We start from the raw sequence: 57,671 nt of genomic DNA, 5'->3' as shown, positions 1-57,671 counted from the left end.
CCATTGTTAAGAAAGTTGATCCTGATAAAATTGTACCTAAGCCAACTAAAATTGTAGATACAGCAATTTTTTGTGCAACTTTACGCAAAATGATAACGATTGCTAAAAATACGAAGCCTGTTACAGCTTTGTCTACGATGTTCGGTACAAAACCACCTGGGAATGTTGAGAACAGTCCCGATAAAACGCCAGTTGAAATTGCGAGTAAAAATGTATCTTTCATTGTTGGGAATAATACAATACCGATAAACATCATTGTCAACATGAAGTCAGGTTTCATACCTCCATTAATACCGGGAATCACAACGTAAAGTGCTGCACCTACACCGACTAAAAGCGCCATTAAAACTAAGTTTTTTGTATTCATTTGTCTCGTCTCCTCTAAACTTTGCTAGTCTCTCATTTTCCTAATGTGCTCTCATAGCCATTAGCGAAAACTTATTTTGATTGTAATCATACGGCGCTAAAAAAGCAACCGGTGATGAAATTTTTTTAGAAAGTAAACATATATAATAATGATTAAATATTATTTTTAATAGATTCACCTATATGTGTTAATTCTTCGAGTGTTGGTGTTGTAGTTTCCCAACCTAGTTTTAATCCATCTGTTTCATCGTAGCGCGGGATTAAATGTAAATGATAGTGGAAAATAGTTTGTCCAGCTGCTTCGCCATTATTATTGAGAGTATTAAGGCCAACTGGGTTAAATGCTGCTTTAATAGCATTTGCAACTTTTGGTGCTGCAGCATATAAATTTTTTGCAACATCCTCAGACATTTCAAATAAATCTTTGCAATGCGTTTTTGGAATTAATAAAGTATGCCCTTTTGTTACAGGCATAATGTTCATGAAAGCATATGTGTGCTCGTCCTCATACACTTTTGTACTTGGAACAGAACCATCGATAATTTTGCAAAATAGGCAATCATTCATCGTAACTACACTCCTTATTAATGTTTTATATATTTTAGCACATGTGGACTGCTTGTTATGCCATTTTTTGATAAACTAATGATTAGAATAGGAGTTGACGGTGATGACAGTATTACAATTAACCAATGTAACAGGTGGCTATACACGCAAACCTGTCATTCAAAATTTATCATTCAATATTGGAAAAGGGGAGCTAGTCGGCTTAATCGGTCTTAATGGTGCCGGAAAAAGTACGACAATTAAACATATTATCGGAACGCTCCTACCGAAAGAAGGCGAAATTCGATTAAATGGAGTCACGTTAAAGGACAATATGGACAAGTACCGCTCATCTTTTTCTTATATTCCAGAAACACCAATTTTATATGATGAATTGACATTAAAAGAACATTTAGCACTTACTGCTATGGCATATGGTTTAGATGAAAAAACGCTAGAAAAACGTTCGGAGCGTTTATTAAAGGAGTTTCGCATGGAAAAGCGACTCAATTGGTTCCCATCTCATTTTTCAAAAGGGATGCGTCAAAAGGTGATGATAATGTGCGCGTTTTTAGTCAATCCGAGCCTTTATATTATTGATGAGCCATTTGTAGGACTAGATCCGCTTGGTATTCAATCGCTACTCGATCAAATGGATGAGAAAAAACGTGAAGGTGCTTCTATATTAATGTCAACGCATATATTATCGACAGCTGAGAAACATTGTGATCGCATTATTTTACTTCATGAAGGTCGTGTCCGTGCGCAAGGGACGATGGCAGATTTAAGAAAGGCGTTCAATATGCCAAATGCAACCCTTGATGATTTATATATTGCAATGACGAAGGAGCAAGACAATGAACAACATGCATAATGTGTGGAAGTCGCGCTTTGAGCATTATATAAATGAAGTACAAAAATATATGCGCTTTATTTTTACAGGGCATATAGCGATCGTTTTCGTCTTTGTTATTGGTGCTGGAGGATATCAATATAGTGAGTGGCTAAAGGTGGCACCTGCAAACTTTCCAGCAGAGTGGCTAATTGCGGTAATCGTTGGATTGATACTAGCATTTAGTAGCCCAACAACCCTAATTCGTGAGCCGGATCAAGTATATTTATTACCGCTTGAAACACAAATGCCAGCTTATTTTAAAAAGGCTGTAAAATGGACATTTTGGTCACAGTTACTAGTACCTGTTATTGCATATATTGTCGCCATTCCGCTATTAAAAGCGGTGACTGATTTATCGGTTTCTCAAATTTGGGTAGGACTCGCGCTCGTAGTAATATTGAAATATTTTAATGTTACGATAGAATTTAATTATCGCTATGCAAATCGTGGACAGGCCATTGCTGTAGACCGAATAACTCGTGCGCTACTATCCATTTTAGCTATTCAAACAATACTAACATCTGGATTAGCGGTAGGGGCAATTTACATTATATTGTTTTTAGCCTATGAAATGTCATTAAAAAAACGAGTGGCAGGCCAGCCTGTACCTTACGAGCATTTTGTCCGTCTAGAACAAAATCGTATGATGCGCTTTTATCGTTTTGCAAACTATTTTACAGATGTTCCACATTTGCGAGGCTCCATTCGTCGTCGTGCATTGTTAGACATCGTTTATAAATGGATTCCATTCCATAAAAACAGTACACAAACATACTTAGTATTCCGTACATTTATTCGTACAGATGACCATTTTTATTTATGGCTGCGCTTAACTGCTATTGCGGCTGTTATTGCAGCTTTCGTTGATATTTATTTAGTAACATGGATTGTTGTAGCAGCACTTGCCTTTGCAACGACATTACAATTAAAATATGCACTGCTATCGAACGGTGAATTCCGAATGGATATGCTGTACCCAATTGCGGACGATCAGCGTAAAAAAGCTGTAGACAAGTTATTGCGTGTTATTAGTGTAGTACAAGCCATTATTGTGACGCTTTGTGCTATAACTCAACCAAATTTTTATGTCATTCCAATAATAATAATTATCGTTAGTGAGTTGACATTGCGTTTATCGAAGAAATAAACAAGAAGTGATTGCGAAATAGATTCGCAATCACTTTTTTAAAATTGAAACTCCGATATCGTGAAATATTTGATTATATCGTAAAAAGAGGGCAAGATATCGTGAAATTTATGATTATATCGTAAAAAGGAGGCCGGTTATCGTGAAATCCTCGTTTCTACTACTCCTCATCAGGTGGCGCAGAATATTTAGTAACATAGCTTGCTGCGTTGAAAATGTTTTGCTTCATAACTCCTGTAGCTTCTCCTTTATTGGAGTGCGCTTGTTTAAATGCTTGGGAAGTTTTCCACGCCTCAAATGACGCAGGACCAGCCCATTGTGTCATGACAATATACGTATTTGAATCAAGTGGTCGTAGTAGACGGAACGCGATAAATCCAGGTTCCTTGTCAATCGAACCGGCACGATTTAAAAAGCGGTTTTCAAAAATTGGACGGCCTTCATCAGACACGGGAATGTTGTTCAATACAAAATAGCCTTTTTGTTGTAATTCGCCAACAGAGTCAAGCACTTCGTATTTACGAGGTGTTGCAAAAATTGATTTTTTTTCGCTTTCATGCACAAGCACTGTATTACCTTCACCGTGTAATATAAATACCTTTTCACTTGCATACTTTTTACGCATTTTTTCCATATAGTCAGCTGTTCCAGAAGTAAAATAAATAAACAACGCAAAACGCCTCCATTTCCAATTCACATATGTGATTATTTCCATTTAAAAATACATCCAATCCCTTTGTCAAAAAGATACCCTTACAAAGAACAATTTTATGACATTTGCTGAAGATAGCTATACAATTTAGAGCGGACAGTTTATAGTGAGAGCGGATATCAATTAGGCAACAAATAATTACATTACTCGAGGGGAAGGTATATGTAGAAATGAGAACAATTAACGATACTTTGCTTCGCGCAGCAAAAGGCGAACGCACAGAATACACACCAGTATGGTATATGAGACAAGCAGGTCGTTCACAGCCAGAATACCGAGAAATAAAAGAAAAATATTCACTTGAAGAAATTACGATGCAACCAGAGCTCTGTGCCTATGTTACTCGTCTTCCAGTTGAACAATATGATGTTGATGCAGCTATTCTATATAAAGATATCGTTACGCCATTACCAGGTATTGGTGTTGATGTGAAAATTAAAGCGGGTGTAGGTCCAGTTATTTCAAATCCAATTCGTTCAGCAGCTGATATTGACAAGCTTGGCGAATTTAATGCACAGGAGCATACTCCGTTCGTTCTTGAAACGATTAAAATTCTGACAGAAGAACAATTGAATGTACCGTTAATCGGTTTTGGTGGTGCACCGTTTACTTTAGCAAGTTACATGATTGAGGGAGGTCCTTCTCGTAATTATGCAAAAACAAAATCGTTTATGGTATCTGAACCACAAGCTTGGTTTGCATTAATGGACAAACTATCAAATATGATTATTGCTGATATTACTGCACAAGTAGGTGCTGGAGCAAAAGCGGTACAAATTTTTGATTCGTGGGTTGGTGCACTAAATGTAGAAGATTATCGTGTATTCATTAAACCAGTAATGACACGTATTTTCGGCGAGCTACAAAAATTAAATGTACCTATTATTCAGTTCGGTGTTGGCGCTAGCCATTTAGTAAAAGAGTGGAATGACTTACCAATTGATGTTGTTGGCCTAGATTGGCGTTTGCCGATTCGCGAAGCGCGAGCAAAAGGTATTACAAAACCAGTTCAAGGTAACTTAGATCCAACATTATTACTTGCCGATTGGTCAGTGATTGAAGCGCGAGCAAAAGATATTATCGATCAAGGCTTAGAAACACCAGGACATATTTTTAACTTAGGTCACGGTGTGTTCCCTGAAGTAGACCCAGCTGTATTAAAACGTTTAACAGCGTTTATTCATGACTATAGCCGTGAGCAAATTGCAAAATAATGCTATTGACACAAAGTGTTCAAAAAAATCGTTATATCGAGCGTTTAAAAACTACTAGAGGTGATATATATGAAACAAGTACGTGGTTTATTAGTAATGGCCTATGGAACACCTTATAAAGAAGAAGATATCGAGCGTTATTATACACATATTCGACATGGTCGCAAACCTTCTCAAGAACATATCGATGACTTAACAGAACGCTACCGTGCAATCGGTGGTATTTCACCACTTGCGAAAATGACTAAAGCACAAGCAGAAGCTCTTTGCGCACGTTTAAACGAAGTACAAGACGAAGTAGAATACAAATTATTTATCGGGTTAAAACATATTGAGCCATTCGTTGAAGACGCAGTGGAAGCGATGGTGAACGAAGGAATTACTGAAGCTGTTTCAATCGTTCTTGCACCTCACTTCTCTACTTTCTCAATTAAGTCATACAACGGTCGTGCAAATGAAGCTGCGGAAAAACTTGGCGGCACATTGAAAATTACCTCTGTAGAAGCTTGGTATGACGAACCGAAATTTATCGAATTTTGGAAGCAAGCAGTAAACAACGAATTAGAAAGAATGTCAGCAGAAGAGCGTGAAAACTGCTGTTTAATAGTATCAAACCACTCATTACCAGAGAAAATTAAATTAGCTGGTGATCCATATGAGGAACAATTAGTTGAAACAGCTCGCTTAATTAAGGAAGCATCTAATATTACAAATGTAGAAGTTGGTTGGCAATCAGCGGGCCAAACGCCTGAACCATGGTTAGGACCAGACGTTCAAGATTTAACGAGAGAATTATCCGAGCAAAAAGGGTACAAAGCATTTATGTACACACCTGTTGGTTTCGTAACAGAGCATTTAGAAGTTCTTTACGATAACGATATTGAGTGTAAAGTTGTGTGTGACGAAATTGGCGCTAGCTACTACCGTCCAACAATGCCAAATACGAATCCATTGTTTATCGATGCAATGGTAGATGCAATTCATAAAGTGTTAGTGAAATAATGTAGCAAGAGAGTGATGAGGGTGACTTTAAAAAGACGAAAGGTAGTAGTTGTCGGTGGAGGAATCACAGGTTTAACGGCGGCATTCTATTTACAACAAGAAGCAAAGCTAAAAAATTTACCAATTGATGTTGTGTTAATTGAAGCGTCGTTACGTCTAGGTGGCAAAATCCAAACACTACGCAAGGACGGGTTTATAATTGAGCGCGGTCCCGAATCGTTTTTTGATCAATGCGGTAGCGTGCGTCATTTAGCGAGCGATTTAGGAATGGAGCATGAAATCGTCCAGCATAATATTGGGCAAACGTATGTAGCAGTCAGCGGTGATCTATATCCAATTCCGAGTAATTTATTATTTGGCGGATCACCGGAAGTCTCCTCGTTCCTAACTACAGGACTTATTTCTTTAAGTGGTAAAATTCGTGCGGCTGGTGATTTATTATTGCCGAGATCACCCGAAATGGATGATGAGCCGATTGGTGATTTTTTCAGACGACGCTTTGGTAAGGAAGTTGTTGAAAATTTAGTAGAACCTTTACTTGCAGGCACATTTGCAGGTGATATTGATCATTTAAGTATTCAATCTATGTTCCCGCAATTTTACCAGTTAGAGAAAAAGCATCGCAGTTTATTACTTGGGTTAAAAAAATCAAACGTTGGAATGTATTCAAGTGTAGTTGGAAAGCCCGCATTTTATGAAACATTCCGTAATGGGCTAGAAACCTTAGTGGAAGCATTAGAAGCGGAGCTAAAACCGAGCAAAATTTTAAAAGGTGTAAAAGTCGAAGGAATCGAAAAGCTTGCAGACGATTCGATGCGTATTCATCTTAATAATATTGAGCCTATTCAAGCGGATGCTATTATTATGACGACGCCTTTTAATGCAGCCAAAACTGCCTTTAAAGCGTATGATTTAATGCAAGATATACCAAATATGAACTACGCAACAATTGCAACAGTAACGATGGCCTTTAAACAAAATCAAATAGAAAAATACAAAGATGCAATGAATTTCTTCGTGTCAAGAAATAGTGATTTTACGATCACCTCTTGCACTATAAGTAACCGCAAATGGGATAATGTGGCACCTGAAGGTTATGATTTACTGCGTGTTTATATTGGTCGAGTTGGTGATGAGGCAATCGTTGAGTTGTCTGATAGTGAAATTGAAAAAACAGTGCGTAAAGATTTAGAGCATGCATTAGGATTGTATGAAACACCGTTATTTACAGTCGTGACACGTTGGAAACAGTCAATGCCACAATATACAGTAGGTCATGAAAAGCGTCTAAAGAGCATGAGGCAAGAGATGAGAAAAATGTTTCCACAAGTTCAGCTTGTCGGTAGTTCCTATGATGGTATTAGTGTGCCGGACTGTGTAGAGCAAGGTAAAAGTGCGGCAAAGAAAATGATAGACTATTTATTTGAATTAGGAGTTGTCTAAAGGGTGCGCAGTAAGATGAATCTTACTGAACAGCCTTTTTTTATTATCCAAGTATTAGATAATAACCCTTTTTCTTACGTTCACATAATTAACGTATATTTTTCATCGTTTTTTCACATTTATACAGTACGATTGAAGTAAGGAGGAGTGGCTGTGATACGAATTATGACGATATTAATTGTTTGCGTGTGTTTGCTAACGGGGTGTAAAGATGAACGTTTTACATCAATTAATGAGCACCAAGCATTCGTAGCATCGATGAATATTTTAGCGCCATCACTCACTTTTTATGATAAAAAAGGGGACTTATTAGCGACATGGTCATTTGACAAAGCGTATACAGGAGCAACGTTAATACAACATGACCGTATACTGCTATACGGTAATCAACTAAAAGAAGCGGATTTATATGAAATATCATCAGGGAAAAAGTTAGCAACGTTTGAAACAGGCTCCGGGACAACGAATGCGTATTATGCTTCAGAAGAGCAAATGTTTTTTTTAACAAATAGTCGAACGAATAGTGTGATAAGCTTTGATATACATGGTAATTTTGTCAACGAGCTAAGCTTGCGAAATTACCCGATGTCAATGGTCGCACAAAATGGGCTTTTATATGTTGTGAACTACAAGGATACGATATTGTCTGTTATTTCGATAGCAGATCTGGAGCTTCAGGCAGAATGGCCAATTGCAAAATTATCGCACGGCTTAGTAATAGTTAATGATACATTGTGGCTTGGAGGTCATGGTGAAGGCAGTAACCCAAATCAAACTGTGGATGTACTGGATTTATCGACAGGTCAAAAAATAAAGGAAATTGAAACGCCATTAATGCCTATTGGTTTTGCACAAAGTAAAGACGAAATTGCCGTTGTTAGTCACGGTGAAAATGAATTATATGTAATGGACGAGCATGGTCATATTAAGTGGCATAGCGAAATTGGTGCAAATCCGTTTGCCGTCACTTATTTTAATAATCAAATTATTGTAGCAGGCTATGATGACCAAACTCTTTATGTTTTAGAAGACGGTAAAATTGTACAAGAAATTGCAACAGAAAAAGGACCGTTTCAGCTGTTAGTAAGGGAGGATTCGTAAATGACGACAGTATTAATCATTGATGATGAGCAAGATATGCGTAATTTAATTGCGTTGATGCTGACAAAGTTAAATTTTCATACTCTGACAGCAGCTAACGGTCACGAAGCATATGAACAATTACATAAAGAGCAAGTGGATCTTATTGTGCTAGATGTTATGATGCCTGATGAAGATGGGTTTACATTATGTAAAAACATTCGTCAAACGTCGAATATCCCGATAATTTTTTTAACAGCACGCGACGCTAATGAGGACAAAGTTAAGGGGTTAACAATTGGCGGAGATGATTATGTTGTTAAACCATTTACAGCGAGTGAACTTGTAGCACGGATAAACGCTGTGCTTCGTCGTACAGGTGCTACTGTACTCGAAGTAGAACAACAGCTTTTAGAGCGAGGTGTCATTAAACTAGATGAGATTTCGAGAAAAGTAATTGTGAACGGCGACCCAGTGCCGCTAACATTAAAGGAATATGAGCTATTACATCTATTTATGCTAAATCCGGATAGCGTCTATTCGCGTGAGCAGCTTCTCGAGCGTGTTTGGGATATTGATTATGCAGGTGGTACTCGTACAGTCGATACACATATTAAGACACTACGTTTAAAGCTTGGCAAGAAGTCAAAAGAAGCAAGCGATTATATCCAAACCGTTTGGGGCATTGGATATCGTTTTGAGAAATGCACATGAATAAGCTAGCCAATAAAATATGGGCGCTAATACTCGTCTTTCTAATTGTAACGATTGCATTTATGTATATATTTACTGATTTTTTGTATGAAGAATTATATGTAAGAGATACCGAGCAGTCAATGATTGAAGTTGGTGAAAAGCTCCAAACGATATATCAAGGTGGTAAAGTAGACGATAATTTAATAGCTCGTATTGAAGAGTATAATGCATATTCCAATTATAATATTTTCGCTGTTCGCAATCCACGCGAGCTAAGTGCTTGTGTACCATTCGATATTGACTACAATACGTTAATTGGACCTAACGAACGTGAAAAGCTTTTAACTGGGGAAACGGTAACGAAAATTGGTTATGAGGAGCGTTTTGACCGTCAAATCATTTCAGTTATTTTACCTTTTACGGAGCAAAATCGATTAGAAGGCATTATTTATTTGTATTACCCACTTGCGAAAATTAGTGAGTTAGCTACTACAGAAGTGATTCTATTAATTAGTGGGGCGATATTATTTTTACTTATTATAAGCTTTTTTGTTTGGAAAGGTTTGCGCAGAATTATGCGTCCGCTTCATGATTTACAGCAAGCGGCGGAAAAAATGTCTGAGGGGAATTACGAGACACGTGTTCATGTCACATCTAAAGATGAAATAGGTCAGCTATCTAATGCATTTAATGATATGGCTAAGGCGATTCAACAAGAGGACGAGCAGCAGAAAACTTTTTTAGCAACTGTTTCTCATGAACTGAGAACACCGATTAGTTATGTAAAAGGCTATAGTGAAGCGATCCAAAACGATTTTATTGCAGGTGGTGAGCTTGATGAAGCGATACGCCTTATAGCAAGAGAAGCTAATAGAATGGAGCGCCTGACGAATGAGCTCATGCAGCTAGCTCGTGTATCACATGAACATGATGAAGTAGAATTATATCCAATTGTACTAGCAGAAACGGTACGAGATGTCATAGCAATGCTACAACAGCAAGCTGTTTTGAAAAATATACAGTTACAACAAGCATTAGATGAAGAACTAATTATTCTCGGTGATGAAGAAAAGCTGAAGCAAATCTTCATTAATATTATAGAAAATGCAATACGTTATTCAAATGAAGGGAAAGAAATTCGAATTAAGACGAGCTCTATAAATGGACAAGCTATTATTTCTATACAAGATAGTGGGATAGGAATTCCAATAGAGGACTTACCACATATTACAGAACGATTTTACCGAGTTAACAAAGCGCGGAGCCGTGCAGATGGTGGTAGTGGTTTAGGGTTATCAATTGTCGATCAGCTTGTAAAACAGCATGATGGACAATTAATAATACAAAGTGAATTAGGAATAGGAACGTGCGTCACAATCACGATTCCAATAATGGGGGAATAGTTATGAAAAAATGGATGTTAAGCTTAATAGCAGTACCAGCATTACTTTTCGGATGTAGTGAAGAATCAAAAGTCGATACGATTGATAACGGCAATATGCCCCAGGAAGTAATCGTTGAAATTCAAACACCGAAAGAAGTAAACGTGAATGAAGAAGTCGAGCTAGTTGCATATGTCACACAAGTTGGCGAGGCGGTAGATGACGGTAGCGTACAATTTGAAGTATGGGAATCAGGTTTTCGCGATAAGGGGCATATGATTGACGGTACATTAGATAAAGACGGTGTTTACAGAGCACAATTTACGTTTGACCATGACGGTGTATATTATATGTTTGCTCACACAAATGCACGTGGTTTACATGTAATGCCGAAGCAACAAATTACAGTAGGCAACCCAGATATGAGCAAAGTGTTAGATGATAAAAGTAGTAATTCTATGAATCATGGCGCTGGTCACGGCGAAGGCCATGAAGATAGTGAAGATGAAGGCGAAGAAAATCATAATAATTAATACTTGCAATACAATTCAATAGGTGTATAATAATGACCGGATGACCGAAATGGTTTTCTGGTCATTTTATTTTCGAGGCAGGTTATTCAAAAACTTTCTTTTAAAGAGGTGACATTGATTGGATCGTAGACAAGAGATTTTAGAAGCGGCCACAAGATCTTTCTCTTTATTCGGTTATAAAGCAACGACGATGGAGCAAGTAGCGAAAATTGCTAATGTTGGTAAAGGTACGATTTATACGTTTTTTGCGAATAAGGAGTTATTATTACAAGAAGTTGTTATATCGTTAATCCGTGAAATGAAAGTAGAGATGGATGCAACAATTGATCCATCACTGAGTTTTATGAATAATGCGCATATGGCACTCATGAAAATGCTGCAATTCCGTGAGAAACATGTGCTATTTGCTAAATTAATCGAAGAAGAAAAAGAATTACGCACACCGGCAGTAAAACAAATGATTCAAGTTATTGAAAGTGAAATTGTTTCGTATATTGCCGAGCGCATTCAAAAAGGAATCGATAAAGGTGAGATCAATGAATGTGATCCCCCACTCGTTGCGTATTTGCTCTTTAAGTCATATTTTGCTTTTGTTGTAGATTGGCAGCAAACACATGACGAAATACTGAGCGAAGAACAAATTTTATCGATATTTAAGCAAACGATTTTTAATGGTTTAAAAAAGCAATAAGAAAAAATCAGTTTTTCGAAAATGAAAATCTGATTTTTTCTTACAGCGAAATGACCGAATGACGATTCTGGTCATTTGGTTTTACGAATTGAAAGGTGGGGCTATATGTTTAAATCGGAATGGCTTAAAATTTTTAAAACGAAAAAAATGTTAATACCAATAATAGCTGTATTATTTATTCCAGTAATGTACAGCGGCATGTTCTTATGGGCTTTCTGGGATCCTTATTCACATTTGGATAACCTACCAGTTGCCATTGTAAATGAAGATAAAGGGGCAACATTCGAAGGTGAAACATTGACGGTAGGTGATGACCTGACGAAAAACCTTATTGATAGTGAGCAATTTCATTTTGAAGAAGTTGCAAGCGATTTAGCAGAGGAGAAATTAAAGGATGGCGATTATTATATTGTCATTCGCATTCCAGAAAATTTCTCACAACATGCAACAACATTATTGGATGAAAATCCATCTAAGCTTGTCATCGATTATATCCCAAATGAAGGATCTAACTTCCTAGGGTCACAGATTGGTAGTACAGCAATAGAGAAAATTAAAGCAGAAGTAAATAAGCAAGTGTCAAAAACGTATGCAGAAAGTTTATTCTCTTCCATTACAAAATTAGGAGATGGCTTTGCTGAAGCAGCAGATGGCGCTGGTAAGTTAGATGCAGGTGCGCAAAAATTAGCGAACGGTGCAACCGATTTACAAAGCTATTTAGAACAGCTAGCTGCTAGTACGATCGAATTATCAGATGGTTCTAATGAGCTAACTACAGGAGCGGAGAAAGCTGCAACAGGTGCAACGACTTTAGCACAAGGTATTACAGCAATTGAAGATGGTAGTAAGCAGCTAGCGGCAGGAGCAAATGATGCAGCGGCTGGTGCGGATAGCTTAGTAAATGGAATAAAGAATTACACAAACGGCGTAGCACAAATAGCAGCTGGGCAAGCAACATTAGTTGAAAAACAACAAAACTTTGCTTCGGGTATGCAGTCTCTATTAAATAACAGTTCTAACTTACATGCAGGTGCACAACAATTAAATGATAATGCAGCAAATCTCCATGATGGCATAAATGCTTTATCAAAACAAATGCAAGAAATATTAACAAGTTTACCAAAAGAACAAGCCCAAGCATTGCAAGCAACATTAACACAGTTAAATGAGGGCAGTGCACAGCTTGCTGGTGGGTTATCACAATTCACTTCAAGTACAGGTGAATTACAGCAAGGCGTATCTCAATTAAATGATGGTAGTACTCAGCTAGTTGCTGGTCAACAACAAATTGCCAAAGGTATAAATGAGGTAGCGGCGAATACAGACGCGCTCGTTAACGGAGCGAATAGCCTAGCAGAAGGGAATACTACCATTGCAAATAAGTTAACGGAATTAGCGTCTGGTGCTAGTGCTGCAAAAGATGGAGCTAACCAATTAGCGACAGGATTAAATGATTTAGTTAGCGGTAATGAAAAATTAGCAGAGGGTACAACATTACTTGCCGAAAAATCAGGTGAACTAGCGGAAGGTTCTTCTTCATTAGCAGATGGAACGAAAGAACTTGTCGATGGTACAGCAAATTTATCTTCAAATTTATTAGAAGCAAGTGAGCAAGCAAATGTGAAGGCGAATGATGAAAATTATGACATGGCTGCACAACCGGTTGACGTTGAAAAAAAATCTGTAAACCACGTGCCAAACTATGGTACAGGTTTTGCACCATACTTTATTTCACTTGGTTTATTCGTCGGGGCATTAATGATTTCAATTGTATTCCCGTTTGTCGAACCAGCTATTCGACCTACAAATCCAGCAGCATGGTTTATGAGTAAAATATCAGTATTAGCTGTTGTTGGGATTATTCAGGCATTAATATCAGTCGTTGTCGTAGTCGGTATTCTTGGACTAGAAGTTGAAAGTATAGCTTGGTTTACGCTAACGGCGATTTTTGCGAGCTTTACGTTTTTAGCGATTGTTCAAATGCTCGTTTCACTATTCGGTGATCCAGGACGTTTTATTGCAATTATAGTGTTAATTATCCAATTAACATCAAGTGCAGGTACATTCCCACTGGAGTTAATACCTAGCCAATTGCAAGTATTTAATCCGTTCTTCCCAATGACTTACACTGTACAGGCATTTAAAGTAGCTATTTCTACAGGTGATTTTTCATTCTTAGGATTTAACTATGCTGTATTAGCAGGATTTGCAGTAGTATGTTTAGCTATTACGTTCGGATACTTCACATTACTATTTAAAAAACGCTATTCTAAACAAGCAGAAGCATAATGATAAAAGCGATTCAAGGATAAATTAAACATCCTCGAATCGCTTTTTTTGTCTCTCCGCTTTAGCAATATAGGTTCTATAATATTTGTTGGGGTATTCACACAATTTCGTACAAAAAGCACAAGCTCACTCTTTTTTATATACTTGAATTGACGAGAAACAAGTAAAGGAAAGGTGAGTTGTGCTATATGAATATTAACATGAATATCCCAGGATTAAAAAATGTCATCATTGATCAGATAGAAGAACGCAAAAGAGCGTATCGTATTTTCTGGTTCTTCACTTTAACTTGGGGTTGATTTCCGTTCCAGTTGAGCGCTTTCCGGGGGGCGTCTGATGAGCCGCTTCCCTCGCAAGCTCAGTCCAGGGTCTCATCTAGGACGCTAATCCCCCAGGAGTCGCCCAACCTCCACTCCAATCAACACTCACATTTTTTTATAAATTTCCATCCCTGATTTTTGTTGATGAAATTTTTATACAAAAAAGAACGTACTTGCCCGGCTTGTGGTCAAAAAACAAGTAAAGTACATGATTATCGGATGCAAAAAATTAAGCACTTAAAATGGTTTGAACGCCTTACAATTTTATTTTTAAGCGCCGTTGTTATACCTGCAAATGTGGCAAATGGTTTTTTAGAAGGGATTAATAATACTTCTAAAGTCATCAAAAGAAAAAAGAAATGCCTATGGTTTTCGGAAGTATGAACATTTCCAAGCAAAAATATTATTGAATTATGTATATAACAATGTAGGAATGCATCTTGGTTAGAAAGATTACGTTGATTGGAGCTCAGGGCAGCTGACTTCTGCGGGAACAGCACGGGCGGAAAATCAAATTGTTTCGGTCCCATCCGAAACAATTTAGTTGGAGCCGTGCCCGCGAAAAGCGTGCTGCCCTGAGCGGAAATCAACCTCTTTCGCAAGAAAGAGTGCAGTGAAAGTATTCACTACACCCCAACATTTGAATTAGAACCGCAATATATAGTTCGTTTAGGTGGGGAATTGAGAATGGCTAGCGCGTTCATTGCCAGGTTTCATGCGATTAGCGTGATTGCACAGTGCAAGAAAAAAACCCTTAAGTATTGAGCGTACTTAAGGGTTTTCATATGTTGTAAGCATATTATTTATAGCTTCATCTCCATGATGAAGTGTTAGACTAGCTAACGGCAATCAATAACTAACGATTAAAGAGAGTTGCATTTTTCACAATTGTTGCTGTAGCACTCACTTTGTTCTTCAATTTTATCACCGCATTGAACACAAACTTTATCAGGTAGATTCTTGAAAAATTCGACTACGTTTTCTAACATTGTGGCTAACCTCCTTAGGTAAACTGTTATATTACTGATTGAATTATTTACATTGTATTATAACAGTTTGTATTCGTCAACACAAAAGATGAAATTTAAGTTAAAATGAATATGGATATTTTGTGAAGGAGTGAAAAAACGTGTATTTTATCGACAATAAAGGCATTACGGATCCCCGTATAAACTTAGCAATTGAAGAGTACGTACTAAAAAACATGGATATCGACAAAGATGATTTTCTGCTGTTCTATATTAATCAACCTTCGATAATTATTGGCAAGAACCAAAATACAATCGAAGAAATTAATACAGATTATGTCGAGGACAATGGTGTAATCGTTGTGCGCCGTCTTTCTGGTGGTGGTGCTGTCTATCATGATTTAGGAAACTTAAACTTTAGTTTTTTAACGAAAGATGACGGTAACAGCTTCCATAACTATAAAAAATTCACGCAGCCTGTCGTAGAAGCGTTAGCAAAACTAGGTGTGAATGCCGAGCTTTCTGGTCGCAATGATATTTTAGCAGAAGGTCGTAAAGTATCAGGGAATGCGCAATATGCAACACGCGGTCGCATGTTTAGCCACGGTACTTTAATGTTTGATACAGAAATTGATGCAGTTGTGTCTGCTCTGAAAGTAAAAAAAGATAAAATCGAATCAAAAGGTATTAAATCTGTTCGCTCGCGCGTAGCTAATATTTCAGAGTTTTTACCGGAGAAGATTTCAGTTGAGCAGTTCCGAATGGAAATTTTAAAATCGATTTTCGATGGTGAAGAAAATATTCAGTATTATGAATTAACAGGTGACGATTGGAGTAAAATTCACGAAATTTCACAAGGTCGTTATCAGCAGTGGGATTGGAATTATGGAAAATCACCACGCTTCAACATTCAAAAAACTCATCGCTTCCCGTCTGGTAGTATCGATATTCGTTTAGAAGTAAACCGCGGAATAATTGAAGAAGCGAAAATTTTTGGTGATTTCTTTGGTGTAGGCGATGTTGCAGAAATTGAACAACTGTTTACAGGCTGCAAACATGATCGTGCTGCGATTGCGGAAGCATTAACGGAAATCGACACATCGAAATATTTTGGCGGCGTAACAAAAGAAGAGTTTTTACAGTTAGTTTATTAATATGATAGTTATTGTTGTTGCTTTTGGTTAATGCCTTATGTACAAAAAATGAGCCGTCTCAAGACTTTTGTGACTGCTCATTTTTTTTGTTAATATAAAGGAGAAGAGGAGGTCATGTTTGTGGATAAACATCGAATATTTATTGTAGAAGATGATCCGAAAATTGCTACTTTGCTCGCTGAAACTTTGCGCAAATATCAATATGAAGTAGCAACGATTCAAAATTTTGATGAGCTTGTAGAAGAATTTTTAGCATTTGCACCCCATATGGTGCTGCTTGATATAAATTTACCATCCTATGATGGCTATTATTGGTGTCGTCAATTGCGCCAGCATACAACTTGTCCGATTTTATTTATTTCGGCACGGTCTGGCGAAATGGACCAAATATTTGCGCTTGAAAATGGTGGAGATGATTTTATTACAAAACCGTTTAATTATGAAATCGTACTTGCAAAAATTAGAAGCCATTTACGACGTACATATGGAGAGTATTCAAGCAGACAAGAAGAACGAACGATTAAACAGGGAAAATTAACCCTATATTTAGAAAGTATGGAGCTGCATATGAAGGATGCTGTCATTCCACTACAAAAAAAAGAATGCATTATTTTGGACTTACTCATGGGACAAGCGCCAAAAGTTGTATCGAGGGATTCTCTGTTAGAGGAATTATGGGATGACCAAGCGTTTGTCGATGAAAATACATTGAATGTTAATATGACTCGCGTTCGTAAAAAGCTCGCGGATTATGGCGTGAAATCCTATATTGAAACGATGCGTGGTGCGGGTTACCGCTTTATATTAAACCCGGAGGAAACGTGATGGGTGTAAAACTATTTATAACGGAGCATCTTTCCTATATCATTTTTCAATTTTGTATCGTGCTATTTATATTATTGCTGTATTGGTTAGATGGTTTTCGCAATTTAAATACAGCGCTATATACGATAGTCATTAGCATGCTGTTATTAGCATCGTTTTTAGTTGTACGTTATATGTTAAGGCGCCGTTATTTGAGTAAAATAACGCAGCTACCTACTGTGATGGAAGATGCACTACAAAAAAATGCTAAAACACATGAATATCTTCAAACAGAAAAATATTTACAGGAGCTATACCATGTTTACCAACATGAGGTGCAAACTCTCTATGCAAAGCAAACGCGACAGCGAAAATTTATGAACCAGTGGATTCACCAGATGAAAACGCCAATTGCTGTTCTCGAATTATTGCTACAGGAAGATCAAGAGCTCGATAAAAAAAGTGTGCAGGAAGAGGTCGATCGCTTAAAACGGGGACTTGATATGGTACTTATGAATGCTCGACTTGAAAATTTTGAGGATGACATGCAAATCGAGCAAGTACCGTTAAAGGCGATTGTGACATCAATTGTTAATGAAAATAAAAGGCTATTTATAACAAAGCGTGTATTTCCTGAGCTACAAATAAGTGAGGAAATTGTCATTGCAAGCGATTCAAAATGGTTGAAATTTGTAATATCACAGTTTATTACGAATGCGGTGAAATACACATTTGAACCGAATAAAAAAATTACGATGATCGCCTCTCAACAAGATAGCGCGGTAACTTTAGAAATTATAGATGAAGGTATAGGTATTCCAAAATCTGATTTATCGCGAGTTACAAAAGCCTTTTTTACAGGAGAAAATGGTCGTAAAACGGGCGAGTCAACAGGTATGGGACTTTACTTAGCACAAGAGATTTGTGCAAAGCTGGGGCATCAGTTAGAAATCACCTCAGAGGTAGGTGTAGGTACAACAGTTCATATTACATTTTAAAGGAAATGTAGTGACAGCTTACGAAAACCTTGACTAATCACATGATAAGCTTGCAATGAAATAGAAGTAAATGAGGGATCGTAATGGCTATTTTACAAATAAAAGATGTAACGAAAGTTTATGAAGGAAAAGTAACCCATCGTGCGCTTAATCAGCTTAGCTTTGAAGTGGAAATGGGTGAGTTTTTAGCGATTATGGGACCATCTGGTAGCGGGAAAACAACATTACTCAATATGATTTCAACTATTGATCGCCCGACTTCTGGAGAAATAATTTTTGACGGGTTAAAGCCTCAAAATTTAAACATAACTGAGCTCGCTTATTTTCGCCGTCGTCAGCTAGGTTTCGTATTTCAAGATTTCAATTTGTTGCCGATGTTAACGGTCGAGGAAAATATTGTCCTACCACTCACACTCGATAACCAGCCGCTTAAAGTAATGGAGGAGCGCCTCGCTAAATTAGCCGAGCAGCTAGATATTGAAGCTATTTTACAGAAACGACCAAATGAAATATCTGGAGGACAAGCACAGCGCACAGCCATAGCGCGGGCACTCATTCATGAGCCGGCGATTATTTTAGCGGATGAACCGACAGGGAATTTAGATTCGAATGCTTCTCGAGAAGTGCTTGAGCTTCTCGGTAAAATTAATAAGGAACGCCAGGCAACTATTGTCATGGTAACGCATGATCCAATTGCGGCGAGTTATTGTGACAGAGTGCTATTTATTAAAGATGGTGAGTTTTTCAATGAAATTTATTGCGATGACCGTCGCCAAACATTTTTCCAACGTATTTTAAATGTTTTAAGTTTGTTAGGAGGACAAGTAGGTGACCTTTCAGCAATTCGCTTACCGTAATGTCTTTCGGAATTTCCGAATTTATGCTGCCTTTTTTATGGCAAGCTTTTTTTCAGTTTTCGTGTTTTTCATTTATTCGATGCTTATGTTTCATCCAGCCATTGAACAAGGCTTCTTAGGTGATGTCTCAATTATCGGCATGATATTTGCGGAAATCATACTCGTATTATTTTCATGGTTTTTTATTTTTTATTCGATGAAAGCCTTTTTAGAAGCGCGATCTAAAGAGTTTGCAATCTTACTACAATTGGGAATGGAAAAAAGGCAATTAGGCAAGCTCGTATTTTTAGAAACGATGTTGATAGGCACAATTTCTTGTGTGACGGGGATATTATTTGGCTATGCCTTTTCAAAATTCTTCTTTATGATCGTGCGCGAAATTTTATATTTAGAAGATTTACCATTGTATTTGTCGTGGGAGCCGTTTGTGTTAACACTATTTGTTTTTCTAAGTGCATTCGTCGTTATTTCATTAATGAGCGCAACGTTTACAAAGGAATCGAAGTTAATTGATCTACTTAAAGGGCATCAATATGTCGATGTATCTGACAAATATTCTAAAATCGGAGCCGTTTTAGGGGTAGTATTAATTGCAATAGGCTATATTCTAGCGCTACTAACGACTAAAACAACCCTCTTTAGTTATACATTACTTATTCCGATTTTTGTGACGTTTGGAACGTATTACTTATTTACTGATACGACTTTGTTTATTATTGAGCAGATAAAAAGACGGAAAAGCGTGTACTGGAAAAAATCTCGTATGCTTTCGATTTCTGAACAAACGTACATTTTACGCAGTAATGCGAAGATGTTTTTTGTTGTGACGATGGTATCTACAGTGGCCTTTTTATGTGTCGGCTTACTGTCCGCGCTATCCTCCTATACATCGCAATATGACAAAATAAACCCACTTGGCATTATTTATAAAGGGCATGAGGACAATCCATATGAAGTCGCGCATATTTCATCACTTATTTATGAGCTAGAGGAATCGGGTTTATCGTATCATTTATCGCGCCTCGTTGTGAAAAAACAGACATCAACTCATACGTTAAATGAAGTAGAAGTATTCCGTGCTAGCGATATTAACAATTTATTATTTTCATTTGGCTATCCAATGGTGAGGCTACAAACAGGCGAGGCGATGTTTATTGCGTATTCAGATGAATCATTAAAGGAGCTCCAAAAAACAACAGTAAGTACGACATTAAAAGAAAATAATATCGATATCGTTATTAATAGCGTGTATCCGAAATTGATTTTCCCTGCGGCGATTGTCAGCCGCAATTCGATCATCGTCAGTGATGAAGATTTTGCTAAGCTCGTCAATCCGTTTGAAAAAGCACCGTATGTTGAGCCGGGCTATCATTTATTTACATTTGATATTCCTAACTGGATAGAGGCGAATAATATTGGATTGGATATCCACTATGCTGTGTCAGAGGAATATTTAAAAGAGAGTTATAATTTGCCGTTTTATTTTGAAAATGCAGGATTAAATTATTCTTATATATTAGCAGCATACTCTCTTTTTACGTTAGTAGGGTTATTAGTAGTAGCGGTATTTTTACTAGCTGCCGGTAGTTTTGTTTACTTTAAACTGTATACAAGTTTAGAACGGGAAAAGAAACAATTTGAAGTCTTAAAAAGAATGGGCTTAACGGATCTCGAGCAAAAAAACTTAATAACGCGCTACTTGTTTCCTCAGTTCTTCTTACCTTGGGGTGTGGCACTTGTGCATAGTATGTTTGCGTTCATCGTATTACAGACAATTTTAAAAGATGTTATGAATATTTCCATTGTTCAAGAAATTGTCTTTGCCTTTGCGTTTATTGTGTTAGTTCAAATTATTTATTTTTATTTAATTCGTTGGCGCTATATTGCACACATTCGTTCCTAATGAAAAAGTGTTCGGAAAGTAGAATATATTATCATTTTCAACAATAATTCGTAATAAAAGACAAAACAGCTATTGTTTTCTATATATTTTTATTCTACAATAGTAAAAAAATAGAAGTTCATTTCGCGCACAAAGGGGATGGGTGTATTGAATTTAGTTGAAAAGGTAAGACAACAAGCTTTCGAACAACCAGAAAAAATTGCGTATCATTTCATGGGGAAAGACACGAGTTATGGGGAATTTGAACAAACTGTAGGACGTTTTGCGAAAGCATTACAGGACATGGGGGTTCAGAAAGGAGATCATGTGGGGCTATTACTCGGAAATACGCCACATTTTTTAATCTCTTTATACGGAACGATGCGCATTGGAGCGACAGCAATTCCGATTAATCCGATTTATACACCAGATGAAATTGCATACATTATCCAAAATGGAGATGTAAAGGTGGTTATTGCACTCGACATGCTCATGCCGCTCGTTGAAAAAGGTGTACAAGTTTTCCCGCAAGTAGAGGGGTATATTATTTGCGAAACAATGCCTGAAGTTGGACAAAACTATGCTGCGCTAAGCGATAAGGCAAAAGCAAAAACGACATTATTTTCGCAACTTTTGCAAAAAACAGAAGGTACGGGTGACCCAGTGCCAGTTGATATCGATGATAATGCTGTAATATTATATACATCCGGTACGACAGGTCATCCGAAAGGTGCGATGTTAACGCATGGCAATTTGTACTCCAATGCACGTGATATTGGTTCCTATTTGAATATGACATATGAAGATCGCGTCATCGCTACTTTACCGGTATTCCATGTGTTTGCGTTAACGGTTGTAGTAAATGCACCGTTACTACAAGGGGCTACTATTTTACTAGCACCTCACTTTAGCCCTAGTGAAATTTTTGCACTAGCGAAAGCGCAAGTTGCTACTGTATTTGCAGGAGTGCCAACGATGTATAACTTCTTATATCAATTTGAAGAAGGGGAAGTGTCTGCGTTTAGTAGCTTACGTTTAGCGATTTCCGGCGGTGCTTCTTTACCAGTTTCATTACTTCATAATTTTGAAGAAAAGTTCCATGTGCGTATTTCAGAAGGCTATGGTTTATCTGAAGCGTCGCCAGTAACATGCTTTAACCCGATTGACCGTGACCGTAAACCGGGATCAATTGGTCCGTCGATTGTGAATGTTGAAAATAAAGTAGTTGATATAAACGGCGACGAAGTACCAGTAGGAGAAGTAGGCGAATTAATCGTACGCGGGCCGAATGTTATGAAAGGTTATTATAAAATGCCTGAAGAATCAGCTAATGCGATTCGTGACGGATGGTTATACACAGGCGACTTAGCAAGACAAGATGAGGAAGGTTATTTTTATATCGTTGATCGTAAAAAAGATATGATTATTGTTGGTGGTTATAATGTATATCCGCGAGAAGTCGAGGAAGTGTTATTTGCACATCCAAATGTTATCGAAGCAGCTGTTGTCGGCTTCCCAGATCCTGATTTTGGTGAAGCGGTGCATGCGTATGTCGTATTAAAGGACAGAGCGATGACAGAGGCGGAATTACAAGCATACTGCGCTGAGCATATCGTAAAATATAAAGTACCAAAAACAATCGAAATTATCGATGAGCTACCAAAAAACTCAACAGGAAAAATATTACGCCGCTCATTAAAAGAAACGGCAACAATAAAATAAATGGTATTAGCTATATAGGAGGCAGGAATTTCTGTCTCTTGTATAGCTTTTCTTTTTGAAGTTTTTAGAGATGTCTAGCCGTAAGCGTAGCAACCGGCGCGAATGCACTTTTCTTAGCTGCGAAGGGGATTTTGGGGATAAGGTCAATAGAATTCGAAATAAGGTCAATAGAATCAAAAATAAGGTCAATAGAATCAAAAATTAGGTCAATAGAATTCAAAATAAGGTCAATAGAATTCAAAATAAGGTCAATAGAATTCAAAATAAGGTCTATAAATATTTGTAGTACAGTAAAATAACATGAATACTTCCGCAAAAAAATATAAGATTATTATTCTGTCTATACAGAATATTGACACTATTATAAGGCGTGGTAAACTTAATATTACGGTAATCGAAATATTAAAATGAAAGCAGGGGGACTGTATGACAACTTATTTAACAAAAGAACATTTATACAAATTACAATCTGTAACAAATCCAGTATTATCACCGGATGATACTGAGGCTGTATTTATTCGCACATTAATTGATGAAGAGGATAATAAGTATTATGCACATCTTTTTCATGTGGCGTTGCAAGATAAAGAAGTAACGCAGTGGACATTTGGCAAGGAACGTATTAGTAGCCCTAAATGGTCGCCGAATGGTAAGCAAATCGCGTTTTTATCTAATCGCGACGAAAAAAATCAATTATTTGTCATCAATAAAAACGGCGGTGAAGCGAAAAAAATCGCAAACTTTCCGTATGGTGTGAATTCATTCGTGTGGAGCCCATGTGGTGACAAGCTTTGGGTAACGGCGAACTTGAAAAACGATAAAACATTTGCCGATAAAATAGAAAAAGACGATAAAAAGCTTCCGGAAGCGTACGTTGTAGATCAGCTAAAGTATAAAATGGACGGTGTTGGTGGCGATGGTTTGCGTCAGCAAGGTATAAGCTCGCATATTGCGCAAGTAACGCTAGATGGTGATATTACACAATTTACTGAAGGCAATCACTTCCATTCTTTAAGTGGGATCTCACGCGATGGTAAAACACTCATCGTTAGTGTAAACCGAACAGAAATCCAAGACTTTGAATTCCGTCAATCACTTTATTTAGTCGATGTGGAAACGAAGAAAGAAACAGTTTTAGTCGATCAAAACGGTCATTATGGTGGTGCAACATATTCAATAGATAATCGCTACGTAGCATATGTTGGTAGTGATGCTTCTTATAAAAATGCAACACATTCAAATATTTATGTTTATGATACAGAAACAGGCGAAACGACAGAGTTAACAGCGGGCATTGATGCTCCAGTTGGCGATTATGCAGTAGCGGATGTACAGCAAGGCGTATCAGTACCGTCTGTTGTTTGGACAGATACAAATGCATTGTATTTCCAATTATCAACGATGGGCGATGTACGATTATATTATGCGACATTAGATGGTGCAATTTATCCAGCTTCTCCAGAGGGTGAGCATGTATATGGGTATACTGTTGCTAAAAGTGGCAACGAGGCACTTATTACAGTATCGAATATGACGTTCCCTGGTGAATTATTCCACTACGATATTACAACTGGTGAGCGTACACAGTTAACGAAGTTTAATGATGCTTTCCTCGAAGACGTAACACTGTCGACTCCAGAACCGATTGTGTATAAAGGGGCAAAAGATTGGGATGTATATGGATGGTTAATGAAGCCTGCTAATTATGTAGAAGGTGAAAAGTATCCATTAATTGTTGAAGTACATGGTGGTCCACATACTATGTATGCCAACTCGTTTTTCCATGAAATGCAACTACTGGCAGCACAGGGCTACGGTGTTTTATTTGTAAACCCACGAGGTAGTCACGGCTATAGCCAAGCATTTGTTGATGCAGTGCGCGGTGATTATGGTGGTGGTGATTACGAGGATATTATGGCTGGCTTAGATTATGCATTAGCGAATTATAGCTGGATTGATGAAAATCGTCTCGGTCTCACAGGGGGCAGCTATGGTGGCTTTATGACAAACTGGGCTGTCGGACATACGAATCGTTTTAAAGCTGCTGTTACACAACGTTCTATTTCCAACTGGATTAGCTTCTTTGGGGTATCAGATATCGGCTATTATTTCACTGATTGGCAAATTGGTACGGATATGATGGATGTTGAAACATTATGGAAACATTCGCCGTTAAAATACGCGAAAAACGTAGAGACACCGTTGCTTATTTTGCATAGTGAAAAAGATTTCCGTTGCCCAATTGAACAAGCTGAGCAATTATACGTAACGTTAAAAACCATGGGGAAAGAAGTTGGCTTTGTTCGCTTCCCAGGTAGCGATCATAACTTATCTCGTACAGGCACACCGAATTTACGCCTACAACGTTTAGACCAAATCGTAAGTTGGTTTAAGAAATATATTTAATACTAAAATTTTATTGAAACATCTTATTACAAAAGTTCGTTCTATTTATCGATTACTATCAGCAAAGCACATTAGATTATGCTAAAATGAAAAGTAAATTAGATTGGAAAGAGAGTATAAGGATGTCAATAATTCAAGGGTTGATTGATTTTATTTTGCATATTGACGAGCATTTAGTTGAAATTATTCAACAATTTGGTGCTTGGTCATACGGAATTTTATTTTCAGTTGTTTTTGTTGAAACTGGTGTTGTTATTATGCCGTTTCTACCTGGGGATTCCTTGCTTTTTGCGAGTGGTGCATTAGCTGCTATAGGTGCATTTAATTTAGGATTATTACTTATAGTATTTTTTGCAGCAGCTGTAATTGGAGATACGGTTAATTATCATATTGGTAAAACTATAGGCACGTCTATCCCTCCAGAAAGTTTTTTAGGTAAATTTATTAAGAAAGAACGTATGGATGCAGCACAAAACTTCTTTAATAAGCACGGAGGTAAAACGATCGTCATTGCACGTTTCATGCCGTTTATTAGAACGTTTATACCATTCGTTGCAGGAGCAAGCCGCATGAATTATAAATATTTTATTGTTTATAACGTTGTTGGTGCTGTGCTATGGGTGTTAAGCTGCACATTAATAGGGTACTTCTTCGGAAATATCCCAATTATTAAAGAAAACTTCTCGACAGTGTTAATATTAATTATTTTCATATCTGTGTTGCCGGCAATTATTGGCGCGGTTAAAGGGCGTAGTAAGAAAAAATAAGTATTTCTAGAGACGAGGTAGTAGAGATGATGACAAAAATGAACGTAGAGAGCTTTAATTTAGATCATACAATAGTAGCTGCACCTTATGTACGCTTAGCAGGGTTAAAAGAGGGGCAGCATGGCGATGTTGTTCATAAATATGACATCCGCTTTAAACAGCCGAATAAAGAATATATGAACATGGATGCATTACATTCCATTGAACATTTAATGGCCGAAAATATTCGTAATCATTCGGAACAAGTAGTTGATCTTAGTCCTATGGGATGTCAAACAGGCTTTTATTTATCAGTCATTAATCACGATAATTATGATGAAATACTATCTATTTTAGAAAAGACACTTCAAGATGTATTGAATGCAACAGAAGTTCCTGCTTGCAACGAAGTACAATGTGGCTGGGCTGCAAACCATAGTTTAGAAGGCGCAAAAGAGTTAGCCCGAGAAATGCTTGAAAAACGAGCTGAATGGTCAACAGTTTTTGCAACTTAATATAAATCCGGGAAACGCATGAATGTCGCGCTTCCCGTTTTTTTTAGGTTCAATAATATTTGTTGGGGTATACACACAATTTCGTACAAAAAAAGCATAAGCTCACTCTTTTTTATTTACTTGAATTGTCTAGAAACAAGAGATAATAAGGTGAGTTTTGCTATATGAAATTAACATGAATATCCCAGGAATAAAAGATGTCATTATTGATTGCCTAGAGGAACAGAAGTAGCGTATCGTTCTGTACATTTCTGGTTCACCACTATAACAGGGGGTGATTTCCGTTCCAGTTGTGCGCTTTCCGGGGGGCGTCTGATGAGCCGCTTCCCTCGCAAGCTCAGTCCAGGGTCTAATCTAGGACGCTAATCCCCCAGGAGTCGCCCAACCTTCACTTCAATCAACAAGCAAAGTACATGAATATCGGATACAAAAAATTAAACACCTAAAATGGTTTGAACGCCTTACGATTTTATTTTATAAGCGTCGTCCATCTTGGCTAGAAAGATTACGTTGATTGGAGCTCAGGGCAGCCGACTTCTGCGGGAACAGCACGGACGGAAAATCAAATTGTTTCGGTTCTATCCGAAACAATTTAGTTGGAGCCGTGCCCGCGAAAAGCGTGCTGCCCTGAGCGGAAATCAACCTCTTTCGCAAGAAAGAGTGCAGTGAAAGTATTCACTACACCCCAACATTTGAATTTGAACCATTTTTTATTTTCCTTTAAATTGTGGGGCTCTTTTTTCAACGAATGCATTTAATGCTTCGACACGGTCTTCTGTTTGTAAGGTTATTTCATACGCTTTTCGCTCAATTTGTAAACCTGTATGCAAGTCGACTTTCATACCTTGTTTGACGGCGAATTTTGCTTGCTGTATAGCGATAGGAGCGTTTAATAAAATACGATTGGCAAAATCCGCTACTGCTTCTGCAAGTGCATCTGGTTCTACGACTTTAGTAAACAGACCGCATGCAAGTGCTTCTTCACTGTCGATTTTTTTGGCACATAAAATTAATTCCAATGCTTTTGCTTCCCCAACTATACGTGGCAACCTTTGTGTGCCGCCCGCGCCAGGGATAATACCAAGCTTTGTTTCAGTTAAACCGACGATAACATTGTTAGCGGCGATGCGAAAATCACATGCTAATGCAAGCTCCAATCCACCGCCGAATGCATAGCCGTTAAGCGCGCAAATCGTAGGCTGTGGCAACGATTCAACAGCACTAAATACTTCTCCAAATTTATTTAAGTTTCGTTTTACTAATGGTTCAGGTAGTGTTCGACGTTCTTTTAAATCTGCTCCGACTGAAAATGCAGTATCTCCAGCTCCGGTAATAATAACGAGACGTATATCGGGGTGAATACGGATTGACTCGATAACGGCTTGTAATTCAGTTAACATATCAAAATTAAAAGCATTTAAAACATTAGGTCGATTCAGTGTAATGCTTGCAATGGATCCATCTTGCTCATAAGTGATAATACCCATAGTAAATCCCCCTTCATTTCGTGTATTATATAAACATAGTACATTGTATTTAACTAACAGAGCAAATGATAGCTTAATAGAAATAGTATAATCATATAGTTGAAATTAAACACTACATAACGGAAGGCGAGGAAATGCTTGGAAGTATTTATCGGAAGACAACCAATATTTAATATGCACGAACAAATCGTTGCTTACGAATTGTTATACCGCAACAAAAATGTAAATAACTTTCCGTTAGTAGATTCGGATGCTGCAACAGTTGATGTGATTGTGAATTCATTTTTATCCATCGGTATAGATGAAGTAACGAATGGACGACCGTGCTTCGTTAATTTTACAAGTAATTTATTATATAGTTCGTTACTTGACTATTTAGACCCAACGAAAATAGTGATAGAAATATTAGAGGATGTACCGTTAACAAATGAGCTAGTAACGCGGGTAAGAGATTTAAAAAAGCGCGGATTTAAAATAGCTTTAGATGATTTTGTGTTAGATGAAAAAGTAGAAGTTTACGATGACTTATTTGTTTATATTGACTACATAAAAGTAGACTTTTTACTTTCCACATTATTAGAACGAACGGAAATAGAAAGTAAAGTTAAGTCACAATTTCCACATATTAAACTATTAGCTGAAAAAGTCGAAACACGCAATCAATTTGAAGTAGCGAAGCATGCCGGTTATACGCTATTCCAGGGCTACTTTTTTGAGCAACCTCAAATAATTCAATCGACGGATATACCTGCAAACACGTTGCAATATTTCCAAATTATTTCGTTGTTAAAAGACGAAGAACCGAATATTAATGATTTAGCTGGAAATATTGAGCGTGAAATTTCATTAACCTATAAACTGCTACAGCTCATTAATCAATCAAATAAGCGTGCAAGGTCTAAAGTGCGTTCTATTAAACAAGCGATTTTATTATTCGGTCTTACAGAGTTAAGGAAATTAATTTATTTACTAGCAATGCGTGAAGTGAATAATCAAGTTGAGTCGGATACATTTAATGAGTTAATGCGCGCTTCTTTATTCCGTGCTAAGGCGTGTGAAAGAGTTGCGAAAATAAATTATAAAGAGAATTTCTCAGAATACTTTTTAATTGGATTGTTCTCGCTAATTGATACAATATTAAAGCGCCCGATGCATACGATTTTGCAACAGCTACCGTTTTCAGAGGAAATTATTCAAACAATAAGTGGTGCACAAACAGAGATGGCACCGTATTTGCAATTCGGTACAGCGCTTTATAAGTTAGATTGGAATAAGCTAGATGAATTAATGGAGCAATTAGACTTGGCTCATGAAACAGTCGTTCAAATTTATTTTGAAGTAGATGAGTGGGTAAAAGAAGCGTTTGTATAATTGGATGCTGATCTTAATAGGTCAGCATTTTTTTCTATTTTTAGAGCATAGTATCCTTTATCTTGATGAAGTTCTCAAGTATACAGCGATTTGTTATAATCAGACGAGAATTTGAATAAGAAAGAGGAAAAATATTAGTATGAATAATGAACAAATATCTACAAAAGATAAAGTTAGTGAATATCTATTTGTAATTCTAGGTGCAGCCATCGTTGCAGTTGGATTTAATGCCTTTTTATTTCCAAACCAAGTCGCATCAGGTGGTGTGAGCGGGATTAGTACGATTTTGCACGGTTTATTTGGATGGAATGCAGGGCTCGTACAATATGCATTTAATATTCCGCTATTTATTGCAGGGGTATTCATTCTTGGGAAGAAATTCGGTTTGAAATCACTAGTTGGCACATTAGCGCTACCTTTATTCGTTATTTTAACGGAAGATTGGGAGCCGTGGACACTAAACCCGTTGTTAGGGGCGATTTTCGGTGGAATCTTTGTTGGAATGGGTATTGGTTTTGTATTTAAAGGGAAAGCTTCAACAGGTGGAACAGACTTATTAGCACAAATAATTACTAAATATACGGGGTTAACATTAGGGACAAGCGTTTTATTAATTGATGGTATTATTGCTGTCAGTGCGGCACTCGTATTCGATTTAGAAAAAGGGCTGTACGCTTTAATCGGTTTATACGTGACGACAAAGACGATTGATATTATACAGCTTGGTTTTAGTCAGTCGAAAATGGTTTATATTATAACAAATAGGGAAAATGAAGTGCGTGATGCAATTTATGCTGAAGTAAAGCGTGGAGTAACTAAATTACCAGCTATAGGTGGCTATACGGGTGAGGAAAAACCGATTTTGATGGTTGTCGTCTACCAGACAGAGTTCACAAAGCTGAAACAAGTTATTAAAACAGTTGACCCAACAGCGTTTGTTATAGTTTCTGATGCATATGAAGTGTTGGGAAAAGGTTTCAAGCGTGCATAAATTTGTTATACTATATTTGATATAAAATATTATACGTTTTTGGAGGGATTCAACATGAACAAGAAATGGTTAACAGTAGTATTTGGATCTGCACTATTTTTAGCAGCTTGTGGCGGTGGTGGAGAAAAGTCTACTTCAGGCGGCACTACAGAGCAAACAGAAGGTGAAAAAATTGTGATGCAAAACTGTGCAACTTGCCACGGTGGAAACCTACAAGGGATGAGTAGTGCACCAGCTTTAAATAATGTTGGTTCTCGTTTATCACAAGATGAAATTTTAGATATTATCTTAAACGGTACTGGTAATAAAGGTATGCCTGCTGGATTAATCCAGGGCGAACAAGCTGAAAAAGCAGCTGAATGGTTAGCTACACAAAAATAATGAAATGAAAAAGTCGAGCACCTAGCAGGTGTTCGACTTTTTATATAGGCTAAATACATAGTAAAATAATGGTGACATGTTAAAATAAAGTGAAACGCTTTTTTTTTGACGTGGAGGACGTATTCATGTAGATGTCGTGACATAATATTATGTTTTCGTTTGCCTTCATCTCTGCTATAGAATGCGAGATATACTAAAAATCGAATGATTGAGAGGTTGCACCTATGATTCAAGTAACAACTAGGGACGTAATGGAAAAATTTAATCTACAGCTAGTTAGCGGGCAAGAAGGCATAGGTCGGTATATTACAACGAGCGATATTTCAAGGCCAGGACTTGAAATGGCGGGGTATTTTACACATTACCCAGCGAATCGTGTGCAGTTACTTGGAAAGACGGAATTATCGTTTTTTGAAATGCTACCACATGATATAAAGCTCGAGCGCATGCACCGTTTATGTGCACAAAACACACCAGCTATTATTATTTCTCGTGGCATGGATGTGCCGGAAGAGTTATTACAAGCATCTAATGCCAACCATGTACCTGTCCTTGTTTCAAAACTAACGACAACTCGGTTTTCAAGTCGGCTAACAAACTTTTTGGAAAGCAAGCTCGCACCAACGACAGCTGTGCATGGTGTATTAGTTGATATTTATGGTATTGGTGTACTGATTATTGGTAAAAGTGGTGTTGGTAAAAGTGAGACGGCACTAGAACTTGTGAAAAAAGGCCACCGTTTAGTAGCAGATGATTCTGTTGAAATCCGTCAAGAATCAGAAAATTTACTTATTGGTAGCCCGCCACCATTACTAGAACATTTATTGGAAATTCGTGGTATCGGTATTATTAATATTATGACGCTTTTTGGTGCAAGTGCAGTTCGTCCGTATAAACGGATAACATTCATTGTAGAACTGGAAAATTGGGATCCAGATAAAGTATATGATCGTCTTGGTTTAGATGAGGAAAAGATGAGAATTATGGATACCGAGCTAACGAAGATGACAATTCCTGTGCAACCGGGGCGTAATGTCTCTGTTATTATTGAAGTAGCTGCGATGAATTATCGATTGAAAAAAATGGGCGTTAACGCAGCAGAAGAATTTTCACGTCGCTTAGATGCCGTTATTGCTTCTAATGATGAAATGGATGACTTTTTATAATAACGGAATGTGACTTATCATGAAAATCAAAAAAGATAAACAGCGATTTAGAATTGTCTACAAGTTAGATGATCAACGAAGGGTCGCCTAAGTATGAGAGGAGTAAAATATGAATTTATTATTAATGACTATTGATCCAGTTGCGTTCTCAATAGGTCCAATTGAAGTAAGATGGTATGGTATTTTGATTGCACTTGGTATTGTACTTGCCTATTTTTTAGCGCAAAGAGAAGCGGTTCGTCTAGGGCTGCATCCTGATTTTCTTGCTGATTTGTTAATTTGGGCAGTGCCAATCTCGATTGTATCAGCACGTATATATTATGTAGTGATGAAATGGGATTATTATGGCGCAAATCCAAGTAAAATAATAGAAATATGGAATGGCGGCATCGCAATTCATGGTGCTTTAATTGGAGCTATTATTACCGCCTATATATTTACGAAAAAACGTGGTGTAAGCTTTTTAAAAGTAGCGGACATTGCAGCACCAAGTATTTTATTAGGACAAATTATCGGGCGCTGGGGCAACTTTATAAATCAGGAGGCGCATGGTGGACCGGTAACACGTAGCTTTTTAGAAAATTTAAAGTTGCCAGACTGGATAATCGAGCAAATGTATATCGAACAGCAAGGAACATATGTACATCCGACATTTTTATATGAATCAGTTTGGAATCTTATTGGATTTATTATTTTAATAGTAAGTCGCAAATTGAACTGGCGTCGAGGAGAAATGTTCTTCTTCTATTTAATTTGGTATTCAATTGGGCGCTTCTATATCGAAGGTTTACGTACAGATAGCTTGTACCTAGTTGGCGATTTACGCTCGGCACAGGTTGTATCGATAATCGGTGTTGTTGTTGGATTAAGTGCAATAATTTACCGTCGCCTCACAGTAAAACCAGTTGTACGCTACTTAGACAAATAAGGAGAATCAGTATGACAAAAGCGTTATTATTTGATTTTGACGGCACACTTCTAAATACGAATGAGTTAATTATTCAAACTTTTATGCATGTACTTGAAGAAAGATTTCCTGGGCAATATTCGCCAAAAGATTGCATGAAATTCATTGGGCCGTCATTAGAAGAAACATTTGACGAAATTACACCAAATGAAACGGATGACATGATTCGCAAATATCGAGAATGGAATATGGCGCATCACGATGAGCTTGTTTCACAATATGATCAAGTCGTTTCTACATTAGAAGCATTAAAAGAACAGGGAATTCGTTTAGCAATCGTATCAACAAAAAGTCGTGATATGATAGAACGTGGCATACAAGTACTTGGTGCGAGGCATTTATTTGAATTTTATGTTGGGGTAGAAGATGTACAACATGTAAAACCACATCCAGAGCCGATTTTACTAGCAATTAATAAGTTAGGCTTGCAAAAAGAGGATGTCATTATGATTGGTGATAATTCACATGATATCCAAGGGGCACATAACGCAGGAGTTCGTTCGGCAGGTGTCGCGTGGTCCATTAAAGGAGAAAGCTTTTTACAGCAATTCAATCCGACATATATGCTGCATCATATGACAGACTTACTGGCGATTGTGAAAGGATAAATTAAATGAGAAGAACCGAACGCTATAAAGTAGAAGGTGCAAATTCTCTTTGGCATGTATATAAAACAGTGTCTTTTTGGAAAGTGATGAAATGCTTTATCGTTATTCAAATTGGTCGTATTACACCAACAATGCGTATGAAAAATTGGTTGTATCGCTCGTTTTTACGTATGGAAATTGGTGATAAAACATCACTCGCGTTAATGGTCATGCCTGATACGATGTTTCCAGAGCGAATTTCGATCGGGGACAACACGATTATCGGCTTTAATACGACTATTTTAGCACATGAATATTTAATTGAAGAATATCGTCTCGGCGATGTCAAAATAGGTAGTAACGTGATGATTGGTGCAAATTCAACAATTTTACCTGGTATTGAAATTGGTGATGGGGCAATTGTTTCTGCGGCAACGCTCGTTCATAAAGATGTACCTGCTGGAAGTATGGCAGGCGGTAATCCGATGCGCATCATTTTTACAGCTGAAGAAATGGCGGCACGCAAATTGGAAGATAAACCAATATGGCATAATTAAGTAATCGACAAAATCCATGTATTTGGATTTTGTCGATTTTTTTGTTAATACAATTATGAATAGCGGCAGAATATTTTGTATATTGTTAAATTTTAGTGAAATGCATTGACGAATAAGTGACGTAACGATAAAATGACTTTAATATATTAGTTCTCTAATACTCTAGTGAGTTGAAGTGGAAGTTTGTGAGGTGGCGAAATGTCTTCAATTAAATTATTCGAAAAACCTCTAGGAATGCGTGATACATTCCCAGGGATTTATGAAAAGCTAGAAGCGGTACGTGAAACAGGGCGAAGCTTTTTACGTGCGCGTGGCTATGAATTTATTAAAACCCCTACTGTAGAATATTACGATACAGTTGGCAAAGCGTCGGCGATTTACGATGCTTCATTATTCAAATTAGTTGATAGTCAAGGGAACACGCTCGTCTTAAGACCAGATATGACAACACCAATTGCGCGTGTTGCAACTTCAAAACTATTAAAAGAAAAAATTCCACAACGCCTAGCATACTTTGAAAATGTTTTTCGTGCACAGCAAACAGAGGGGGGACGTCCTGCCGAATTTGAGCAAATGGGAGTTGAAATTATAGGTGATAGCTCTGTTTATGCAGATGCAGAAGCGATTGTTACCGTCATTGAATTGATTCAAGCATTTGGGATTGAATCATTTAAAGTGACGATTGGCCATGCAGGCGTGTTAAACACAATTTTACAGGACTATACAGAAAGTGTAGAAGAAGCGAATGCTTTACGGCACCTGCTAGTAGAACGAAATTATGTTGGCTTTGAAGAAGCGGTCACTGCATTTGATTTACCGAAAACCAAATCGGATGCACTCCTACAATTCATCGAAGAAGCAACAAATGTTTTATCGTTGATGGATATTGAAAAGTATATGCGTAAAAATGTTGCGCTGAACTATATGCGGCAACTAGAACAGTTATTAAGGCAAGCAGGGTTAGTTGAAAATGTTTCATTTGATTTCACATTAACGAGTCATATGAATTATTACACAGGTATGTTATTCGAAGTGTTTGCAGCAGGCAGTGGCTTCCCGCTCGGCAATGGTGGGCGCTATGACGGATTGCTTAAGCATTTCGGCGCAACTGTTGGCGCAACTGGCTTTGGATTACGTGTTGATCGTTTGCTAGAAGTAATGCCGCCACAAGAAATTGAAAATGTAACGGCACTAATACTATTTGAACCTTCAGCTTATACAGAAGCTTTACAGCAGGCGGCCATATTACGCGAAGGAAATCGCCGAGTCACGATGCAATCTACAGTCGGTTTAGAAAATGTGAAGGCATATAAAGAGCAGTTTCAGGAAGTTGTGTACTGCTATGGGCAGGAGGAACAGTTATGAATGAATTAACAATCGCCATGCCAAAAGGTCGCATTTTTGAAGAAGCGTATCGCATGTTAATTGAAGCGGGATTTAATTTACCAGAAGAAGTCGAAATGTCTCGTAAATTAATGATTGAAATACCAGAAGAACAAATTCGTTTCATTTTAGCGAAGCCTATGGATGTTCCTGTATATGTAGAGCATGGTGTCGCGGATATTGGTATCGCTGGTAAAGACGTCTTACTTGAGCAGCAACGCACAGTGCATGAGCTACTCGATTTGAAAATTAGCGATTGCTATATTGCATCAGCTGGTCTTCCAAATACGACGATGAATGAAGTTGCACCGCGTATTGCGACGAAGTATCCACATATTGCGATGAAATACTATAAAGAGATGGGCGAGCAAGTTGAAATTATTGAATTAAACGGTTCAATTGAGCTAGCACCGATGATTGGTTTAGCAGATCGTATCGTTGATATTGTGTCAACGGGTCGTACATTAAAAGAAAATGGTCTTGTCGAGTATGAGCGTATTACAGACGTTTCATCTCGCCTTATCGCTAATCCAGTAAGCTACCGAATGAAAAGTGAGCGAATTTTAGATTTAGTATCGCGTTTGAAAAAATGTGTGAAATAGAGGGGAGGGATACGACGTGCAAATAACGACATTAACGAGTGATATTTCATTAAAGCGTCCGTTAGAAGGGGGCAATGAAGAACAGCTTGCCGTTGTGCGTAAAGTGTTAAAGGATGTGCGTGAGTGCGGGGATGCAGCTGTAAAAGCATACAGTGAGAAATGGGACGGCTTTGCGCACAATAATTTCCGCGTCACAGAAGCAGAAATAGACGAGGCAGTGGCGAAATTTGATACACAGCTATTGCAAGATTTAACAGAAGCTGCAGCAAATATTCGTTCTTACCATGAGTATCAAAAACGTGACGGCTATAAATTGCCGTTAGCAGATGGTTCATGGCTTGCACAACGTATTATTCCACTAGATGCAGTTGGACTATATGTGCCTGGCGGATTAGCAGCTTACCCATCTTCTGTGCTGATGAATGTTATTCCGGCGCAAGTAGCAGGTGTACGCCGTATCGTTATGACATCCCCAGCAGGAAAAGAAGGTAAATTACCTGATGCAGTACTTGTGGCAGCACATATTTTAGGCGTTAAAGAAATTTATAAAATTGGTGGTGCACAGGCGATTGCAGCACTTGCCTATGGTACAGAAACAATTGCACCCGTTGATAAAATTACAGGGCCAGGCAATATTTTTGTAGCCCTTGCGAAACGAGAAGTATTCGGGGAAGTAGCGATTGATATGATAGCTGGTCCGAGTGAAATCGCTGTGTTAGCAGATGATACGGCGTACGCGGATGAAGTAGCAGCCGACCTTTTATCACAAGCAGAGCATGACGCGCTTGCTTGTGCCATCCTCATTACGACTTGCGATTCACTAGCAGAGGAAGTAGCTGAAGAAGTCGAAAAACAATTGTCGAAGCTACCACGTGAGGCAATAGCACGAAAATCGATTAAAAACTTCGGCCATATTTACGTAGCGGAAAATATTGATGAAGCAATTCGAGCTGTTAATTCATTAGCACCAGAGCATTTAGAAATTATGACAGCAAATGCCGAACAACATGCAGAAAAAATTACACATGCAGGTGCCATTTTCATCGGTCGGTATAGTTCAGAACCAGTAGGCGATTATTTTGCCGGTACCAATCACGTGTTACCGACAAATAGTACAGCACGTTTTGCGAGTGGATTGAATGTAGACGATTTTATTAAACGTACGAGTGTTGTTTATTATAGTGAAAAAACATGGGCACAAAATGCACCGAAAATTGCCCGTTTAGCAAGAATGGAAGGGCTCGAGGGACATGCGCGGGCAGTAGAAGCACGAGGCTGGGATAAAGGAGATGTGTAATATGCGTTTTGCAAAAATCGAACGTAATACAAATGAAACAAAAATTGCAGTTGAATTAAATTTAGACGGTGAAGGAAAAGCAGAAATTAATACAGGCGTGCCATTCATGGATCATATGCTTGATCTATTTGTGAAGCACGGCTTATTTGACGGCAAAATAATAGCAGATGGTGATACTTATATTGATGATCATCATACGACAGAAGATATCGGCATTGTTCTTGGTCAAGTTATTCGAGAAGCATTAGGTGATAAAAAAGGTATTAAACGTTATGGTAATGCATTTGTCCCAATGGATGATGCGCTAGCGCAAGTTGTCGTCGATTGCTCGAACCGTCCTCATTTAGAATTCCGGGTAACACCACAGCTAACACAAAAGGTAGGCACATTTGATACTGAGCTTGTACATGAATTTTTATGGAAGTTAGCACTTGTGGCGCGTATGAATATCCACGTAATCGTTCCTTATGGTCATAATACACATCATATTATCGAGGCGATATTTAAAGCTTTAGCAAGAGCAATTGATGATGCGGTACAAATCGACCCTCGAGTGAAAGGTGTGCCGTCCACAAAGGGGCTGTTAACTTGAGAATTGGTGTAATTGATTATGGTATGGGGAATTTATTTAGCGTTGAGCAAGCGCTTAAGCGGATAGGTGCAGAAGTTATTGTTACTGCTCAAGAGGCGCAACTACAAGAGGTCGACGCACTAGTATTACCAGGTGTTGGTGCATTTCCTGATGCGATGAAGCGTCTACAGGAAACAGGGTTAATAGATTTTATTAAAGCAACAACAAAGCCACTACTTGGAATTTGTTTAGGGATGCAACTGCTGTTTGAGGAAAGCGATGAGGTGACACCTACAAAGGGACTCGGCATATTTACAGGGCGCATTACGAAATTTACAAATGTGCCACGTATTCCACATATGGGATGGAATGAGCTAGCAATAAATAAGCAACCGAACTGGCTATCGATTCCAAATGAGCGCTATGTCTATTTCGTCCACTCGTTTTATGTGACTAAGATGAACGTTAATGAGCTCGTTGCATTCGCAGATTACGCAGGGATACAAGTACCGGGCATTGTGGCAAAAGGAAACTATACAGGAATGCAGTTTCATCCTGAAAAGTCAGGGGAATTCGGTATGTACTTACTACAACAATGGCTCGAAGGAGTGAAAAAGCATGCTAACAAAACGTATTATTCCGTGTCTTGATGTAAAAGAAGGGCGAGTTGTCAAAGGTGTTCAATTTGTTGGACTGCGTGATGCTGGTGACCCGGTAGAACTAGCGAAGTTTTATGATGAGCAAGGAGCAGATGAGCTTGTTTTTTTAGATATTTCCGCTTCACATGAAGGGCGAGAAACGATGGTTGATGTTGTTCGTCAAACAGCAGCGACACTTGCCATTCCATTTACAGTAGGCGGCGGTATTCGAACGCTTGATGATATGAAGCGACTTTTACGCGCGGGAGCTGATAAAGTATCGGTCAATACTTCTGCTATAGAACGTCCTGAACTCATTAAAGAAGGGGCTGACTATTTCGGTTCGCAATGTATCGTTGTTGCGATTGATGCGCGTTACAGTGAGGACGATGACACATGGATGGTTTATACGCATGGCGGACGCAAGAAAACATCTTGGACAGCTGTAAACTGGGCGCAGAAAGCAGTGCGTCTAGGGGCAGGAGAAATTTTATTAACGAGTATGAATCAGGACGGCGAGAAATCCGGTTTTGATTTACCTTTAACAAAGGCAGTGCGCGATGCCGTTACTGTACCCGTCATTGCAAGCGGTGGGGCAGGGAATGCAGAGCATTTTGCTGAAGTGTTGCAACAAGTAGATGCAGATGCCGCCTTAGCAGCATCCATTTTCCACTATAAAGAGTCGAGCGTAGCAGAAGTGAAAGCTTACTTACGCGAAAAAGGAGTTCCTGTACGATGATGGATGTTAAATTTAATGAACAAGGATTAGTAACAGCGGTAGTGCAAGATGCCAAGTCTAAAGAAGTGTTAACTGTTGCTTATATGAATGAGGAATCACTAGCTAAAACGATAGAAACAAATGAAACATGGTTTTACTCACGCTCTCGTAATGAACTTTGGCATAAAGGGGAAACAAGCGGGAACACGCAAAAGGTAGTATCCATTAAAGCTGATTGCGACCGCGATGCATTAGTTATCGAAGTATTACCTGCAGGACCAGCTTGTCATAATGGTACAGTTTCTTGCTTCACGGAAACTATTGTACAAAACGAAGCAGTTGGTTCAGTTGGCATTTTGCCTCAATTAAAAGAGATAATTAAACAACGTGAAATCGATATGCCAGAAGGTGCATACACAACTTATTTATTTGATAAAGGCATCGATAAAATTTGTAAAAAAGTCGGTGAGGAAGCAACAGAAGTTGTGATTGGTGCAAAAAACCGTGACAAAGAAGAAGTGAAATGGGAAGCAGCCGATCTCATATATCACCTCCTCGTATTATTGCAGGAGCAAAAAGTAGATATGTATGAAGTGCTAGGAGTACTTGAAGCAAGACATAATAAACGGTAAAACCGAATGACCAATACATGTATTTCTGTACCGAAAGCACAGCGACAGGTACAAAAAGTAGACATCTATGAAGTGCTAGGAGTACTTGAAGCAAGACATAATAAACGGTAAAACCGAATGACCAATACATGTTTTTCTGTACCGACAGCACAGCGGCAGGTACAAAAAGTAGACATCTATGAAGTGCTAGGAATACTCGAAGAAAGACATAATAAACGATAAAACCGAATGACCAATACATGTATTTCTGTACCGAAAGCACAGCGACCAGGTACAAAAAGTAGACATCTATGAAGTGCTAGGAGTACTCGAAGAAAGACATAATAAACGATAAAACCGAATGACCAATACATGTATTTCTGTACCGAAAGCACAGCGACAGGTACAAAAAGTAGACATCTATGAAGTGCTAGGAGTACTCGAAGCAAGAAAGTGATAAGGTCACTGAAAATCCGTAAAGTGAACATTAGTCTTGCGCCATTGCTGTTCAATTGTAAGCTTATATAGTTGGCTACGTTCATTGTTTTGGCTTTTCTTCACCATATGAAGGAATGGATAGGAAGTTTTTCTTTTAGCATACACTAGTTGATTGGAGTGGAAGGCGGTGACTCCTGCGGGAACAGCAATGTTTATTGCGGCGAAAGCTTAGCGACAGTCGCACTAGCGGAAAATCATCCTTTTTCGTTTGCACGAAAAAGGGAAGTTGGAGCAGTGCCCGCGGAAAGCGTCCGCCTGGAACGGAAATCAACGGTATCGCATTCATGTTTAAACAACAAGCTTTTTAGTACAGATTTAATATAGAACAACGACAGTAGTAGAAAATAATTATTTGCATGCGTAGAAATAAATGACTAAATAGCGGTTTGTGCTATAATAGAACCATTGTGTGAGGGACGTGGATTACGTTCCTTATTTTTCTTGTTTCGGAGGAAATATGTTGGAAAATAAACATCAAAAAAAAGGCAATGTAGTATCTTTTGTGCCAAATGGCGACTATTATTACGAAAAAGCGCTCAAAGCCATTGAAAGAGATAAAATGGATAAAGCGTATAAATATTTAAAACGCGCTGCGGAATTAAGTCCAGATGACGCACAAGTATTAAGCCAATATGGATTATTAGAAATTGAAGCGCAAAATTATGAAAATGCTTATGAACTAATTCATACAGCACATAGTTTAGATCCAAACGATGCAGACATTATTTTTTTGCTAGCTGATGTATCTGGCTGTATCGGGCTTGTCCACGATGCAAAGAAATATGCGGAAAAGTATTTAGAGCTAGCACCTGATGGTATGTACGCACTCGACGCGTATGAAATTTTAGATTTTGTTGAGATCGAACAAGATATGATTGAAAGCTACGACGAGCAAGATACTGAAAAAATGGTCGCACAAGAAAAGGCTCGCCGTTTAATGGAGCAAGGTGAATTTCCAAAAGCTATTGAAGTTCTCGAACAGTTAATCGAACAATTTCCTGATGCATGGCCAGCGTATAATAATTTATCTCTCGCTTATTTTTATATCGGTGAAGCCGAGCAAGCACGAGCGATATTACACCAAGTATTACGTGAAAATCATGGAAACTTGCACGCGCTTTGTAATTTAACTGTTATTGCTTATTACGAAAAAAATGAAGAAGAACTAAACGAATTACTAGACGTACTAAAAAAAATTCAGCCGTATGACTGGGATAATCGCTATAAACTAGGAGCAACATTGGCGTTAATTGGCGAATACGAAACAGCGTATAAATGGCTTCGTTCAATGAGCAAGCGTGGATATGAAGGGGATACAGGCTTTTACTTCTGGTTGTCACAAGCAGCATATTTTTCAGGTTATGAGGATATTGCGCGAGCAACCTGGAAAACGCTTGTAGAGCTAGACCCGACAAAAGAAGGCTTTGAACCATGGCTTCAAGGCGACTTTAACGCAAAAAGCACATCATTTGAACATAACCGCGATTTAATTGTGGAGAAGATTAATAATAACTACACTGCTGATCGCTTATTCGGCTTCTTTCTACTGAATCTCTCAGCACATAAGCAAGAAATTATCGCGCATCCAAAGTGGATTGACGTTTCTCAATATAATGACGTGGAAAAATTATGCTTAGCCTATGCGCTAGGCCATAAATTCAATCCAAAAGTAGATGTTGAAAAGCATTTCGTTCGCCTAATGGAAGTAGCAGAAATGATTGCTGACAATTATGGTTCTATTCAGCTTGAAACAGCATCTGTACTACAATTATGGTTTGCACTTAGTGAAGTAGCATTGGAAGCTGGTTATTCATTTAAAAATATTGAGGCACTTGCAGCGGCGGCTGATTTCATGTTCCACTCCTCAATGGACTATAATGTGACGAAAAAGCAATATGCCGAAAAATACGGTACTACTGCTGCAACTTTGACAAAATATATGAATGAGCTAATAGAGTTTGTACCGTCGGAGTTTGCTTAGGAAAGCATTAAATTTGAATAACATATATCAATCGTATACGATGTAATTAAGTAGTTCGTGAAGTTTGAGGAGGAAATAACATGACAGAAGAAAAAATTTATGATGTAGTAATTATCGGTGCAGGTCCTGCAGGTATGACAGCTGCAGTATATACGTCTCGTGCAAACCTTTCTACGTTAATGATCGAGCGCGGTATCCCAGGTGGACAAATGGCTAATACAGAGGAAGTGGAAAACTACCCTGGATTTGACCATATTTTAGGACCAGAATTATCAACGAAAATGTTCGACCACGCGAAAAAATTCGGCGCAGAGTATGCATACGGTGACGTGTCAGAAATTATTGATGGCGAACAATATAAAACAATTAAATCAGGTAACAAAGAATATAAAACTCGTGCGATTATTATTTCAACAGGTGCAGAATATAAAAAAATGGGCATCCCAGGTGAAAAAGAGCTTGGTGGTCGCGGTGTAAGTTACTGTGCTGTTTGTGATGGCGCATTTTTTAAACAAAAAAACCTAGTAGTTGTAGGTGGCGGTGACTCTGCAGTCGAGGAAGGTGTTTACTTAACTCGCTTTGCAAATAAAGTAACGATTGTTCATCGTCGCGATAAATTACGTGCACAAAAAATTCTTCAAGACCGTGCATTTGCGAATGAAAAAATCGATTTCATATGGAATTCTACGGTGAAAGAAGTGCACGAAGATAACGGTAAAGTAGGTAGCGTAACACTTGTATCTACAGTGGACGGAACAGAAACTGAATTTACAACAGATGGTGTGTTCGTTTATATCGGGATGGTGCCATTAACTGCTCCATTTGCAAGCTTGAATATTTTAAACGAAGCTGGCTATGTTGTAACGAATGAAAAAATGGAAACATCTGTACCTGGTATTTTTGCTGCGGGTGACGTTCGTGATAAAATGTTACGACAAATTGTAACGGCAACTGGTGATGGCAGTATTGCAGCACAATCTGCACAGCATTTTATTGAAGAATTGAAAGAAAAGTTTGAATTTTAACCATTACTTAATAAAACTGTAACTTCCTTGCAATATAAAAGGGATATACTACAAGTATTAGTAAATCTCCCTTTTGAAATATTGTATTTTAGGTTGTTTCTGCATATGAAGCAGAGACAGCCTATTTTTTTGTGTCATATAATTATGTATGCATTGGTGCAAATGTTTTTACGAAGACGGAGTGCCTTGCCTGAGTGTAAGCAAGCGAATGCATTTAAGTGTAATAGCGTATCCCTTTGTAACGACGATATGATACAAGGTATAATAATGAAAAGAGCACAGATTTGAGGTGTAAATAATGCAAAGAATTGCAAACTTGTTAGCAATACAAGATGGGAAAGTATTATTACTACAAAAACCGAGACGTGGTTGGTTTGTAGCCCCCGGTGGGAAAATGGAAATCGGAGAATCGATTTACGAGGCTGCGATACGTGAATTCGAGGAAGAAACAAATACTACGCCGAAAAATGTGCATTTAAAAGGTATTTATACGATGCTCATTAAGCGCGGTGACGAAGTAGTGGATGAATGGATGCTTTACACATTTATTGCACATGGTATCGAAGGCACTCCTTTTGAAGAAACTCGGGAAGGAAAGCTTGGTTGGTATACGATTGAGGATTTACGCGAAATCCCGATGGCAGAGGGAGACCGAACGAATTTATTATTTGCTGCATTAAATAAAGGGATGCAGTATGGTACATTTGAATATACAGAGCAATTTGAATTAATAAGTGAAACAATACAAACATCGATTGAACAGTAGCAAACCAGAGGGGATGAATAGTGTGAGTAGTCAGAACAATGCACATGAAGTAGTCATTATTACAGGTATGTCGGGAGCTGGAAAAACGGTTGCTGTCCAAAGCTTTGAGGATTTAGGGTTTTATTGTATAGATAATATTCCGCCAGATTTATTAATTACATTTTTAGCACTATTGCGCAATTCAAAGAAAGAAATTTCGCGCATAGCAGTTGTAATGGATTTACGAGGTCGGGAGTTTTTTGAATCAGTAATCGATGCTTTAGACGAATTACAAGCTGAAGAGGATGTACGAGGACGTATTGTATTTTTAGATGCAGATGATGAAACGCTTGTCCGCCGATACAAAGAAACGCGTCGTTCGCATCCATTAGCACCAACAGGTTTGCCGCTAGAAGGAATTAAATTAGAGCGTGAACTATTGTCGGAAATTAAAGGACGTGCAAAAACGGTTATTAATACATCAAAACTGAAACCGCGTGAATTACGTGAAAAGATCTCGACTGAATTTTCACATTCGAGTACACCGACATTTTCAGTGAATGTTATGTCATTTGGCTTTAAGCATGGCATTCCGATTGATGCAGATTTAGTATTTGACGTTCGTTTTTTAAAAAATCCTTATTATGTAGAAGAATTGCGCCATAAAACGGGCTTACAAACAGAAGTATCTTCTTATGTATTAGCAACAGAAGAAACGCAGCAACTCATTACAAAACTGACGGATTTATTCCAATTCATGGTTCCCCACTATAAAAACGAGGGGAAATCACAACTCGTTATTGCGTTTGGCTGTACAGGTGGCCAACACCGTTCCGTAACACTTGCGGAATATTTCGGAAAGTTACTTGGGCAAACAGAAAATACGGTAATTACACATAGAGATATCAATCATAGAAAGGATTGATGTAATGAAAAAAAGGACTACTCGTACACGAATTGTTGTAATTGGTGGAGGCACGGGTCTTTCTACTGTATTGCGCGGACTAAAAAAAGGTCCTTTTGATATTACAGCGATTGTTACTGTAGCAGATGACGGTGGTTCCTCGGGGCGTATACGCGATGATTACGATATTCCGCCCCCTGGAGATGTGCGTAACGTCATTGCTGCCCTATCAGATGTCGAGCCACTTGTTGAACAAATGTTTCAATATCGATTTTCGCAATCTGAAGCGTTAGGTGGACATTCCCTAGGTAATTTAATGTTAACAGCCTTAACGGATATTACCGGGGATTTTAGCCATGCGATTGCAGAGATGAGTAAAGTTTTAAATGTACATGGTAAAGTAATACCTGCTGCAAATAAAAAAGTGACTTTGCATGCAGAGCTCGAAGACGGCACCTTTATTGAAGGGGAATCTCGTATCCCAAATACGACTATTCCAATCAAGCGTGTCTTTTTATCTCCGGGTGAAATTGAACCAATTCCAGCAGCGATTCGTGCTATTAACCGGGCAGACTATATTTTAGTTGGCCCTGGAAGTTTGTATACGAGTATCATTCCTAATCTACTAGTTCAAGAAATAGGAACGGCTGTCGCTCGTGCAAAAGCTCATAAAATATACATTTGCAACTTAATGACGCAAAAAGGTGAAACGATTAACTATACTGCGGCAGATCATATTGCTGCTATCCACGAGCATGTTGGTGAACCTTTTATTAATACTGTTCTTATTAATGATTTTGAGATGCCACAAGCTGTGATTGAAAAATATAAAGAAGAAAATGCAGCACCTGTTGTTTTTGATACAGAGCGTATAACAGAAATGGGTATTGAAATTGTCAAAAGAGAAATAGCGCTTATTAACAACGATACAGTACGTCACCATGCAGCAAACGTAACAAAATGGTTAGTAGAATATGTGCAAAAACCACAGGGAAAAGAAAAAACGAGAACATAAAAATATGTATGTTATTATGAATCTACATATTCATTACTAGAAAGGGGGAAACATATATGTCATTTGCATCTGAAACGAAAAAAGAGCTCACTCAAGTAGAGACGGATGACAGCAGCTTAAAGGCAGAAGTTTCAGCCCTAATACGCATGAACGGTTCTTTATCCTTTACAAACAAGCAGTTAAGTTTAGATGTGCAAACAGAAAATGCGGCAATTGCAAGACGTCTTTATACGATCATGAAAAAACTTTATCCGTATAATGTAGAATTGCTTGTACGTAAAAAAATGCGATTAAAGAAAAATAATGTATACATTTGTCGTGTGCGGGACGGTGCGCGTGAGTTATTAACAGACTTACAAATCATTTCGGATGATTTTCAGTTTAATCATACAATCGCGAAATCCCTCATTCAGAAAAATAGTCAAAAACGTGCATATTTAAGAGGTGCATTTTTAGCTGGAGGATCTGTGAATAATCCGGAAACATCGTCATATCATTTAGAAGTGTACTCATTATATAAAGAGCATGGCGAGGCACTTGCAGATTTAATGAATGAATATCAGCTTAATGCGAAAACAATTGAACGTAAAAAAGGCTTTGTAACGTATTTAAAAGAAGCCGAAAAAATTTCAGATTTCCTAAGCTTAGTCGGGGCGCACCAAGCGATGTTAAAATTTGAGGATGTGCGTATCGTGCGTGATATGCGTAATAGTGTAAATCGTATTGTAAACTGCGAAACTGCGAATTTAAATAAAACAATTGGTGCAGCACTTCGACAAGTTGACAATATCCGCTTTATTGACAGCGTATTAGGTTTAGATCAATTGCCTGAAAAATTGCGTGAAATTGCGAGACTCCGTGTAGAATACCAAGACGTTACATTAAAAGAGTTAGGGGAAATGGTATCGACAGGAGTCGTAAGTAAATCGGGAGTAAATCATAGACTGCGAAAAATTGATGAAATTGCCGATGCATTGCGTCGTGGTGAACAGTTGTGAAAAAATTTTGAAAACGAATACAAAAACCGATTCATAAGCATTGTTCTTTTGGCACCAATTCGATAAGATAAAGCTATACGGACGAACGGTTATGAAAGGGAGAAATGTAAATGGTTGAAAATCAAGTAGAAGTAAAATTAAAAACAGGCTTACAAGCGAGACAAGCTGCCCTTTTCGTGCAAGAAGCAAATCGCTATAAAGCCGATGTATTTTTAACAAAAGATGAGAAAAAAGTAAATGCTAAATCCATTATGGGCATTATGAGCTTAGCAATTGCTAAAGGCACCGCTGTTATATTAACAGCAGATGGTGATGATGCCGAAAAAGCAGTAGCAGCACTCGCTTCATTAATCGGACAAGAAGATTAAGAGAGTAAATTAGCCTGTTGCTAAATCCTTTCAACACAATCTGATAGTAGCTCCAAAATGATGTGTAGATAAAGTTAAAAGACTTTGTCTACACTCTTTTTATGTTCGAGGAAAATCGAATAAAAGTCGCTGGATCATAAGCGCTATCTTTGTTTGAAAAGCCGTGAGATATATTTATTTTGCGAGCAAGGTTGATTAATTAGCTGATTAGATAAATAAAACTTTGCTTCACACGTAATTGTAAATCAAATTTTTTATGCAACTTAAGATAGCGACCGTGGCTTTTTCACGAAAAACATAAAAAAACTGCGCTAGAAGCAATTCCTTCTACGCAGTTTCTCATTTATTGTCTTATTTATTACGGATTAAAATTTCATCGATTAAGCCGTATGCTTTTGCTTGCTCAGCAGTCATGAAGTTGTCACGATCAGTATCACGTGATAATGTTTCGAAATCTTGACCTGTATTTTCAGACATAATACGGTTTAATTTTTCACGTAAGAATAAAATACGTTTTGCAGCAATTTCAATTTCTGTCGCTTGACCTTGTGCGCCGCCAAGTGGTTGATGGATCATTACTTCAGCGTTTGGTAGTGCAAAGCGTTTACCTGGCTCACCAGCAGAAAGCAGGAATGCACCCATTGATGCTGCCATACCGATACAAATTGTTTGTACTTTCGGTTTAATGAAGTTCATTGTGTCATAAATTGCCATACCTGCAGTAATTGATCCGCCTGGTGAGTTAATGTAAAGAGAAATGTCTTTATCTGGATCTTCTGCTTCTAGGAATAGTAATTGTGCAACAATCGAGTTAGCTACGTTATCATCAATTGCGCTTCCTAATAAAATAATACGGTCTTTTAGTAAACGAGAATAAATGTCATACGCACGTTCACCACGGTTTGTTTGTTCAATAACTGTAGGGATTAAATTCATAAAAAAATCCTCCTTTTAAAAAGGTAATTTCGTGTACTGAATGCTGAATATGTTGAATTGTTTCAGCTGTACCATTATCATACACAGAATAGTCAAGAAAGGTCAAATAAAAACTCTGCGTTTAACAGTTGAAATGTTACATAGACATTTGTATAATAGGAAAGTCGCTAATTTATTTTGCTAAATGATTAAATTGCCCTTTTTTAATCATAACTAAACATATTTTTCATAAGCTCTTTACGAGTTTTATTTTTTGCTAATGTCCTCGTGGTGTAATGGATAACACTGAAGATTCCGGTTCTTCCGCTGGGGGTTCGATTCCCTCCGAGGGCGCTTTACGGTTAAATTAATTTGTTAATAAAATTTTGTTAGTCGTCAAGGATGTTGAATTATCAACGTTTTTGATGATTTTTTAGTTTGAAGAGTTGTATTAAGAAATTACGCTTTCCAATTTCTAAAGCATTCCACAAAAGGGATGTTTTTAGTCACGACTTTAGCACCTTTTTGTAATCGAGCTTCAACTTCAACTGCTGCAATTCGAGCGTCCTTTTTAGTTTTAAACTCCCCTTTACGAATCGATCGACTTTTGCCGTCCGCAAAGTGTACCCCATTTTGTAATGCTTGCCACATTTAATTTCTTTTAGCTAGTGCAATAAAAGACAAGCGCATGATCTCGATCTCTTATAGGTTAATTATTGAAGAGAGTGGTCTTTTTGTTTTTAAAAAAAGGATTATTGTACTAGATGTCGAAAAAGTAGGAAAAAGGGGTGGTAACATGATTATGAATAGCGCTGAACATATGAAAGTTAACGTATTTATGACTTTTGATGAATTGTCAGAATACGTAATGGTGACGCTCGACCGCCATAAATTAATCGTAGAAGTACTTTATTACAGAGCAGAGAGTGACGAAATATTTGATTTAGACTTAGATAAATTTGAAGTCGTAAAAAGTTTTACATACGCTAATTTAGCGGAAGCGGAGCGCAAGTATGCCGAAGTGAACGATATACGTATAGCTGCTCCGATGATTGCAGAGTACTTTGCCGAAAGTGAAGTAAAAAGATAGTGCGCAGAAATTAAAAGCCTTCCACAGTATAGTGTCCGATCGGTTTATATATTTGACCTTATTTTACTACAATTGTAATAATTCGATTAATGAAATTATACATTGTACTACAGTTGTAAGAAAATTAAAGTAAAAGTTGTAGAGTGGCATTAAATAATTGCTGCTCTATTATTTTATTAACTAATGTACTTAATGACAAAAAACTATACAGTTGAGATTTAGCGATGGAAGAATGTACACTCGATATTAAAGCTTTTTGTAAATAGTGCAATCAAATTGCCTGTTACTATTAATTAAATTGGATGTTAAAGGAAGAAAGGGGGAGTGACATTGGATAATAAAAAAGTGGTGAAAAATGGAATAGGATTTGGGTCGGTTTTAGCTATTACGATATCGTGGAGTTTACACAAATCGATATTATGGGCGATAATTCACGGATTATTCAGTTGGCTTTATGTTATTTATTATGCAATTACAAGATAATGCGACTTTTAGGTGTGGCATGAAGAGGGGAGCTAGGGGCATCTTGTAGTGAAATGCCTTTTCTTAGTAAATTGTATTCGATTGAAAAAGCTTAAGATAAATAACTTCTGGTATTAGATAAATAACTCGCTTGGTTTGATAAATACTACATGCAATTAGATAAATACCTTCCAATATTAGATATTAAACTCATCGTCAAACGGAAACTCACTGCCTTCAAACATTATAATCTGCAATTATTTTTTTTTATTAAGTAATAATACTTGAAAAGCGTAGCGATAATTAGTACAGTATTAAAAGTTGTAGTAAATGCGAAGTGCGACACATTTTTTCAGCATTACACATAAGTATTGAAAATGCTGATGTATAGCCTTTTACCAATTATTATACTATGCCTCTGAGGGCACCATTTTACTGTTTCAATTATATATTTGTATAGCACGACCTAATTACAATGGTTAGTTTAGCAGCCTAATCGATGTAAGGGGAATGAACAGATAGGGATAAAATGAAACACTGTACCGATTACATTTTATCTCAACTTCATTCTTTCTAAATTTTTAATAACAAACAATCTAGTTTAAATAGATGTTTGAAAGGTTTTATATAATAAAAGCCATCACAATTTGTGATGGCTTTTTCGATATCCTTATTTCGGAGTTTTCGTTATGTGTTGTGAAGGCGTAAATAGTACGCCTTAGTTTGGCATATTTTTAGCCATTTGTCCTTGGCCGTACATATTTAGCATTGCTTGCATATCTGTTGGGGATAGTTGAGGGACTTGGTAATTACCCTTTTTATTTTGATAAATCGAAACTTCATATGCCATTTCTACACAGTTCGGAACGGAATCTTGCAATACGCGTCGAAGCACGGGGTTACATGTTTCAAGCGCTGCCGCTGTTTTGCCTTTCGCCCCTGCTTTATGCATCGCTAGCATAAAACCAGCAATAATGGAGTCATCAATCTCATTTGCAGATTGCATTGGCTTTTTCGGCTCACCTGGTGTAATACCGTACGTAAAGTCATTGTCAGTTTGCATATTATAGCTACGTGTTGGATGCTTCGGATCATGCCCCGTTTTATATGCCTCAACTGTAATATTATATTCGTCTAGCATAAATGCATACTGTCTGTCCATAATAGAAAGAAGCTCTGGATCTTGAATTTTATCACGTAAAAGCACGCATTGATTTAAAGCGCCAATCATTGAACTAAGTACTTCATGTACGTCGAATAATTCATGTCCTCCATGATTATTTGAAAGTGGCATATTTGGTTGTTGTCCTTGTTGTTGTTGAAATTCACCTGTCATTTTGTTTCCTCCAATCAGAATGTAATACATAGTATAGTTTGTCTTATAAACGGTATATTATGCGTTTTCCTTATCAATGTAAGGCAAATAGCTTTTAATGATTACTTTTTTTGAACTAAATGGAAATTCAAAAAGAATATGCAAGTCAGTACCTTTCTTTCATGACGTTCAGTTATAATGAACATAGAAAAGGAGCGTATTTCATGCAAAAAGTGATGTATTATTCAAAGCCTGATTGTGAATTGTGCGAAGAAGGACTCGTGACGCTAAAACTCGTACAAGAAGATATTCCGTTTCATCTCGAAATAATTAATATAGAAGAAAATGACGAAATACATGAGAAATATATGCTGATGATTCCGGTTGCGGAATATGCAGGAGAAATACTACAATACGGGCGTTTAGATTATGTGACGTTAGTAGAAGCGCTAAGCGAATAGGCTAAGCGTTTCTATTGTTGAATATTTGTAAAATTCAGAGGGAACTCATTGCGTTAAAATGTAATTCAAGTTATAATGAATGCAAGAAATATTTTTTTTACCCATAGTGGGACATAATTTGTATTAGTGGGACAAAAAACGCCCAACTATACTGTAGTAGGTGATTTTTTGGACAAAAAAACTTTTTTCGAGGCACAGCGCAAACTATTGCCGGAAATGGATACGCTATTAAAAAAGCGGTATCGCATGTTACAAATAATTTATTTGCAAGGACCAATAGGCAGACGCACGTTGGCAGAAGCGTTACAGTTGACTGAACGCGATATACGCAACGAAATGCAAATTTTAAACGAACAGCAACTTATCGACATTCATTCAAAGGGAATGGTATGTACAGAAATTGGAGAAGCCGCTCTTGAGCAGTTAAAGGAATTATTCCATGAGCTTACGGGCATTGCTAAAAAAGAACAAAAGCTAAAAGAAGCTTTTAATATTGATCACGTCATCATCGTACATGGCAATGTCGAAACGGATTCCACAACATATGCAATGCTTGGCAAAGAAGCAAATAGTGTATTAGTTGACTACGCAAAGCCAAATAGCCAAATAGCCATTACAGGTGGTAGTTCTGTTGCGGCAATGGGCCCGTATTTGCAACCGCAAAAGCCTTTGAACACAGCGCAGTTTATTGCAGCTCGTGGTGGTATTGGCGATGAAATGACGATGCAAGCAAACACACTTGTAGCACAATTTGCAGCTAAAAGTAATAGCAAGTATCGTACACTTTTTCTACCAGAGCAACTAAGCGAGCAGGCATATAGCGCCATGAAAGAGGAGCCGATAGTTAAAGAGATGATGGCACTTTATGACGAGGTTAATATTGTTATTCACGGCATTGGTGCAGCAGAGGAAATGGCTGAACGCCGTAATAGTAGTGAGAAAGATAAAGCTTTGCTACTAAAAAAAGGCGCAGTCGGAGAAGCATTCGGATATTATTTTGATGAACAAGGGCAAATTGTACATCATATTCGTACAGTTGGTATTCAGCTTGAGCAAGTCAAAAAGTCTGATGTAGTCATTGCGATTGCTGGTGGTATTCATAAAGCGAAAGCCATTCAAGCCTATTTTAAAAATGCAGCAAAGCAGACGGTCTTTATTACTGATGAAAGTGCTGCAAATGAAATATTAAAACATATATAACGAGCAAATCGCTCTTATAAATAAATTTTTTGGAGGAATTATACATGGCATTACAATTAGCAATTAATGGATTTGGTCGTATCGGCCGTTTAGTATTCCGTGAAGCGATGAAACATGAAGAGTTCGAAGTTGTTGCAGTAAATGATTTAACAGACGCTGGTCAATTAGCGCATTTACTAAAATACGACTCAGTTCACGGTGTATATGATGCAGACGTACAAGCAGAAGAAGATGCATTCATCGTAAACGGCAAGCGTGTTCGCGTATTCTCGGAAAAAGATCCTGCAAATCTACCATGGGGCTCTCTAGGGGTAGATGTTGTACTTGAATGCACAGGTAAATTCCGATCAATGGAGGAAGTATCAAAGCACATTGAAGCGGGCGCGAAAAAAGCAATTCTTTCTGCACCAGCAAAAGGTGAGATGCCAACATACGTAATGGGTGTGAATCATACACAATATGATCCGTCACAGGATGTCATTTCAAATGCATCTTGTACAACAAACTGCTTAGCACCAGTGGCAAAAGTGTTAGATGAAAAATTCGGTATTAAACGTGGAATGATGACAACAATTCACTCATACACGAATGATCAGCGAATTTTAGATTTCCCGCACTCTGACCCACGTCGTGCACGTGCCGGCGCAGTGTCTATGATTCCAACAACAACAGGTGCAGCAGTTGCGGTGTCTAAAGTTTTACCACAATTAAAAGGTAAACTAGACGGCTTCTCTATGCGTGTACCAACACCAAACGTTTCTTGCGTAGACTTAGTCGTAGAACTAAATAGTGCAGTAACAAAAGAATCTGTGAATGCAGCATTAAAAGAAGCGTCGGAAGGTGAGTTAAAAGGTATATTAGATTATACTGAGTTACCTTTAGTTTCAATCGACTTCAACGGTAATCCTGCATCTTCAACTATAGATAGCTTATCGACAATGGTCATGGAAGGGCAATTGGTGAAAGTACTAGCTTGGTACGATAACGAAATCGGTTACTCAACACGATTGATGGATTTAGCGCTATACGTAACTAAACAAGGCGATTTGAAATAAATGTGTCATACTTTTTGAAACTTTATGAAAAAGTGTGTCATATTAAAGGAATTCGTACATGAAAAGTATAGCCTTTATATGTAGTAACAATTATAATGTATAAGGGTGAGGAGCGAGCGGTTTACCGAGTCGCTCCTTTTTGTAAATGACAAAGGAGACGCTTTGTCCTTGCAAGACATACATAGAGACTTTTTGGTACTATAATATCGGAAAGTCGATTTTAAATAAGAAAAGGTATCTGCCTTTTGCTCAAAATTGAAGGAGGGTTTTCTTCATGTTTTTAAAGAAGACGATGAATGATGTAGACGTAAAAGGAAAGCGCGTATTTGTACGTGTAGATTTTAATGTACCGATGGATGAAGGCACAATTACAGATGACACGAGAATTCGTGCAGCATTGCCTACGATTCAGCAATTAGTCGATGCAGGTGCAAAAGTAATTTTAGCTTCTCACTTAGGTCGTCCAAAAGGCGAAGTAAAAGAAGACATGCGCCTAACAGCTGTTGGCACACGCTTAGCTGAATTAATCGAACGTCCTGTAACTAAACTAGACGAATCAATCGGTGAAGCAGTGGAAGCAGAAGTTGCTAAAATGCAGGACGGCGATATTGTATTACTTGAAAATGTACGCTTCCATAAAGGTGAAGAGAAAAACGATGAAGAGCTAGCAAAAGCATTCGCAAAATTAGCTGACCTTTATGTAAATGATGCATTTGGCGCGGCTCACCGTGCACACGCAACGACTGAAGGTATTGCTAAGTATTTACCTGCTGTGTCTGGGTTATTAATGGAGAAGGAACTTGATGTACTTGGTAAGGCACTATCAAATCCTGATCGTCCATTTACTGCAATTATCGGCGGTGCCAAAGTGAAAGATAAAATCGGCGTAATCGAAAACTTATTAGATAAAGTAGATCACTTAATTATCGGTGGCGGCTTATCATTTACGTTCATTAAAGCGCAAGGTCATGACATTGGCAAATCATTACTAGAGGAAGATAAAATTGAGCTTGCGAAGTCGTTTATTGAAAAAGCAAAAGAAAAAGGCGTAGAGCTTCATATGCCAATCGATGCGGTTGTAGCAAATGAGTTCTCTAAAGATGCAGACACAAAAGTTGTTAATGTAGATGCAATTCCTTCTGACTGGATGGGTCTAGATATCGGACCAAAAACAGCAGAACAATATGCACAAGTAATTGAAAAGTCCAAATTAATTATTTGGAATGGTCCTATGGGTGTATTCGAAATGGAAAAATTCGCAAACGGCACGAAAACAGTGGCGGATGCAATGGCAGCAACAGCTGGCTACACTATTATCGGTGGTGGTGATTCAGCGGCAGCAGTTGAGAAATTCAACGTAGCAGACAAAATGAATCATATTTCAACAGGTGGCGGCGCAAGCTTAGAGTTAATGGAAGGCAAAGAGCTTCCTGGAATCGTTGCTTTAAATGATAAATAATTTGGAGGGGTTTAATATGCGTAAACCAATCATTGCTGGAAACTGGAAAATGTATAAAACATTTGATGAGGCAGTAGAATTTGTAGAAGCAGTTCGAGATGCTATTCCAACAGAAGACAAGATTGACGCGGTTATTTGTGCACCTGCACTTTATTTACCAACACTAGTTGACGTAGCAACAGAAACAGATTTAGCAATCGGTGCACAAAATATGCATTTTGAAAACGAAGGGGCTTTTACTGGTGAAGTAAGCCCTGCACAATTAGCGGCAATAAATGTGGACTATGTTATTTTAGGTCACTCAGAGCGCCGTGAAATGTTTAATGAAACAGACGAAGCGGTTAATAAAAAAGTACGTGCTGCTCTAAATCACGGCATCGTACCGATTATTTGCTGTGGTGAAACGTTAGAAGAGCGTGAAGCCGGTCATACAGAAGCAAAAGTATCAAAGCAAATTCGCGCGGCACTTCAAGGCTTTACTGCTGAAGAGGTAGCACATATGGTCATTGCCTATGAACCGATTTGGGCAATTGGAACAGGGAAAACAGCAACAGCGGATGATGCTAATGAAACATGTGGCTCAATCCGTAATGTTGTAGCAGAGCTTTTTGGACAGGAAACAGCGGATGCTATTCGAATCCAATACGGTGGCTCTGTAAAACCTGAAAATATTCAAGAGCTTTTAGCAAAAGAACATATTGACGGTGCCCTTGTTGGTGGCGCTAGTCTTGATACAACATCTTATTTAAAATTATTGGAGGCGGGGGCAAATGCCTAAAAAGCCAGTCGCATTAATTATTTTAGACGGCTTTGCTTTTCGCGATGAAGTGAAAGGTAACGCAGTAGCACAAGCACATAAACCAAATTTTGACCGTTATTGGGGGAACTATCCGCATGCGACACTTACTGCAAGCGGTGAAGCAGTAGGACTTCCTGAAGGGCAAATGGGGAATTCTGAAGTAGGGCATTTAAATATCGGTGCAGGACGCATCGTGTATCAAAACTTAACTCGTATTCATAAATCGATTCGCGACGGTGATTTCTTCCGTAACGAGAAATTTTTAAAAGCAGTGGAGCATGCCAAAAAGCACGATTCAAAGCTGCATATAATGGGCTTACTTTCTGACGGTGGTGTGCACAGTCATTATGAACACCTTTTTGCGCTACTAAAATTAGCAAAAGCAAATGGCATCAAGGAAGTGTACGTTCACGGATTTTTAGATGGTCGTGATGTTGGACCAACAACAGCACTTGATTATATAGAAGAAACAGAAAAACAAATGGCGGAAATCGGTATTGGGAAATTTGCATCAATTCATGGTCGTTATTATGCAATGGACCGCGATAAACGCTGGGAACGTGTCGTGCTATCGTATAAAGTTTTAGTAGATGGCGTTGGTCAAACAGCTTCATCTGCCAATGCAGGTGTTGCGTCTTCATACTCACGCGAAATAGTAGATGAGTTTGTCGTACCATTTGTTATTACAAAAGAGGGTCAGCCAGTTGCAACGATTGACACGAATGATGCGGTCATCTTTTTCAATTTCCGACCTGACCGAGCAATTCAGTTATCGAAAGTATTTACAAATCCGACATTTAACGGTTTTGAATTATCAGATAAGCATCCTGAAAATTTGGCATTCGTTTCATTCACACAATATAGTGATGAAGTAAATGCACTTGTAGCTTATGAAAATGATAATTTAGTGAATACTGTAGGGGAAGTTATTGCAGCAAACGGTTTAACACAGTTGCGTATAGCGGAAACTGAAAAATTTCCACACGTAACATACTTTATGAGTGGTGGTCGTGAGGAGACGTTTGCGGGGGAAGATCGTATATTAATTGCTTCGCCAAAAGTTGCAACATACGATCTAAAACCAGAAATGAGCGCCTATGAAGTAACAGATGCATTGCTTGAAGCGATTGCAGATGATAAATATGACGCCATTCTATTAAACTTTGCGAATCCTGATATGGTTGGTCATAGCGGTATGCTAGAGCCAACGATTAAAGCGATTGAAGCAGTAGACGAATGTTTAGGGAAAGTAGTTGACGCCATCCTTGCAAAAGGCGGAGCGGCAATTATTACAGCTGACCATGGTAACTCGGATGAAGTTATTACTATAGAAGGTTTACCGATGACAGCTCATACAACAAATCCTGTTCCAGTCATTGTGACAAAACCAAATATTAAGCTAGCGGAGGAAGGCATTTTAGCCGACCTTGCACCAACAATGTTGCAGCTTTTAGGGGTTGCACAACCGGCTGAAATGACAGGTAAATCTTTAATTACAAGCGTAGAGGAAGAGTAAGTCTACTCTGCAAAATGAAAAATAGAGGAGAATGAAAAAATGCCATTTATTACACAAGTTTATGCTCGCGAAGTTTTAGATTCACGTGGTAACCCAACAGTAGAGGTAGAAGTATTTACAGAGTCAGGTGCATTTGGTCGCGCAATCGTGCCATCTGGTGCATCAACAGG

The 57,671-nt window shown here is 38.0% G+C and carries 57 protein-coding genes, 1 tRNA gene and 3 pseudogenes (2 of these 61 running past the window's edge); 53 read left to right on the top strand and 8 right to left on the bottom strand.

What is annotated here, in order from left to right; all coding sequences use genetic code 11:
* Window positions 1-367 carry the 5' portion of a tryptophan transporter gene (locus AAFN87_RS14040; RefSeq protein ID WP_347791704.1) on the bottom strand. Its footprint begins 161 nt before the window's first position, so only the first 367 of its 528 coding nucleotides appear in the window; it begins with the start codon at window positions 365-367; its stop codon lies off the left edge, out of view.
* A gap of 152 nt (window positions 368-519) precedes the next feature.
* Window positions 520-933, bottom strand: coding sequence for an HIT family protein (locus tag AAFN87_RS14035; protein ID WP_347791703.1), 414 nt, complete (start codon window positions 931-933; stop codon window positions 520-522).
* Window positions 934-1,036: 103 nt separating this feature from the next.
* On the opposite strand from AAFN87_RS14035, the gene AAFN87_RS14030 reads away from it, so the two are divergent.
* Together AAFN87_RS14030 and AAFN87_RS14025 are read left to right on the top strand one after the other, a co-directional pair.
* Window positions 1,037-1,786: an ABC transporter ATP-binding protein gene (locus tag AAFN87_RS14030; RefSeq protein ID WP_347791702.1), complete on the top strand. Its 750-nt coding sequence runs from the start codon at window positions 1,037-1,039 to the stop codon at window positions 1,784-1,786.
* Complete coding sequence (locus AAFN87_RS14025; RefSeq protein ID WP_347791701.1) at window positions 1,770-2,954, top strand: ABC transporter permease; 1,185 nt, start codon at window positions 1,770-1,772, stop codon at window positions 2,952-2,954. The genes AAFN87_RS14030 and AAFN87_RS14025 overlap by 17 nt, the downstream gene beginning before the upstream one ends.
* A 160-nt stretch (window positions 2,955-3,114) precedes the next feature.
* On the opposite strand, the gene AAFN87_RS14020 is transcribed toward AAFN87_RS14025, so the two are convergent.
* Window positions 3,115-3,624 carry an antibiotic biosynthesis monooxygenase family protein gene (locus tag AAFN87_RS14020; RefSeq protein ID WP_347791700.1) on the bottom strand — a complete coding sequence of 170 codons (510 nt, stop codon included), beginning with the start codon at window positions 3,622-3,624 and terminating at the stop codon, window positions 3,115-3,117.
* Window positions 3,625-3,836: 212 nt separating this feature from the next.
* On the opposite strand from AAFN87_RS14020, the gene hemE reads away from it, so the two are divergent.
* The 11 genes and pseudogenes from hemE to AAFN87_RS20055 form a co-directional block, all read left to right on the top strand.
* A complete protein-coding gene (gene hemE / locus AAFN87_RS14015; protein ID WP_347791699.1) occupies window positions 3,837-4,880 on the top strand; it encodes a uroporphyrinogen decarboxylase in 1,044 nt (347 codons plus the stop codon).
* A gap of 69 nt (window positions 4,881-4,949) precedes the next feature.
* Window positions 4,950-5,882, top strand: coding sequence for a ferrochelatase (hemH, locus tag AAFN87_RS14010; protein WP_347791698.1), 933 nt, complete (start codon window positions 4,950-4,952; stop codon window positions 5,880-5,882).
* A 15-nt stretch (window positions 5,883-5,897) separates the two neighbouring features.
* Window positions 5,898-7,325: a protoporphyrinogen oxidase gene (gene hemY / locus AAFN87_RS14005; protein ID WP_347791697.1), complete on the top strand. Its 1,428-nt coding sequence runs from the start codon at window positions 5,898-5,900 to the stop codon at window positions 7,323-7,325.
* A 153-nt stretch (window positions 7,326-7,478) separates the two neighbouring features.
* Window positions 7,479-8,426 (top strand): YncE family protein, encoded by a 948-nt coding sequence (locus AAFN87_RS14000; protein WP_347791696.1) that lies wholly within the window; start codon window positions 7,479-7,481, stop codon window positions 8,424-8,426.
* Window positions 8,427-9,119, top strand: coding sequence for a response regulator transcription factor (locus AAFN87_RS13995; protein WP_347791695.1), 693 nt, complete (start codon window positions 8,427-8,429; stop codon window positions 9,117-9,119). It begins immediately after the preceding gene.
* The gene (locus AAFN87_RS13990) at window positions 9,116-10,504 is read left to right on the top strand and encodes a sensor histidine kinase (protein ID WP_347791694.1); all 1,389 of its coding nucleotides are present in this window, start codon (window positions 9,116-9,118) and stop codon (window positions 10,502-10,504) included. The genes AAFN87_RS13995 and AAFN87_RS13990 overlap by 4 nt, the downstream gene beginning before the upstream one ends.
* Before the next feature lie 2 nt (window positions 10,505-10,506).
* A complete protein-coding gene (locus AAFN87_RS13985) occupies window positions 10,507-11,016 on the top strand; it encodes a FixH family protein (RefSeq protein ID WP_347791693.1) in 510 nt (169 codons plus the stop codon).
* A 118-nt stretch (window positions 11,017-11,134) separates the two neighbouring features.
* Entirely contained in the window at window positions 11,135-11,707 is a 573-nt protein-coding gene (locus AAFN87_RS13980; protein ID WP_347791692.1) for a TetR/AcrR family transcriptional regulator, read from the top strand.
* 105 nt (window positions 11,708-11,812) lie between these two features.
* Complete coding sequence (locus AAFN87_RS13975; RefSeq protein WP_347791691.1) at window positions 11,813-13,996, top strand: YhgE/Pip family protein; 2,184 nt, start codon at window positions 11,813-11,815, stop codon at window positions 13,994-13,996.
* A 464-nt stretch (window positions 13,997-14,460) separates the two neighbouring features.
* Window positions 14,461-14,580 (top strand): annotated as a pseudogene (locus AAFN87_RS20060) (transposase family protein); the annotation flags it as partial.
* A 36-nt stretch (window positions 14,581-14,616) separates the two neighbouring features.
* A pseudogene (locus AAFN87_RS20055) lies at window positions 14,617-14,764 on the top strand (transposase); the annotation flags it as partial.
* A 415-nt stretch (window positions 14,765-15,179) separates the two neighbouring features.
* On the opposite strand, the gene yhfH reads toward AAFN87_RS20055, so the two are convergent.
* Window positions 15,180-15,305: a protein YhfH gene (gene yhfH / locus AAFN87_RS13965; protein WP_332648583.1), complete on the bottom strand. Its 126-nt coding sequence runs from the start codon at window positions 15,303-15,305 to the stop codon at window positions 15,180-15,182.
* Between the two features lie 140 nt (window positions 15,306-15,445).
* On the opposite strand from yhfH, the gene lplA reads away from it, so the two are divergent.
* From lplA to AAFN87_RS13915, 10 genes and pseudogenes are all read left to right on the top strand, one after another.
* Window positions 15,446-16,438 carry a lipoate--protein ligase gene (lplA, locus tag AAFN87_RS13960; protein WP_347791690.1) on the top strand — a complete coding sequence of 331 codons (993 nt, stop codon included), beginning with the start codon at window positions 15,446-15,448 and terminating at the stop codon, window positions 16,436-16,438.
* 120 nt (window positions 16,439-16,558) lie between these two features.
* Window positions 16,559-17,263 (top strand): response regulator transcription factor, encoded by a 705-nt coding sequence (locus AAFN87_RS13955; RefSeq protein WP_347791689.1) that lies wholly within the window; start codon window positions 16,559-16,561, stop codon window positions 17,261-17,263.
* On the top strand, window positions 17,263-18,240 hold the full coding sequence (locus AAFN87_RS13950) for a sensor histidine kinase (RefSeq protein WP_347791688.1): 978 nt from the start codon (window positions 17,263-17,265) through the stop codon (window positions 18,238-18,240). Before AAFN87_RS13955 ends, AAFN87_RS13950 begins: the two co-directional genes overlap by 1 nt.
* Window positions 18,241-18,323: 83 nt before the next feature.
* Window positions 18,324-19,097 carry an ABC transporter ATP-binding protein gene (locus AAFN87_RS13945; protein ID WP_347791687.1) on the top strand — a complete coding sequence of 258 codons (774 nt, stop codon included), beginning with the start codon at window positions 18,324-18,326 and terminating at the stop codon, window positions 19,095-19,097.
* The gene (locus tag AAFN87_RS13940) at window positions 19,069-21,000 is read left to right on the top strand and encodes an FtsX-like permease family protein (RefSeq protein ID WP_347791686.1); all 1,932 of its coding nucleotides are present in this window, start codon (window positions 19,069-19,071) and stop codon (window positions 20,998-21,000) included. The genes AAFN87_RS13945 and AAFN87_RS13940 overlap by 29 nt, the downstream gene beginning before the upstream one ends.
* A gap of 147 nt (window positions 21,001-21,147) precedes the next feature.
* Window positions 21,148-22,701 carry a fatty acid--CoA ligase family protein gene (locus AAFN87_RS13935; protein ID WP_347791685.1) on the top strand — a complete coding sequence of 518 codons (1,554 nt, stop codon included), beginning with the start codon at window positions 21,148-21,150 and terminating at the stop codon, window positions 22,699-22,701.
* A gap of 426 nt (window positions 22,702-23,127) precedes the next feature.
* A complete protein-coding gene (locus AAFN87_RS13930; protein WP_347791684.1) occupies window positions 23,128-25,107 on the top strand; it encodes a S9 family peptidase in 1,980 nt (659 codons plus the stop codon).
* Window positions 25,108-25,229: 122 nt separating this feature from the next.
* Window positions 25,230-25,874, top strand: coding sequence for a DedA family protein (locus AAFN87_RS13925; RefSeq protein WP_347791683.1), 645 nt, complete (start codon window positions 25,230-25,232; stop codon window positions 25,872-25,874).
* A gap of 29 nt (window positions 25,875-25,903) precedes the next feature.
* A complete protein-coding gene (locus AAFN87_RS13920) occupies window positions 25,904-26,368 on the top strand; it encodes an S-ribosylhomocysteine lyase (RefSeq protein WP_347791771.1) in 465 nt (154 codons plus the stop codon).
* A 400-nt stretch (window positions 26,369-26,768) separates the two neighbouring features.
* Window positions 26,769-26,855 (top strand): annotated as a pseudogene (locus AAFN87_RS13915) (transposase family protein); the annotation flags it as partial.
* A 223-nt stretch (window positions 26,856-27,078) separates the two neighbouring features.
* On the opposite strand, the gene AAFN87_RS13910 reads toward AAFN87_RS13915, so the two are convergent.
* Complete coding sequence (locus AAFN87_RS13910) at window positions 27,079-27,855, bottom strand: enoyl-CoA hydratase-related protein (RefSeq protein WP_347791682.1); 777 nt, start codon at window positions 27,853-27,855, stop codon at window positions 27,079-27,081.
* 138 nt (window positions 27,856-27,993) lie between these two features.
* Between AAFN87_RS13910 and AAFN87_RS13905 the strand changes: the two genes are divergently transcribed.
* From AAFN87_RS13905 to AAFN87_RS13805, 21 genes are all read left to right on the top strand, one after another.
* Window positions 27,994-29,226: an EAL and HDOD domain-containing protein gene (locus tag AAFN87_RS13905; protein WP_347791681.1), complete on the top strand. Its 1,233-nt coding sequence runs from the start codon at window positions 27,994-27,996 to the stop codon at window positions 29,224-29,226.
* A 139-nt stretch (window positions 29,227-29,365) separates the two neighbouring features.
* On the top strand, window positions 29,366-30,217 hold the full coding sequence (locus AAFN87_RS13900) for a YitT family protein (RefSeq protein WP_347791680.1): 852 nt from the start codon (window positions 29,366-29,368) through the stop codon (window positions 30,215-30,217).
* Between the two features lie 54 nt (window positions 30,218-30,271).
* The gene (gene cccB, locus AAFN87_RS13895) at window positions 30,272-30,598 is read left to right on the top strand and encodes a cytochrome c551 (protein WP_347791679.1); all 327 of its coding nucleotides are present in this window, start codon (window positions 30,272-30,274) and stop codon (window positions 30,596-30,598) included.
* A 224-nt stretch (window positions 30,599-30,822) separates the two neighbouring features.
* Window positions 30,823-31,764, top strand: a complete 942-nt coding sequence (gene hprK, locus AAFN87_RS13890; RefSeq protein WP_347791678.1) for an HPr(Ser) kinase/phosphatase — start codon at window positions 30,823-30,825, stop codon at window positions 31,762-31,764.
* 109 nt (window positions 31,765-31,873) lie between these two features.
* Window positions 31,874-32,692: a prolipoprotein diacylglyceryl transferase gene (lgt, locus tag AAFN87_RS13885; RefSeq protein WP_347791677.1), complete on the top strand. Its 819-nt coding sequence runs from the start codon at window positions 31,874-31,876 to the stop codon at window positions 32,690-32,692.
* 11 nt (window positions 32,693-32,703) lie between these two features.
* Window positions 32,704-33,339 carry a pyrophosphatase PpaX gene (gene ppaX, locus AAFN87_RS13880; protein ID WP_347791676.1) on the top strand — a complete coding sequence of 212 codons (636 nt, stop codon included), beginning with the start codon at window positions 32,704-32,706 and terminating at the stop codon, window positions 33,337-33,339.
* 5 nt (window positions 33,340-33,344) lie between these two features.
* Window positions 33,345-33,875 (top strand): acyltransferase, encoded by a 531-nt coding sequence (locus AAFN87_RS13875; protein WP_347791675.1) that lies wholly within the window; start codon window positions 33,345-33,347, stop codon window positions 33,873-33,875.
* 198 nt (window positions 33,876-34,073) lie between these two features.
* Window positions 34,074-35,240 (top strand): ATP phosphoribosyltransferase regulatory subunit, encoded by a 1,167-nt coding sequence (locus AAFN87_RS13870; protein ID WP_347791674.1) that lies wholly within the window; start codon window positions 34,074-34,076, stop codon window positions 35,238-35,240.
* Entirely contained in the window at window positions 35,237-35,860 is a 624-nt protein-coding gene (gene hisG, locus AAFN87_RS13865; protein ID WP_347791673.1) for an ATP phosphoribosyltransferase, read from the top strand. Before AAFN87_RS13870 ends, hisG begins: the two co-directional genes overlap by 4 nt.
* A 16-nt stretch (window positions 35,861-35,876) precedes the next feature.
* The gene (gene hisD, locus AAFN87_RS13860) at window positions 35,877-37,157 is read left to right on the top strand and encodes a histidinol dehydrogenase (RefSeq protein WP_347791672.1); all 1,281 of its coding nucleotides are present in this window, start codon (window positions 35,877-35,879) and stop codon (window positions 37,155-37,157) included.
* 1 nt (window position 37,158) lies between these two features.
* A complete protein-coding gene (gene hisB, locus AAFN87_RS13855) occupies window positions 37,159-37,749 on the top strand; it encodes an imidazoleglycerol-phosphate dehydratase HisB (RefSeq protein ID WP_347791671.1) in 591 nt (196 codons plus the stop codon).
* A complete protein-coding gene (hisH, locus tag AAFN87_RS13850) occupies window positions 37,746-38,378 on the top strand; it encodes an imidazole glycerol phosphate synthase subunit HisH (RefSeq protein ID WP_347791670.1) in 633 nt (210 codons plus the stop codon). Before hisB ends, hisH begins: the two co-directional genes overlap by 4 nt.
* Entirely contained in the window at window positions 38,347-39,105 is a 759-nt protein-coding gene (gene hisF / locus AAFN87_RS13845; protein WP_347791669.1) for an imidazole glycerol phosphate synthase subunit HisF, read from the top strand. Before hisH ends, hisF begins: the two co-directional genes overlap by 32 nt.
* A complete protein-coding gene (gene hisIE, locus AAFN87_RS13840) occupies window positions 39,105-39,716 on the top strand; it encodes a bifunctional phosphoribosyl-AMP cyclohydrolase/phosphoribosyl-ATP diphosphatase HisIE (RefSeq protein WP_481886479.1) in 612 nt (203 codons plus the stop codon). Before hisF ends, hisIE begins: the two co-directional genes overlap by 1 nt.
* 937 nt (window positions 39,717-40,653) lie before the next feature.
* Complete coding sequence (locus tag AAFN87_RS13835) at window positions 40,654-42,174, top strand: tetratricopeptide repeat protein (protein ID WP_481886478.1); 1,521 nt, start codon at window positions 40,654-40,656, stop codon at window positions 42,172-42,174.
* An 80-nt stretch (window positions 42,175-42,254) separates the two neighbouring features.
* Window positions 42,255-43,199, top strand: coding sequence for a thioredoxin-disulfide reductase (trxB, locus tag AAFN87_RS13830; RefSeq protein WP_347791666.1), 945 nt, complete (start codon window positions 42,255-42,257; stop codon window positions 43,197-43,199).
* Between the two features lie 298 nt (window positions 43,200-43,497).
* Window positions 43,498-43,965, top strand: a complete 468-nt coding sequence (locus AAFN87_RS13825; protein WP_347791665.1) for an NUDIX domain-containing protein — start codon at window positions 43,498-43,500, stop codon at window positions 43,963-43,965.
* A gap of 13 nt (window positions 43,966-43,978) precedes the next feature.
* A complete protein-coding gene (gene rapZ, locus AAFN87_RS13820; protein WP_347791664.1) occupies window positions 43,979-44,869 on the top strand; it encodes an RNase adapter RapZ in 891 nt (296 codons plus the stop codon).
* 4 nt (window positions 44,870-44,873) lie between these two features.
* Window positions 44,874-45,863: a gluconeogenesis factor YvcK family protein gene (locus AAFN87_RS13815; RefSeq protein ID WP_347791663.1), complete on the top strand. Its 990-nt coding sequence runs from the start codon at window positions 44,874-44,876 to the stop codon at window positions 45,861-45,863.
* A 56-nt stretch (window positions 45,864-45,919) separates the two neighbouring features.
* Entirely contained in the window at window positions 45,920-46,861 is a 942-nt protein-coding gene (whiA, locus tag AAFN87_RS13810) for a DNA-binding protein WhiA (RefSeq protein ID WP_347791662.1), read from the top strand.
* A 110-nt stretch (window positions 46,862-46,971) separates the two neighbouring features.
* Window positions 46,972-47,229, top strand: a complete 258-nt coding sequence (locus AAFN87_RS13805; RefSeq protein WP_347791661.1) for an HPr family phosphocarrier protein — start codon at window positions 46,972-46,974, stop codon at window positions 47,227-47,229.
* A 351-nt stretch (window positions 47,230-47,580) separates the two neighbouring features.
* Here the strand turns inward: AAFN87_RS13805 and clpP are convergent, their stop codons facing one another.
* A complete protein-coding gene (gene clpP, locus AAFN87_RS13800; protein ID WP_347791660.1) occupies window positions 47,581-48,165 on the bottom strand; it encodes an ATP-dependent Clp endopeptidase proteolytic subunit ClpP in 585 nt (194 codons plus the stop codon).
* A 261-nt stretch (window positions 48,166-48,426) separates the two neighbouring features.
* Between clpP and AAFN87_RS13795 the strand changes: the two genes are divergently transcribed.
* Window positions 48,427-48,498 (top strand) — tRNA-Arg (locus AAFN87_RS13795).
* A gap of 105 nt (window positions 48,499-48,603) precedes the next feature.
* Here AAFN87_RS13795 and AAFN87_RS13790 read toward each other — a convergent pair.
* Window positions 48,604-48,795 (bottom strand): Arm DNA-binding domain-containing protein, encoded by a 192-nt coding sequence (locus tag AAFN87_RS13790; RefSeq protein ID WP_347791659.1) that lies wholly within the window; start codon window positions 48,793-48,795, stop codon window positions 48,604-48,606.
* 145 nt (window positions 48,796-48,940) lie between these two features.
* Here AAFN87_RS13790 and AAFN87_RS13785 point away from each other — a divergent pair, with 145 nt between their 5' ends.
* Window positions 48,941-49,234 (top strand): trypsin, encoded by a 294-nt coding sequence (locus AAFN87_RS13785; RefSeq protein ID WP_347791658.1) that lies wholly within the window; start codon window positions 48,941-48,943, stop codon window positions 49,232-49,234.
* 1,180 nt (window positions 49,235-50,414) lie between these two features.
* On the opposite strand, the gene AAFN87_RS13780 is transcribed toward AAFN87_RS13785, so the two are convergent.
* A complete protein-coding gene (locus AAFN87_RS13780) occupies window positions 50,415-51,032 on the bottom strand; it encodes a spore coat protein (protein ID WP_347791657.1) in 618 nt (205 codons plus the stop codon).
* A 203-nt stretch (window positions 51,033-51,235) separates the two neighbouring features.
* On the opposite strand from AAFN87_RS13780, the gene AAFN87_RS13775 reads away from it, so the two are divergent.
* The 7 genes from AAFN87_RS13775 to eno all read left to right on the top strand — a co-directional run.
* On the top strand, window positions 51,236-51,472 hold the full coding sequence (locus AAFN87_RS13775) for a glutaredoxin family protein (RefSeq protein ID WP_347791656.1): 237 nt from the start codon (window positions 51,236-51,238) through the stop codon (window positions 51,470-51,472).
* A gap of 168 nt (window positions 51,473-51,640) precedes the next feature.
* Complete coding sequence (locus AAFN87_RS13770; protein WP_347791655.1) at window positions 51,641-52,672, top strand: sugar-binding transcriptional regulator; 1,032 nt, start codon at window positions 51,641-51,643, stop codon at window positions 52,670-52,672.
* Between the two features lie 44 nt (window positions 52,673-52,716).
* Window positions 52,717-53,727, top strand: coding sequence for a type I glyceraldehyde-3-phosphate dehydrogenase (gene gap, locus AAFN87_RS13765; protein ID WP_347791654.1), 1,011 nt, complete (start codon window positions 52,717-52,719; stop codon window positions 53,725-53,727).
* Between the two features lie 274 nt (window positions 53,728-54,001).
* Entirely contained in the window at window positions 54,002-55,186 is a 1,185-nt protein-coding gene (locus tag AAFN87_RS13760; RefSeq protein ID WP_347791653.1) for a phosphoglycerate kinase, read from the top strand.
* Window positions 55,187-55,202: 16 nt separating this feature from the next.
* Window positions 55,203-55,964: a triose-phosphate isomerase gene (gene tpiA / locus AAFN87_RS13755; RefSeq protein WP_347791652.1), complete on the top strand. Its 762-nt coding sequence runs from the start codon at window positions 55,203-55,205 to the stop codon at window positions 55,962-55,964.
* Entirely contained in the window at window positions 55,957-57,501 is a 1,545-nt protein-coding gene (gene gpmI, locus AAFN87_RS13750; protein WP_347791651.1) for a 2,3-bisphosphoglycerate-independent phosphoglycerate mutase, read from the top strand. The genes tpiA and gpmI overlap by 8 nt, the downstream gene beginning before the upstream one ends.
* Window positions 57,502-57,540: 39 nt before the next feature.
* On the top strand, window positions 57,541-57,671 hold the beginning of the coding sequence (gene eno, locus AAFN87_RS13745; protein ID WP_347791650.1) for a phosphopyruvate hydratase. Its footprint extends 1,162 nt past the window's final position; the window shows 131 of its 1,293 coding nt (coding positions 1-131); its start codon is at window positions 57,541-57,543; the stop codon falls past the right edge of the window.

It is taken from the genome of Solibacillus sp. CAU 1738, from assembly GCF_039888725.1.
Lineage (GTDB): Bacteria > Bacillota > Bacilli > Bacillales_A > Planococcaceae > Metasolibacillus.
This window is presented reverse-complemented; position numbering and strand designations above follow the sequence as displayed.

Bases quoted from the DNA above. Each gene is read 5' to 3' on its own strand.
- AAFN87_RS14035 (WP_347791703.1), bottom strand. From the start codon at position 933: ATGAATGATTGCCTATTTTGCAAAATTATCGATGGTTCTGTTCCAAGT.
- AAFN87_RS14030 (WP_347791702.1), top strand. From the start codon at position 1,037: ATGACAGTATTACAATTAACCAATGTAACAGGTGGCTATACACGCAAA.
- AAFN87_RS14025 (WP_347791701.1), top strand. From the start codon at position 1,770: ATGAACAACATGCATAATGTGTGGAAGTCGCGCTTTGAGCATTATATA.
- hemE (WP_347791699.1), top strand. From the start codon at position 3,837: ATGAGAACAATTAACGATACTTTGCTTCGCGCAGCAAAAGGCGAACGC.
- hemH (WP_347791698.1), top strand. From the start codon at position 4,950: ATGAAACAAGTACGTGGTTTATTAGTAATGGCCTATGGAACACCTTAT.
- hemY (WP_347791697.1), top strand. From the start codon at position 5,898: ATGAGGGTGACTTTAAAAAGACGAAAGGTAGTAGTTGTCGGTGGAGGA.
- AAFN87_RS13995 (WP_347791695.1), top strand. From the start codon at position 8,427: ATGACGACAGTATTAATCATTGATGATGAGCAAGATATGCGTAATTTA.
- AAFN87_RS13990 (WP_347791694.1), top strand. From the start codon at position 9,116: ATGAATAAGCTAGCCAATAAAATATGGGCGCTAATACTCGTCTTTCTA.
- AAFN87_RS13985 (WP_347791693.1), top strand. From the start codon at position 10,507: ATGAAAAAATGGATGTTAAGCTTAATAGCAGTACCAGCATTACTTTTC.
- AAFN87_RS13975 (WP_347791691.1), top strand. From the start codon at position 11,813: ATGTTTAAATCGGAATGGCTTAAAATTTTTAAAACGAAAAAAATGTTA.
- yhfH (WP_332648583.1), bottom strand. From the start codon at position 15,305: ATGTTAGAAAACGTAGTCGAATTTTTCAAGAATCTACCTGATAAAGTT.
- AAFN87_RS13950 (WP_347791688.1), top strand. From the start codon at position 17,263: ATGGGTGTAAAACTATTTATAACGGAGCATCTTTCCTATATCATTTTT.
- AAFN87_RS13945 (WP_347791687.1), top strand. From the start codon at position 18,324: ATGGCTATTTTACAAATAAAAGATGTAACGAAAGTTTATGAAGGAAAA.
- AAFN87_RS13930 (WP_347791684.1), top strand. From the start codon at position 23,128: ATGACAACTTATTTAACAAAAGAACATTTATACAAATTACAATCTGTA.
- AAFN87_RS13925 (WP_347791683.1), top strand. From the start codon at position 25,230: ATGTCAATAATTCAAGGGTTGATTGATTTTATTTTGCATATTGACGAG.
- AAFN87_RS13920 (WP_347791771.1), top strand. From the start codon at position 25,904: ATGACAAAAATGAACGTAGAGAGCTTTAATTTAGATCATACAATAGTA.
- AAFN87_RS13910 (WP_347791682.1), bottom strand. From the start codon at position 27,855: ATGGGTATTATCACTTATGAGCAAGATGGATCCATTGCAAGCATTACA.
- AAFN87_RS13900 (WP_347791680.1), top strand. From the start codon at position 29,366: ATGAATAATGAACAAATATCTACAAAAGATAAAGTTAGTGAATATCTA.
- cccB (WP_347791679.1), top strand. From the start codon at position 30,272: ATGAACAAGAAATGGTTAACAGTAGTATTTGGATCTGCACTATTTTTA.
- hprK (WP_347791678.1), top strand. From the start codon at position 30,823: ATGATTCAAGTAACAACTAGGGACGTAATGGAAAAATTTAATCTACAG.
- lgt (WP_347791677.1), top strand. From the start codon at position 31,874: ATGAATTTATTATTAATGACTATTGATCCAGTTGCGTTCTCAATAGGT.
- ppaX (WP_347791676.1), top strand. From the start codon at position 32,704: ATGACAAAAGCGTTATTATTTGATTTTGACGGCACACTTCTAAATACG.
- AAFN87_RS13875 (WP_347791675.1), top strand. From the start codon at position 33,345: ATGAGAAGAACCGAACGCTATAAAGTAGAAGGTGCAAATTCTCTTTGG.
- AAFN87_RS13870 (WP_347791674.1), top strand. From the start codon at position 34,074: ATGTCTTCAATTAAATTATTCGAAAAACCTCTAGGAATGCGTGATACA.
- hisG (WP_347791673.1), top strand. From the start codon at position 35,237: ATGAATGAATTAACAATCGCCATGCCAAAAGGTCGCATTTTTGAAGAA.
- hisB (WP_347791671.1), top strand. From the start codon at position 37,159: ATGCGTTTTGCAAAAATCGAACGTAATACAAATGAAACAAAAATTGCA.
- hisF (WP_347791669.1), top strand. From the start codon at position 38,347: ATGCTAACAAAACGTATTATTCCGTGTCTTGATGTAAAAGAAGGGCGA.
- hisIE (WP_481886479.1), top strand. From the start codon at position 39,105: ATGGATGTTAAATTTAATGAACAAGGATTAGTAACAGCGGTAGTGCAA.
- trxB (WP_347791666.1), top strand. From the start codon at position 42,255: ATGACAGAAGAAAAAATTTATGATGTAGTAATTATCGGTGCAGGTCCT.
- AAFN87_RS13825 (WP_347791665.1), top strand. From the start codon at position 43,498: ATGCAAAGAATTGCAAACTTGTTAGCAATACAAGATGGGAAAGTATTA.
- rapZ (WP_347791664.1), top strand. From the start codon at position 43,979: ATGAATAGTGTGAGTAGTCAGAACAATGCACATGAAGTAGTCATTATT.
- AAFN87_RS13815 (WP_347791663.1), top strand. From the start codon at position 44,874: ATGAAAAAAAGGACTACTCGTACACGAATTGTTGTAATTGGTGGAGGC.
- whiA (WP_347791662.1), top strand. From the start codon at position 45,920: ATGTCATTTGCATCTGAAACGAAAAAAGAGCTCACTCAAGTAGAGACG.
- AAFN87_RS13805 (WP_347791661.1), top strand. From the start codon at position 46,972: ATGGTTGAAAATCAAGTAGAAGTAAAATTAAAAACAGGCTTACAAGCG.
- clpP (WP_347791660.1), bottom strand. From the start codon at position 48,165: ATGAATTTAATCCCTACAGTTATTGAACAAACAAACCGTGGTGAACGT.
- AAFN87_RS13790 (WP_347791659.1), bottom strand. From the start codon at position 48,795: ATGTGGCAAGCATTACAAAATGGGGTACACTTTGCGGACGGCAAAAGT.
- AAFN87_RS13785 (WP_347791658.1), top strand. From the start codon at position 48,941: ATGATTATGAATAGCGCTGAACATATGAAAGTTAACGTATTTATGACT.
- AAFN87_RS13780 (WP_347791657.1), bottom strand. From the start codon at position 51,032: ATGACAGGTGAATTTCAACAACAACAAGGACAACAACCAAATATGCCA.
- AAFN87_RS13775 (WP_347791656.1), top strand. From the start codon at position 51,236: ATGCAAAAAGTGATGTATTATTCAAAGCCTGATTGTGAATTGTGCGAA.
- gap (WP_347791654.1), top strand. From the start codon at position 52,717: ATGGCATTACAATTAGCAATTAATGGATTTGGTCGTATCGGCCGTTTA.
- AAFN87_RS13760 (WP_347791653.1), top strand. From the start codon at position 54,002: ATGTTTTTAAAGAAGACGATGAATGATGTAGACGTAAAAGGAAAGCGC.
- tpiA (WP_347791652.1), top strand. From the start codon at position 55,203: ATGCGTAAACCAATCATTGCTGGAAACTGGAAAATGTATAAAACATTT.
- gpmI (WP_347791651.1), top strand. From the start codon at position 55,957: ATGCCTAAAAAGCCAGTCGCATTAATTATTTTAGACGGCTTTGCTTTT.